58 protein-coding genes and 1 tRNA gene are annotated in these 54,401 nt (G+C 69.0%); 18 read left to right on the plus strand and 41 right to left on the minus strand.

What is annotated here, in order from left to right; all coding sequences use genetic code 11:
• Positions 1 to 58: 58 nt before the first annotated feature.
• Entirely contained in the window at positions 59 to 1,291 is a 1,233-nt protein-coding gene (locus CKO43_RS08210) for a YihY family inner membrane protein (protein ID WP_200378371.1), read from the minus strand.
• A gap of 18 nt (positions 1,292 to 1,309) precedes the next feature.
• Between CKO43_RS08210 and CKO43_RS08215 the strand changes: the two genes are divergently transcribed.
• Together CKO43_RS08215 and CKO43_RS08220 are read left to right on the plus strand one after the other, a co-directional pair.
• Complete coding sequence (locus tag CKO43_RS08215; RefSeq protein ID WP_200229102.1) at positions 1,310 to 1,687, plus strand: DUF2069 domain-containing protein; 378 nt, start codon at positions 1,310 to 1,312, stop codon at positions 1,685 to 1,687.
• A complete protein-coding gene (locus tag CKO43_RS08220) occupies positions 1,684 to 3,087 on the plus strand; it encodes an FAD-binding oxidoreductase (protein WP_200378372.1) in 1,404 nt (467 codons plus the stop codon). Before CKO43_RS08215 ends, CKO43_RS08220 begins: the two co-directional genes overlap by 4 nt.
• Before the next feature lie 34 nt (positions 3,088 to 3,121).
• On the opposite strand, the gene CKO43_RS08225 is transcribed toward CKO43_RS08220, so the two are convergent.
• The 34 genes from CKO43_RS08225 to CKO43_RS08390 all read right to left on the minus strand — a co-directional run bounded on the left by CKO43_RS08225 (position 3,122) and on the right by CKO43_RS08390 (position 34,542).
• The gene (locus CKO43_RS08225; RefSeq protein ID WP_200229098.1) at positions 3,122 to 3,562 is read right to left on the minus strand and encodes a DUF1178 family protein; all 441 of its coding nucleotides are present in this window, start codon (positions 3,560 to 3,562) and stop codon (positions 3,122 to 3,124) included.
• A gap of 5 nt (positions 3,563 to 3,567) precedes the next feature.
• Positions 3,568 to 4,173: an NUDIX domain-containing protein gene (locus tag CKO43_RS08230; RefSeq protein ID WP_200229095.1), complete on the minus strand. Its 606-nt coding sequence runs from the start codon at positions 4,171 to 4,173 to the stop codon at positions 3,568 to 3,570.
• A 139-nt stretch (positions 4,174 to 4,312) separates the two neighbouring features.
• A complete protein-coding gene (gene nuoN / locus CKO43_RS08235; protein ID WP_242481098.1) occupies positions 4,313 to 5,797 on the minus strand; it encodes an NADH-quinone oxidoreductase subunit NuoN in 1,485 nt (494 codons plus the stop codon).
• Positions 5,798 to 5,819: 22 nt separating this feature from the next.
• The gene (locus CKO43_RS08240; RefSeq protein WP_200378374.1) at positions 5,820 to 7,295 is read right to left on the minus strand and encodes an NADH-quinone oxidoreductase subunit M; all 1,476 of its coding nucleotides are present in this window, start codon (positions 7,293 to 7,295) and stop codon (positions 5,820 to 5,822) included.
• 31 nt (positions 7,296 to 7,326) lie between these two features.
• Positions 7,327 to 9,354, minus strand: a complete 2,028-nt coding sequence (gene nuoL / locus CKO43_RS08245) for an NADH-quinone oxidoreductase subunit L (protein WP_200378375.1) — start codon at positions 9,352 to 9,354, stop codon at positions 7,327 to 7,329.
• A 124-nt stretch (positions 9,355 to 9,478) separates the two neighbouring features.
• Entirely contained in the window at positions 9,479 to 9,796 is a 318-nt protein-coding gene (gene nuoK, locus CKO43_RS08250; protein ID WP_200229089.1) for an NADH-quinone oxidoreductase subunit NuoK, read from the minus strand.
• A complete protein-coding gene (locus CKO43_RS08255) occupies positions 9,793 to 10,425 on the minus strand; it encodes an NADH-quinone oxidoreductase subunit J (protein WP_200229088.1) in 633 nt (210 codons plus the stop codon). The genes nuoK and CKO43_RS08255 overlap by 4 nt, the downstream gene beginning before the upstream one ends.
• A gap of 4 nt (positions 10,426 to 10,429) precedes the next feature.
• Complete coding sequence (nuoI, locus tag CKO43_RS08260) at positions 10,430 to 10,927, minus strand: NADH-quinone oxidoreductase subunit NuoI (RefSeq protein ID WP_430699146.1); 498 nt, start codon at positions 10,925 to 10,927, stop codon at positions 10,430 to 10,432.
• Positions 10,928 to 10,935: 8 nt separating this feature from the next.
• Complete coding sequence (gene nuoH, locus CKO43_RS08265) at positions 10,936 to 11,997, minus strand: NADH-quinone oxidoreductase subunit NuoH (protein WP_200229087.1); 1,062 nt, start codon at positions 11,995 to 11,997, stop codon at positions 10,936 to 10,938.
• A 2-nt stretch (positions 11,998 to 11,999) separates the two neighbouring features.
• The gene (nuoG, locus tag CKO43_RS08270) at positions 12,000 to 14,324 is read right to left on the minus strand and encodes an NADH-quinone oxidoreductase subunit NuoG (protein ID WP_200378376.1); all 2,325 of its coding nucleotides are present in this window, start codon (positions 14,322 to 14,324) and stop codon (positions 12,000 to 12,002) included.
• Positions 14,325 to 14,331: 7 nt separating this feature from the next.
• Positions 14,332 to 15,678 (minus strand): NADH-quinone oxidoreductase subunit NuoF, encoded by a 1,347-nt coding sequence (gene nuoF, locus CKO43_RS08275; protein ID WP_200229085.1) that lies wholly within the window; start codon positions 15,676 to 15,678, stop codon positions 14,332 to 14,334.
• Positions 15,675 to 16,160: an NADH-quinone oxidoreductase subunit NuoE gene (gene nuoE / locus CKO43_RS08280; RefSeq protein ID WP_200229084.1), complete on the minus strand. Its 486-nt coding sequence runs from the start codon at positions 16,158 to 16,160 to the stop codon at positions 15,675 to 15,677. Before nuoE ends, nuoF begins: the two co-directional genes overlap by 4 nt.
• A complete protein-coding gene (locus CKO43_RS08285) occupies positions 16,157 to 17,410 on the minus strand; it encodes an NADH-quinone oxidoreductase subunit D (protein ID WP_200229083.1) in 1,254 nt (417 codons plus the stop codon). Before CKO43_RS08285 ends, nuoE begins: the two co-directional genes overlap by 4 nt.
• On the minus strand, positions 17,410 to 18,009 hold the full coding sequence (locus CKO43_RS08290) for an NADH-quinone oxidoreductase subunit C (protein WP_200229082.1): 600 nt from the start codon (positions 18,007 to 18,009) through the stop codon (positions 17,410 to 17,412). Before CKO43_RS08290 ends, CKO43_RS08285 begins: the two co-directional genes overlap by 1 nt.
• 16 nt (positions 18,010 to 18,025) lie before the next feature.
• Positions 18,026 to 18,502, minus strand: coding sequence for a NuoB/complex I 20 kDa subunit family protein (locus CKO43_RS08295; protein ID WP_014427767.1), 477 nt, complete (start codon positions 18,500 to 18,502; stop codon positions 18,026 to 18,028).
• A gap of 24 nt (positions 18,503 to 18,526) precedes the next feature.
• Positions 18,527 to 18,886, minus strand: a complete 360-nt coding sequence (locus CKO43_RS08300; protein ID WP_200229080.1) for an NADH-quinone oxidoreductase subunit A — start codon at positions 18,884 to 18,886, stop codon at positions 18,527 to 18,529.
• Positions 18,887 to 19,062: 176 nt separating this feature from the next.
• Positions 19,063 to 19,147: transfer RNA gene (locus tag CKO43_RS08305), tRNA-Leu, on the minus strand.
• 125 nt (positions 19,148 to 19,272) lie between these two features.
• Positions 19,273 to 19,659, minus strand: a complete 387-nt coding sequence (gene secG / locus CKO43_RS08310) for a preprotein translocase subunit SecG (protein ID WP_200229078.1) — start codon at positions 19,657 to 19,659, stop codon at positions 19,273 to 19,275.
• A gap of 20 nt (positions 19,660 to 19,679) precedes the next feature.
• Positions 19,680 to 20,420 carry a triose-phosphate isomerase gene (gene tpiA / locus CKO43_RS08315; protein WP_200229076.1) on the minus strand — a complete coding sequence of 247 codons (741 nt, stop codon included), beginning with the start codon at positions 20,418 to 20,420 and terminating at the stop codon, positions 19,680 to 19,682.
• Between the two features lie 23 nt (positions 20,421 to 20,443).
• Positions 20,444 to 21,433 (minus strand): NAD(P)H-quinone oxidoreductase, encoded by a 990-nt coding sequence (locus CKO43_RS08320; RefSeq protein ID WP_200229075.1) that lies wholly within the window; start codon positions 21,431 to 21,433, stop codon positions 20,444 to 20,446.
• Positions 21,434 to 21,444: 11 nt separating this feature from the next.
• Positions 21,445 to 23,754: a polyribonucleotide nucleotidyltransferase gene (gene pnp, locus CKO43_RS08325; protein WP_200229074.1), complete on the minus strand. Its 2,310-nt coding sequence runs from the start codon at positions 23,752 to 23,754 to the stop codon at positions 21,445 to 21,447.
• A gap of 151 nt (positions 23,755 to 23,905) precedes the next feature.
• Positions 23,906 to 24,175: a 30S ribosomal protein S15 gene (gene rpsO / locus CKO43_RS08330; RefSeq protein ID WP_200229073.1), complete on the minus strand. Its 270-nt coding sequence runs from the start codon at positions 24,173 to 24,175 to the stop codon at positions 23,906 to 23,908.
• 145 nt (positions 24,176 to 24,320) lie between these two features.
• Positions 24,321 to 25,472 carry a pyridoxal phosphate-dependent aminotransferase gene (locus CKO43_RS08335; protein WP_200229072.1) on the minus strand — a complete coding sequence of 384 codons (1,152 nt, stop codon included), beginning with the start codon at positions 25,470 to 25,472 and terminating at the stop codon, positions 24,321 to 24,323.
• Positions 25,473 to 25,485: 13 nt separating this feature from the next.
• The gene (locus CKO43_RS08340) at positions 25,486 to 26,781 is read right to left on the minus strand and encodes a branched-chain amino acid ABC transporter substrate-binding protein (protein WP_200229071.1); all 1,296 of its coding nucleotides are present in this window, start codon (positions 26,779 to 26,781) and stop codon (positions 25,486 to 25,488) included.
• 81 nt (positions 26,782 to 26,862) lie between these two features.
• On the minus strand, positions 26,863 to 27,909 hold the full coding sequence (gene tsaD, locus CKO43_RS08345; protein ID WP_200229070.1) for a tRNA (adenosine(37)-N6)-threonylcarbamoyltransferase complex transferase subunit TsaD: 1,047 nt from the start codon (positions 27,907 to 27,909) through the stop codon (positions 26,863 to 26,865).
• A 229-nt stretch (positions 27,910 to 28,138) separates the two neighbouring features.
• Entirely contained in the window at positions 28,139 to 28,477 is a 339-nt protein-coding gene (fdx, locus tag CKO43_RS08350; RefSeq protein ID WP_200229069.1) for an ISC system 2Fe-2S type ferredoxin, read from the minus strand.
• Between the two features lie 8 nt (positions 28,478 to 28,485).
• Positions 28,486 to 30,345 carry a Fe-S protein assembly chaperone HscA gene (gene hscA / locus CKO43_RS08355; RefSeq protein ID WP_200229068.1) on the minus strand — a complete coding sequence of 620 codons (1,860 nt, stop codon included), beginning with the start codon at positions 30,343 to 30,345 and terminating at the stop codon, positions 28,486 to 28,488.
• Positions 30,346 to 30,352: 7 nt separating this feature from the next.
• A complete protein-coding gene (hscB, locus tag CKO43_RS08360) occupies positions 30,353 to 30,877 on the minus strand; it encodes a Fe-S protein assembly co-chaperone HscB (RefSeq protein WP_200229066.1) in 525 nt (174 codons plus the stop codon).
• A complete protein-coding gene (locus CKO43_RS08365; RefSeq protein WP_200229065.1) occupies positions 30,874 to 31,347 on the minus strand; it encodes a GNAT family N-acetyltransferase in 474 nt (157 codons plus the stop codon). Before CKO43_RS08365 ends, hscB begins: the two co-directional genes overlap by 4 nt.
• A gap of 64 nt (positions 31,348 to 31,411) precedes the next feature.
• Positions 31,412 to 31,735, minus strand: coding sequence for an iron-sulfur cluster assembly protein IscA (gene iscA / locus CKO43_RS08370; protein ID WP_200229064.1), 324 nt, complete (start codon positions 31,733 to 31,735; stop codon positions 31,412 to 31,414).
• 7 nt (positions 31,736 to 31,742) lie between these two features.
• Entirely contained in the window at positions 31,743 to 32,144 is a 402-nt protein-coding gene (iscU, locus tag CKO43_RS08375) for a Fe-S cluster assembly scaffold IscU (protein WP_200229063.1), read from the minus strand.
• Between the two features lie 18 nt (positions 32,145 to 32,162).
• The gene (locus CKO43_RS08380) at positions 32,163 to 33,377 is read right to left on the minus strand and encodes an IscS subfamily cysteine desulfurase (RefSeq protein ID WP_200229062.1); all 1,215 of its coding nucleotides are present in this window, start codon (positions 33,375 to 33,377) and stop codon (positions 32,163 to 32,165) included.
• Positions 33,378 to 33,393: 16 nt separating this feature from the next.
• Positions 33,394 to 33,927 (minus strand): Fe-S cluster assembly transcriptional regulator IscR, encoded by a 534-nt coding sequence (iscR, locus tag CKO43_RS08385; protein ID WP_200229061.1) that lies wholly within the window; start codon positions 33,925 to 33,927, stop codon positions 33,394 to 33,396.
• A 117-nt stretch (positions 33,928 to 34,044) separates the two neighbouring features.
• Positions 34,045 to 34,542 carry a low molecular weight protein-tyrosine-phosphatase gene (locus tag CKO43_RS08390; RefSeq protein ID WP_346728229.1) on the minus strand — a complete coding sequence of 166 codons (498 nt, stop codon included), beginning with the start codon at positions 34,540 to 34,542 and terminating at the stop codon, positions 34,045 to 34,047.
• Positions 34,543 to 34,885: 343 nt separating this feature from the next.
• Here CKO43_RS08390 and CKO43_RS08395 point away from each other — a divergent pair, with 343 nt between their 5' ends.
• A complete protein-coding gene (locus CKO43_RS08395; protein WP_200378377.1) occupies positions 34,886 to 35,752 on the plus strand; it encodes a class I SAM-dependent methyltransferase in 867 nt (288 codons plus the stop codon).
• On the opposite strand, the gene CKO43_RS08400 is transcribed toward CKO43_RS08395, so the two are convergent.
• The 3 genes from CKO43_RS08400 to uvrB all read right to left on the minus strand — a co-directional run bounded on the left by CKO43_RS08400 (position 35,749) and on the right by uvrB (position 38,931).
• Positions 35,749 to 35,934: a hypothetical protein gene (locus CKO43_RS08400; protein WP_200378378.1), complete on the minus strand. Its 186-nt coding sequence runs from the start codon at positions 35,932 to 35,934 to the stop codon at positions 35,749 to 35,751. The two genes, CKO43_RS08395 and CKO43_RS08400, sit on opposite strands and share 4 nt — an antisense overlap.
• A gap of 170 nt (positions 35,935 to 36,104) precedes the next feature.
• Positions 36,105 to 36,305 carry a hypothetical protein gene (locus tag CKO43_RS08405; protein WP_200378379.1) on the minus strand — a complete coding sequence of 67 codons (201 nt, stop codon included), beginning with the start codon at positions 36,303 to 36,305 and terminating at the stop codon, positions 36,105 to 36,107.
• A gap of 514 nt (positions 36,306 to 36,819) precedes the next feature.
• Entirely contained in the window at positions 36,820 to 38,931 is a 2,112-nt protein-coding gene (gene uvrB, locus CKO43_RS08410) for an excinuclease ABC subunit UvrB (protein ID WP_200229060.1), read from the minus strand.
• Between the two features lie 111 nt (positions 38,932 to 39,042).
• Between uvrB and CKO43_RS08415 the strand changes: the two genes are divergently transcribed.
• From CKO43_RS08415 to CKO43_RS08450, 8 genes are all read left to right on the plus strand, one after another.
• The gene (locus CKO43_RS08415; protein WP_200229059.1) at positions 39,043 to 40,245 is read left to right on the plus strand and encodes an amino acid aminotransferase; all 1,203 of its coding nucleotides are present in this window, start codon (positions 39,043 to 39,045) and stop codon (positions 40,243 to 40,245) included.
• A 168-nt stretch (positions 40,246 to 40,413) separates the two neighbouring features.
• Positions 40,414 to 41,679, plus strand: a complete 1,266-nt coding sequence (locus CKO43_RS08420) for a polyhydroxyalkanoate depolymerase (protein WP_200229058.1) — start codon at positions 40,414 to 40,416, stop codon at positions 41,677 to 41,679.
• A gap of 7 nt (positions 41,680 to 41,686) precedes the next feature.
• Complete coding sequence (gene rsxB / locus CKO43_RS08425; protein WP_200378380.1) at positions 41,687 to 42,343, plus strand: electron transport complex subunit RsxB; 657 nt, start codon at positions 41,687 to 41,689, stop codon at positions 42,341 to 42,343.
• Entirely contained in the window at positions 42,343 to 42,987 is a 645-nt protein-coding gene (gene nth / locus CKO43_RS08430; protein WP_200378381.1) for an endonuclease III, read from the plus strand. The genes rsxB and nth overlap by 1 nt, the downstream gene beginning before the upstream one ends.
• An 8-nt stretch (positions 42,988 to 42,995) precedes the next feature.
• Positions 42,996 to 43,229, plus strand: coding sequence for a DUF904 domain-containing protein (locus CKO43_RS08435; protein WP_200229106.1), 234 nt, complete (start codon positions 42,996 to 42,998; stop codon positions 43,227 to 43,229).
• Positions 43,226 to 43,573 (plus strand): cell division protein ZapA, encoded by a 348-nt coding sequence (locus CKO43_RS08440; protein ID WP_200378382.1) that lies wholly within the window; start codon positions 43,226 to 43,228, stop codon positions 43,571 to 43,573. The genes CKO43_RS08435 and CKO43_RS08440 overlap by 4 nt, the downstream gene beginning before the upstream one ends.
• A 245-nt stretch (positions 43,574 to 43,818) precedes the next feature.
• Positions 43,819 to 44,283 (plus strand): EVE domain-containing protein, encoded by a 465-nt coding sequence (locus CKO43_RS08445; RefSeq protein ID WP_200229052.1) that lies wholly within the window; start codon positions 43,819 to 43,821, stop codon positions 44,281 to 44,283.
• A 7-nt stretch (positions 44,284 to 44,290) separates the two neighbouring features.
• Complete coding sequence (locus tag CKO43_RS08450) at positions 44,291 to 45,100, plus strand: TSUP family transporter (RefSeq protein ID WP_200378383.1); 810 nt, start codon at positions 44,291 to 44,293, stop codon at positions 45,098 to 45,100.
• A gap of 6 nt (positions 45,101 to 45,106) precedes the next feature.
• Here CKO43_RS08450 and CKO43_RS08455 read toward each other — a convergent pair whose 3' ends face one another.
• The gene (locus CKO43_RS08455; protein WP_200229050.1) at positions 45,107 to 46,105 is read right to left on the minus strand and encodes a GGDEF domain-containing protein; all 999 of its coding nucleotides are present in this window, start codon (positions 46,103 to 46,105) and stop codon (positions 45,107 to 45,109) included.
• Between the two features lie 317 nt (positions 46,106 to 46,422).
• Between CKO43_RS08455 and ybiB the strand changes: the two genes are divergently transcribed.
• The 6 genes from ybiB (at position 46,423) to CKO43_RS08485 (ending at position 51,052) form a co-directional block, all read left to right on the plus strand.
• The gene (ybiB, locus tag CKO43_RS08460) at positions 46,423 to 47,388 is read left to right on the plus strand and encodes a DNA-binding protein YbiB (protein WP_200229049.1); all 966 of its coding nucleotides are present in this window, start codon (positions 46,423 to 46,425) and stop codon (positions 47,386 to 47,388) included.
• A 162-nt stretch (positions 47,389 to 47,550) separates the two neighbouring features.
• The gene (gene rpsU, locus CKO43_RS08465) at positions 47,551 to 47,763 is read left to right on the plus strand and encodes a 30S ribosomal protein S21 (protein WP_009857718.1); all 213 of its coding nucleotides are present in this window, start codon (positions 47,551 to 47,553) and stop codon (positions 47,761 to 47,763) included.
• A gap of 84 nt (positions 47,764 to 47,847) precedes the next feature.
• Positions 47,848 to 48,294, plus strand: a complete 447-nt coding sequence (locus CKO43_RS08470; RefSeq protein ID WP_200229048.1) for a GatB/YqeY domain-containing protein — start codon at positions 47,848 to 47,850, stop codon at positions 48,292 to 48,294.
• Positions 48,295 to 48,299: 5 nt separating this feature from the next.
• Entirely contained in the window at positions 48,300 to 48,644 is a 345-nt protein-coding gene (locus CKO43_RS08475; RefSeq protein ID WP_200229047.1) for a TIGR01244 family sulfur transferase, read from the plus strand.
• A 129-nt stretch (positions 48,645 to 48,773) separates the two neighbouring features.
• Positions 48,774 to 49,367 (plus strand): TRAP transporter small permease subunit, encoded by a 594-nt coding sequence (locus tag CKO43_RS08480; RefSeq protein WP_200378384.1) that lies wholly within the window; start codon positions 48,774 to 48,776, stop codon positions 49,365 to 49,367.
• Positions 49,367 to 51,052 (plus strand): TRAP transporter large permease, encoded by a 1,686-nt coding sequence (locus tag CKO43_RS08485; protein WP_346014440.1) that lies wholly within the window; start codon positions 49,367 to 49,369, stop codon positions 51,050 to 51,052. Before CKO43_RS08480 ends, CKO43_RS08485 begins: the two co-directional genes overlap by 1 nt.
• Before the next feature lie 63 nt (positions 51,053 to 51,115).
• Here CKO43_RS08485 and CKO43_RS08490 read toward each other — a convergent pair whose 3' ends face one another.
• Complete coding sequence (locus tag CKO43_RS08490; RefSeq protein ID WP_200229042.1) at positions 51,116 to 52,198, minus strand: TRAP transporter substrate-binding protein; 1,083 nt, start codon at positions 52,196 to 52,198, stop codon at positions 51,116 to 51,118.
• A gap of 126 nt (positions 52,199 to 52,324) precedes the next feature.
• Positions 52,325 to 53,707 carry a metalloprotease PmbA gene (pmbA, locus tag CKO43_RS08495; protein ID WP_200229040.1) on the minus strand — a complete coding sequence of 461 codons (1,383 nt, stop codon included), beginning with the start codon at positions 53,705 to 53,707 and terminating at the stop codon, positions 52,325 to 52,327.
• Between the two features lie 99 nt (positions 53,708 to 53,806).
• Here pmbA and yjgA point away from each other — a divergent pair, with 99 nt between their 5' ends.
• On the plus strand, positions 53,807 to 54,361 hold the full coding sequence (gene yjgA / locus CKO43_RS08500) for a ribosome biogenesis factor YjgA (RefSeq protein ID WP_200229039.1): 555 nt from the start codon (positions 53,807 to 53,809) through the stop codon (positions 54,359 to 54,361).
• Positions 54,362 to 54,401: the final 40 nt, after the last annotated feature.

The raw sequence follows: 54,401 nt of genomic DNA on the forward strand, positions 1-54,401 counted from the left end.
GCCCCAGCCCCCTCGACCGGGCGGTGCGCCCCGGCCCGAAGGCTCGGCGCGAGCGCTTTCAGCGCAGCAGTTCGGCCAGCGTCATCTCGCCCAGGCGCGCACGCTCGCGGAAGGCCTGCGACGCGGCACCGGGCGCGAGCAGCAGCGCGTCGATCAGCGGCAGCGCGCTGGTGGCATCGGCGTCGCACAGCAGCACGTGGCGCGGCGTGCCGCCTTCGTCCAGGCGCGCGACCCAGTCGAAGCCGGTCAGCAGTTCCAGCACCGGCTCGAGTTCGAGCGGGTCGGCCCGCAGGCTTTCGGCCAGCGTCGGCAGCGACAGGCCATGGCCGCCGCCGTGGCGCGCGGTGGCCAGTTCCTTCAGCACGATCAGCGCCAGCTCGAAGCGGTGGCCGGCGGTCGGCAGCCGGCGCACGACGCGCATCTGCAGGCTGGGCGCATAGGCCGCGATCACCGCGCCCAGCAGCACGATGACCCAGCTGAGGTAGATCCACAGCAGCAGGATGGGCAGCGCCGCGAAGGCGCCGTAGACCGAGGAGTAGGTCGGCACCTTCTCGACGTACCAGGCCAGGCCCTCCTTCGCGAACTCGAAGGCGATGGCGACGAAGAGCGCGCCGGCCCAGGCGTGGCGCCAGCGCACCGTGGTGTTCGGCACGTAGTGGAACAGGCCCGCCAGCGCCGCCGCCAGCAGCGCGAACTCGGCCGCGCTCAGTGCCGCGCTGATGCCGCCGGGCAGCACGCCGACCAGCCCGCGCGAAGCCGACAGCGCGTAGGACGTCAGCGACAGGCTGACACCGACGACCAGCGGCCCCAGCGTCAGCGCCGCCCAGTAGACCAGCAGCCGCTGCGCGATCGGCCGCGGCTGGCGCACGCGCCAGATCGCGTTCAGCGTGCGGTCTATCGTCAGCATCAGCGCCAGCGCGGTGGCGCCCAGCACCAGCAGGCCGACCGAGCCGGCGCGGTTGGCCTGGGACGCGAACTGCGTCAGCGCACGCATCACCGGCCGCGCGATCGAGTCGGGCACCAGCGCCTGCAGGAAGTACTTCTCCAGCGCGATCTGGAACTTGGAGAAGATCGGGAACGCGGTGAAGACGGCCAGCATCACCGTGACCAGCGGCACCAGCGCGATCAGCGTCGTGAAGGTCAGACTGCCGGCGGTGAGGCCGAGGCGGTCTTCGCGGAAGCGCTGGCGCAGCGTGCGCAGCGTGTCGAGCCAGGGCCAGCGGCGAAGGGCGGCGAGCGAGTCCTGCCACAACACGCGCAGGCGGGCCGCCAGGGCCGGAGACGATGTCATGCTGGATATGATGCCAGCATGGTTTCCCCCGCCGTCCCCGATGCCGTCGTCCGGCAGACCCGCGCGCTGGCCCTGGCCGCGCTGATCGCCCTCATCGTGCAAGGCGTCGCCTGGGAGCTGTGGATCGCGCCGACCGGCAGCGGCACGCTGGCGCTGAAGGTGCTGCCGCTGGTCGCCGCCGTGCCCGGCATGCTGCGCCACCGGCTCTACACCTTCCGCTGGCTGAGCATGGTGCTGTGGCTCTACGTCACCGAGGCGCTGGTGCGCTCGACCAGCGAGCACGGTGCCGGCCAGGCGATGGCCGTCGTCGAGCTGGTGCTGTGCATCCTGCTCTTCACCTTCTGCTCGCTCTACGTGCGCCGGCGCCTGCGCGGCGTGAAGAAGGCGGCGGCATGAACGGGTTGCTGGACACGCTGCGCGCCGCGGTCGGCGCGGCTCAGTTGCTGACCGAAGGCGACCTGACGGCCTACGAGCTCGACTGGCGCCGCCGCTGGCGCGGCCGGGCGCTGGCGGTCGTGCGCCCGGGCAGCACGGCCGAAGTCGCCGCCGTGGTGCGCGCCTGCGCCGCGGCCGGCGTCGCCATCGTGCCGCAGGGCGGCAACACCGGCCTGGTCGGCGGCGGCGTGCCCGACGCCAGCGGCAGCCAGGTGCTGCTGAGCCTGCAGCGCCTGAACCGCATCCGCACGATAGACGCCGCCAACCTGACGCTGAGCTGCGAAGCCGGCTGCGTGCTGCAGGCAGTGCAGCAGGCGGCGGCCGAACAGGGCCTGCTGTTCCCGCTCAGCCTGGCGGCCGAAGGCAGTTGCACGATCGGCGGCAACCTAGCGGCCAACGCCGGCGGCACCCAGGTGCTGCGCTTCGGCAACGCGCGCGAACTCTGCCTGGGGCTCGAGGTCGTGACCGCGTCCGGCGAGGTCTGGGACGGGCTGTCGGGCCTGCGCAAGGACAACACCGGCTACGACCTGCGCGACCTCTTCGTCGGCAGCGAAGGCACGCTGGGCATCATCACCGCGGCGACGCTGAAGCTCTTCCCGCAGCCGGCAGCGGTGACGACGGCGCTGGCCGCCTGCTCCTCGCTGGACGACTGCGTCGCGCTGCTGAACCTGGCACGCACGCGCCTGGGCGCCGGGCTCACCGGTTTCGAGGTCATGGGCCGATTCGCGCTCGATCTGGTCGCGCGACACTTCCCGGCGCTGCCGCAGCCGCTGCCGGGCGCGCCTTGGACGGTGCTGCTGGAGCAGAGCGACACCGACGGCGAGGCTGCAGCGCAGGAGCGCTTCGAAGCCGTGCTCGGCGCGGCGCTGGAGGCCGGCTGCGTCGCCGACGCCGCGATCGCGTCCAGCCTGGCGCAGTCGCAGACGATGTGGCAGCTGCGCGAGTCGATCCCGCTGGCCCAGGCCGAGGAAGGCCTGAACATCAAACACGACATCGCGCTGCCGGTGTCGGCAATTCCCGGCTTCGTCGCCGCCACCGACGCGGCGCTGGCGGCGGCGATTCCCGGCGTGCGCCTGGTGTGTTTCGGCCACCTCGGCGACGGCAACCTGCACTACAACGTGCAGGCGCCGGCAGGCGAGGATGCGAAGCGCTTCCTGGCCAAGCAGGAGCCCGGCGTCAACCGCATCGTCTACGACGCGGTCGTCGCCTGCGGCGGCTCGATCTCGGCCGAACACGGCATCGGGCAGTTGAAGCGCGAGGAACTGGCCGAACGAAAGTCGCCGGTGGCGCTGGCGATGATGCGGGCGATCAAGGCCGCGCTCGACCCGCAGAACCTGCTGAACCCCGGGCGCGTGATCTAGCCCGAACGGCATCGCCCGCCAGCCCGGAGGGCCGCTACTGCAGCGGCCCCTTCAGCGCCCCGGGCAGCGGCACCGTCAGCACCTCGATGCCCTCGTCGCTGAGCGCCTGCCGCTCCTCGGGCGAGGTCTGGCCGCGGATGCCGCGGTTCTCGGCCTCGCCGTAGTGGATGCGGCGCGCTTCCTCGGCAAAACGTTCGCCGACGTCCTCGGTCTTGGCGAGCAGCTCCCGCACCGCACCCAGCCACATCGCCTGCAGGTCGGCCTCGGCCGGCGGCGCTTTCGGTGCTTCGGGCGCCGGTTCCTTGGCACCCGACAGGTTCAGGCGCGGCGCGCTCGGCAGCCGCGTGACGACGTGGTCGCCGCAGATCGGGCATTCGACCAGGCCGCGCCCGTTTTGGTCCATGAACTCGTCTTCCGACGCGAACCAGCCCTCGAAACGGTGGCCGTTCGTGCAGCGCAGGTCCAGCACCTTCATGCGGCTCAGGCGGCGGCGCCGTGCTCCGGGTCGGGGGTCCACGCGAGCGGCCAGGCACCGGCACGCCAGCGCTGCAGCCACTGCAGGCCGACGAGCGTCTTCACGTCGGGCAGGCCGTCGCTGGCCGCGAGCGCGTCGAGTTCGGCTTCGCTGAAACGCATCACCTCGACGAACTCGCCGTCGTCGAGCTTCTGTTCGCCGGCGATCAGGCCGCGGGCGAAATAGATCCAGATGCTCTCGGTCGAATAGGCGGCGGCGTTGTGGATCTCGCAGGCGAAGGCCCACTCGCGGGCGCGGAAACCCGTCTCCTCGTGCAGCTCGCGGCGCGCGCATTCGAGCGTGCTCTCGCCCGCGTCGCGTTTGCCGGCCGGGAACTCGACGATCGTGCGGCCGATCGGGTAGCGGTATTGGCGCACCAGCACGACGCGGCCGTCGTCGAGCAGCGGCACGACGGCCACCGCGCCGGGGTGGCGGATGTACTCGCGTGTCGCCGCGCTGCCGTCGGGCAGCACGACGTCGTCGCGGTGGACTTCGAGGAAACCGCCTTCGAGCAGCGTGCGTCCGCCGGTGCGGCGTTCGCGCAGGTGGCCGTCGTCGCCCGAGGCACTCATCCCTGAAACCCGGTCGAGCGCCGCGCCAGACCCTCGCCCCGCGGCGGTACGTCCAAGCTGCCGCCGTGGCCCGGCTCTGCCGGGCCACTGGCGGCGCCCCCTCGGGGGGGAGCGCCGAAGGCGCTACGGGGGGGGGCCATCAACTCGTCAGCGCTTTGACGATGGCGTCGCGGCACATCGCCATCAGGCCACCGGGCAGCAGGCCGAAGACCAGCACCGCCAGGCCATTGACCGCCAGCAGCGCGTTGACGCCGGTGCTCTGGCCGACGGGCGCGGTGAGCTTGGGCTCGTCGAAGTACATGAGCTTGACGATGCGCAGGTAGTAGAACGCGCCGATCAGCGACATCATCACCGCGAACACCGCCAGCCAGACGTAGCTCTCGACATTGGTCGAGACCAGCGCCTGCAGCACCGCGAGCTTGGCGTAGAAGCCGACCATCGGCGGCAGGCCGGCGAGCGAGAACATGAAGATGCTCATCACGCCGGCGATCCACGGGCTGCGGCGGCCGAGGCCGGCGAGGTCCTCGATCTGCTCGCTCTCGAAACCCTGGCGCGACAGCACCATGATCAGACCGAAGGTGCCCAGCGTCGTCAGCACGTAGGCGACGACGTAGAACATCGCCGAGCTGTAGGCGTTGCCGGCCGACAGCGTGTTGCCGCTGACGACGCCGGCCGACAGGCCCAGCAGGATGAAGCCCATCTGCGCGATCGTCGAGTACGCCAGCATGCGCTTCAGGTTGCTCTGCGCGATGGCGACGACGTTGCCGAGCAGCAGCGAGGCCACCGCCAGCACGATGAACATCTGCTGCCAGTCGACCGCCAGGCCCAGCATGCCTTCGACCAGCAGCCGGATCGTGATCGCGAAGGCGGCGAACTTGGGCGCGCCGCCGATCAGCAGCGTCACCGAGGTCGGCGCGCCCTGGTAGACGTCGGGTACCCACATGTGGAAGGGCGCGGCACCGAGCTTGAAGGCGACGCCGGCGACGACGAAGACGACGCCGAAGGTCAGCACCTCGCGGTTGATGTTCGGGTTGCTGGCGATCTGCTCGAAGACCTTGGGGATCTCGAGCGAACCGGTGGCGCCGTACATCATCGACAGGCCGTAGAGCAGGAAGCCGCTGGCGAGCGCGCCGAGCACGAAGTACTTCATCGCCGCCTCGGTGGCGACGGCGTGGTCGCGGCGCAGCGCGGCCAGCGCGTACAGCGACAGGCTCATCAGCTCCAGGCCGAGGTAGACGACGAGGAAGCTGTTGGCCGAGGTCATCACCGAGATGCCCAGCAGCACCATCAGCGCGAGCACGTAGAACTCGCCCTTCTGCATGTCGCGCGAGGCGAGCGTCGGCCGCGCGTAGGCGATGGTGGCGAGCACCGAGACGCCGGCGAAGAAGGCCAGCAGGTGGCCCATCGGGTCGGTCACCACCTGGCCGCCCATGCCGTAGGCGGTGTCGCCGATGTTGAACGAGCGCAGGTGCATGCCCGAGAACACCAGCACGCTGAGTTGCGTCAGCCAGAAGGTCGGCCGGCGCTCGGGGTCGGTAACGAAGAGATCGAGGATCGCGATCACGCAGATCGCGGCCAGCAGCCAGATCTCGGGCTGGAGGATGAGCCAGTTCATCGTGTTCATGTTCTGCATCACGCGGCTCGGGTCATTGCAGCTTCGAGGCGGCGACGTGCTTGAGCAGCTCGCCCACCGACACTTCCATCACGCTGGTGATGGGCTTGGGATACAGGCCCATCCACAGCACCGCAGCGGCCAGCAGTGCCAGCATCAGGAACTCGCGGGAACCGATGTCCTGCAACGCCTTCACGTGCTCGTTGGCGACCGGGCCGAAGTAGACCCGCTTGACCATCCACAGCGTGTAGCCGGCACCGAAGATCAGCGTTGTTGCGGCCAGGCCGGCAACCCAGAAGTCGTACTTCACCGCGCCCAGGATGACCATCCACTCGCCGACGAAGCCGGCGGTGCCCGGCAGACCGCAGTTGGCCATCGCGAACAGCACCGCGAAGGCGGCGAACTTCGGCATGGTGTTGGCGACGCCGCCGTAGGCCGAGATCTCGCGGCTGTGCACGCGGTCGTAGAGCACGCCGATGCACAGGAACATCGCGCCCGAGACGAAGCCGTGCGAGATCATCTGCACGATCGCGCCGGTGACGCCGAGTTCGTTGAAGATGAAGAAGCCCAGCGTGACGAAGCCCATGTGCGCGATCGACGAATACGCGACCAGCTTCTTCATGTCGCGCTGCACCAGCGCCACGAGGCCGATGTAGACCACCGCGATCAGCGACAGCGTGATGATCACCCAGGCGTATTCACGCGCGGCGTCGGGCGCGATCGGCAGCGAGAAGCGCAGGAAGCCGTAGGCGCCGAGCTTCAGCATGATCGCCGCCAGCACCACCGAGCCGCCGGTCGGCGCCTCGACGTGGGCGTCGGGCAGCCAGGTGTGCACCGGCCACATCGGCACCTTCACCGAGAACGCGGCGAAGAAGGCGACGAACAGCAGCGTCTGCACCGTCAGCGGCAGCGGCAGCTTGTGCCAGTCCTGGATCTCGAAGCTGCCGCCCGACTGGTAGTACAGGTACACCACCGCGACCAGCATCAGCAGCGAGCCCAGCAGCGTGTAGAGGAAGAACTTGAAGGCCGCGTAGACGCGCCGCTGCCCGCCCCAGACGCCGATGATGATGTACATCGGGATCAGGGTCGCTTCGAAGAAGACGTAGAACAGCAGGCCGTCGGCAGCCGAGAACACGCCGACCATCAGGCCGGAGAGGATCAGGAAAGCGCCGAGGTACAGGCCGACGCGGTCGGTGATGACCTGCCAGCCGGCGATGACGACGATGACGGTGATGAAGGCCGTCAGTGGCACGAACCACAGCGACAGGCCGTCGACGCCCAGGTGGTAGTGAACGTTGAAGCGCTCGATCCAGGAAACGTTCTCCTGGTACTGCAGCGCCGCCGTGCCGGCGTCGAAGCCGGTGACCAGCGGGACCGTCACCAGCAGGCTGACGACCGCGCCGACGAGAGCGATCCAGCGCGCGGCGTTGGGATGGCTGTCGCGCCCGATGGCCAGCAGCACGATCCCGAAGGCGATCGGCATCCAGATCGCAAGACTCAGAAGACCCATTCTTTGCTCTCTTGTTGTCCGGTCGCGCGCGTCAGCCCGCCAGGCCGCCGAAGAACGGCCACAGGCGCCAGGTCATGAAGCCGAAGATGCCCAGCAGCATGACCAGCGCGTACCAGTACAGGTGACCGGTCTGCACCCGGCGCAGCACGCCGGAGAACAGGCCGACCGCCTTGGCCGAGCCGTTGACGATCGCGCCGTCGATCAGGCCGACGTCGCCACCCTTCCACAGCCCGGTGCCCACGAGGCGCGCGCCGGCGGCGAGCACGTGTTCGTTGAACCAGTCCATGTAGTACTTGTTCTCGAGGACGGTGCGCAGCGGCCCCAGCGTTCGGTCCAGCGCCGCCGGGATCTGCGGCGCCTTCAGGTAGAACACCCAGGCGGTGACGACACCGGCCAGCGCGAGCCAGAACGGCGCCGTCGTGAACGCGTGCATCGCCATCGCCGCGGCACCGTGGAAACCTTCGGCCAGTTCGGCCATCGCCGGGTGCTTGGCGGCGTCGACGACGATCGCGCCGGCGAAGAAGTCGCCGTAGAGCATCGGGCCGATCGTCATGAAGCCGATCACGACCGAGGGCAGGGCCAGCAGCAGCAGCGGCGCGGTCACGACCCAGGGCGACTCGTGCGGGGTGGCGTCGTGGCCGTGGCCATGATCGTCGTGGGCGTGGTCGTCTTCCGGCGGGAAAGGCTTGTGGCGGAAACGCTCCTCGCCGTGGAAGACGAGGAAGTACATCCGGAACGAATAGAAGGCGGTGACGAAGACACCGGCAGTGACGGCGAACAGCGCGAAGCCGGCACCCGGCAGCTGGCTGGCGTGCACCGCCTCGATGATGCTGTCCTTGGAATAGAAGCCGGCGAACAGCGGCGTGCCGATCAGCGCCAGCGACCCGAGCAGCGCGGTGATCCAGGTGATCGGCATGTACTTGCGCAGGCCACCCATGTTGCGGATGTCCTGATCGTGGTGCATGCCGATGATCACCGAGCCCGCGGCCAGGAACAGCAGCGCCTTGAAGAACGCATGCGTCATCAGGTGGAACACCGCCACCGAGTAGGCCGACACACCCAGCGCCACCGTCATGTAGCCCAGCTGCGACAGCGTCGAGTAGGCGACGACACGCTTGATGTCGTTCTGGATGATGCCCAGGAAGCCCATGAAGAGCGCGGTGATCGAACCGATCACGAGCACGAAGTTCAGCGCCGTGTCGGACAGCTCGAACAGCGGCGACATGCGCGCCACCATGAAGATGCCGGCCGTGACCATGGTCGCGGCGTGGATCAGGGCCGAGATCGGGGTCGGGCCTTCCATCGAGTCGGGCAGCCAGACGTGCAGCGGGAACTGCGCGCTCTTGCCCATCGCGCCGATGAACAGGCAGATGCAGATCACCGTGATCAGCATCCAGTCCTGGCCCGGGAAGCCCATCGCCGCCAGCTGCGGCGCCTGGGCGAAGGCTTCTGCGTAGTCGAGCGTGCCGGCGTAGGCGACGATCAGGCCGATGCCCAGGATGAAGCCGAAGTCGCCGACCCGGTTCACCAGGAAGGCCTTCATGTTGGCGAAGGTCGCGCTCGGCTTCTTGAACCAGAAGCCGATCAGCAGGTAGCTCACCAGGCCCACCGCTTCCCAGCCGAAGAACAGCTGCAGGAAGTTGTTGCTCATCACGAGCATCAACATCGAGAAGGTGAAGAGCGAGATGTACGAGAAGAAGCGCTGGTAGCCCGGATCCTCTTCCATGTAGCCGATGGTGTAGATGTGCACCATCAGCGAGACGAAGGTGACGACGCACATCATCATCGCCGTCAGGCCGTCGACGAGGAAACCGACCTCCATCTTCAGGCCGCCGACGACGGCCCATTCGTAGATCGAGCCGGCGAAGCGCGCGCCGTCCATCGCCACGGCCTTGAGCACGATGGCCGAGCAGATGAACGAGATCAGCACGCCGAGGATGGTCACCGTGTGCGCGCCGCGGCGGCCGACGGCCTTGCCGGCCAGGCCCGCGACGAGCGCGCCCACCAGCGGCGCCAGCGGGACGGCGAGCAGAAGGTTTTGCGAAAGAGTTGCTGCCATGTCTCAGTCGTTCTGTTTGGCCGGGCTGTCCCAAGCGGACGCCGCGGAACCGGCTTGGCCGGGCCGCAGGCGTCGCCCCCCTGGGGGGCAGGCGCCGAAGGCGCTTCGGGGGGGGGTCATCTCATCAGCCCTTCAGTTCGTCGAGTTCCTCGACGTTGATCGACGCGCGGTTGCGGAACAGCACGACGAGGATCGCCAGCCCGATCGCCGACTCGGCGGCGGCGACGGTCAGGATGAAGAACACGAAGACCTGGCCCGCCATGTCGCCCAGGTAGTGCGAGAAGGCGACGAAGTTCAGGTTGACGGCCAAGAGCATCAGCTCGATGGCCATCAGCAGCACGATCAGGTTGCGCCGGTTCATGAAGATGCCGACGACCGACAGCGCGAACAGGATGCCGCCCAGCGACAGGTAGTGGCCTAGCGTGATCGGTCCGAGGCTCATGCTTGGCCTTCCTTGTTGTCGTTCGGCTCGGCGACACGCGCCGTGCTCACCTTCACCAGGCGCACGCGGTCGGCGCGCTTGACACGCACCGCGATCGCCGGGTCGAGGCGGCGGCTGTCCTTGCGATGGCGCAGCGTCAGCGCGATCGCGGCGACGATGGCCACCAGCAGCAGCACCGCCGCCAGTTGCAGCGGGTACAGGTAGTGGGTGTAGAGCTCGATGCCCAGCAGCCGGGTGTTGCCCATCTCCAGCGCCTGCGCCGACAGCTCGGGCGCGTGCGCCGGCTGGAAGCCACGCAGCAGCACCAGCGACATCTCGAGCGCGATCAGCGCGCCGACCATGCCCGCCAGCGGGAAGTGCTTCCAGAATCCGGCACGCACCGATTCGCTGTTGATGTCCAGCATCATGACGACGAACAGGAACAGCACCATCACCGCGCCGACGTAGACCAGCACCAGCACGATGGCCAGGAACTCGGCCTGCAGCAGCATCCAGATGCAGGCGGCGTTGAAGAACGCGAGCACGAGGTAGAGCACGCCGTGCACCGTGCTGCGGGCGGTGATCACGCGGAAGGCCGCGAACAGCATCACCGCCGCGAAGATGTAGAAAAGCGCCGTGGTCGTGTTCATGTTCTCAGCGGTAGGGAGCGTCCGCTTCGCGTTTCGCGGCGATCTCTTTTTCGTAGCGGTCGCCGACGGCCAGCAGCATGTCCTTGGTGAAGTACAGGTCGCCGCGCTTTTCGCCGTGGTACTCGAGGATGTCGGTCTCGACGATCGAGTCGACCGGGCAGCTCTCCTCGCAGAAGCCGCAGAAGATGCACTTGGTCAGGTCGATGTCGTAACGCGTCGTGCGGCGCGTGCCGTCGGCGCGCACGTCGCTCTCGATCGTGATCGCCATCGCCGGGCAGACGGCTTCGCAGAGCTTGCAGGCGATGCAGCGTTCCTCGCCGTTCTCGTAGCGGCGCAGCGCGTGCAGGCCACGGAAACGCGGGCTGAGCGGCGTCTTCTCCTCGGGATACTCGATCGTGATCGCCTTGGACAGGAAGTGCCTGCCGGTCAGCGCCATGCCCTTGAAGATCTCCGTGAGCATGAAGCTCGAGAACAGGTCCTTGATGGCGGAGGCGGTGGACATGCTGGCCCTCACTTCCAGATGTTGAACGGCGACTGGATCACCAGGCCGACGACGACCAGCCAGACCAGCGTCACCGGGATGAAGATCTTCCAGCCCAGACGCATGATCTGGTCGTAGCGGAAACGCGGCAGCGTCGCGCGCACCCACAGGAACAGCGTCACGACGACGAAGACCTTGGCGGCGAACCAGATCCAGCCGGGGATGAAGTCGAGGAAACCGAACGGGGGCAGCCAGCCGCCGAGGAACAGCAGCACGGTGAGCGTGCTCACCAGGATCATGTTGGCGTATTCGGCGAGGAAGAACATCGCGAACGCCATGCCCGAGTACTCGATCATGTGGCCGGCGACGATCTCCGACTCGCCTTCGACGACGTCGAAGGGCGAGCGGTTGGTCTCGGCCAGCCCCGAGATGAAGTAGACGAAGAAGATCGGCAGCAGCGGCAGCCAGTTCCAGGACAGGAAGCCGGCACCGAAGTCGGCGCCGATGCCGCGGCCCTGGGCCGCGACGATGCCGCCGAGGTTCAGCGTGCCCGAGACCATCAGCACGACGACGAGCGCGAAGCCCATCGCGATCTCGTAGCTGACCATCTGCGCCGAGGCGCGCAGCGCGCCGAGGAAGGCGTACTTCGAGTTCGAGGCCCAGCCGGCGATGATGACGCCGTAGACCTCGAGCGAGGTCACCGCCATCAGGAACAGCAGGCCGGCGTTGACGTCGGCGAGCACGACGTCGGGGCCGAACGGGATCACCGCCCAGGCGACCAGCGCCGGCGTGATCGTCATCACCGGGCCGACGAAGAACAGGCTCTTGCTGGCCGCGGTCGGGCGGATGATCTCCTTGAAGATCAGCTTGACCGCATCGGCGATCGGCTGCAGCAGGCCCCAGGGGCCGACTCGGTTGGGGCCGAGGCGGATCTGCGTGAAGCCGATGCCCTTGCGCTCCCACAGCGTGAGGTAGGCGACGCAGCCCATCAGCGGCAGCACGACGACGATGATCTTGATCAGCGTCCACGCCACCAGCCAGCCGTTGGCGCCGAGCGCGGCGCTGCCGTATTGGTTCAGGGTGTCGAGCATGCTCAGGCCTTCTCCACCGTGATCGGCCCGAACAGCGGCCCCAGCGCCACCGTGTCGGGATGGCCGGCGGCGACGCGAACGGCGCCGTCCGCGAGCCACGGTTCTTCACGCGCCGGCAGCACGACGGCGCCCTGCCCTTGCGCGACCAGCACCTTGTCGCCCGGGGCCAGACCGAGCTGGCGCCACAGCGACGACGGCAGGCCGATGCGCGGCACACGCGCGTCCGCGGTGCGCTGCAGCGGCGCCGAACGGCGCACCAGCAGGTCGGTGGCGTAGATCGGCACGTCGGCGATGCGTTCGAGGCCGGTCTCGGTCGCGGCCGAAGAGGCGGCAGCCGGCAGCGGCGAGTTGTCCAGCCGCGCGGCGATCGTCGCCGGGTCGCCCAGCGCTTCGGCACGCACCGCTTCGGCGCTGTCGTGTTCGAAGCCCGGCAGGCCCAGCAGGTTGCCGAGCACACGCAGCACCTTCCAGCCCGGACGCGTCTGGCCCAGCGGGCGCACGACGCCCTGGAAGCTCTGCAGCCGGCCTTCGGCGTTGACGAAGCTGCCGGCGGTTTCGGTGAACGGCGCGATCGGCAGCATCACGTCGGCGTGTTCGGCCATCGCGTCCTGGAACGGCGACAGCGCGACCACCAGCCCCGAGCCGCCGAGCGCAGCGCGCGCGGCAGCGGCGTCGGCCGCGTCGAGCACGGGCTCGAGGTTGAGTGCGATCAGCGCCTTCATCGGCTGCGTCAGCATCTGGCCGGCGTTCAGGCCGCCTTCGCCCGGCAGCGCGCCGACGAGCTGCGCGCCGACGCTGTTGGCCGCTTCACCCAGATAACCGACGCTGGCGCCAGTGTGTTCGGCGATCCACTGCGCCAGCGCCAGCAGTGCCGAAGCCTGCGGATGCTGGGCGGCGGCGTTGCCGAGCAGCACAGCCTTGCGTTCACCGGCCAGCAGCGCGTCGGCCGCGGCCTGGGCGGCCGCGCCCGGCTGGGCGGCCACCGGTGCGGCCACGCCCTTGGCGGCCGCCACCGCGGCGGCGATCTCGGCGAGCGCGCCGTGCCAGGCCGAGGGCCGCGCGGCGACGTGGCCGGCCAGCGCCAGCGCCCAGTCCTCGCGCGACGCGGACAGCGAATGGATGCGCGCGCCGTGGCGCGCCGCCTGACGCAGGCGCTGCGCGAACAGCGGCTGATCCTTGCGCAGGAAGGAGCCAACGACCAGCGCGGCGTCCAGCGTTGACAGCGCGGCGATCGGCAGCCCCAGCCAGCGCGCGCGGCCGGCGGGTGCGACGTTGGCGAAGTCGGCGTGGCGGGTGCGGAAGTCGACGCTCTGGCTGCCCAGGCCGCGCACCAGCCTGGCCAGCAGGTGCAGTTCCTCGACCGTCGAATGGGCGCTGCCGAGCGCGCCGATGGACTCGGCGCCGAACTCGGCCTTGACGCGTTTCAGGCCGTCGGCGACGTAGCCCAGCGCGGTGTTCCAGTCCACCGCCTGCCACTGGCCGCCCTGCTTGATCATCGGTTCGGTCAGGCGCGACGGGCTGTTCAGCGCGTCGTAGCTGAAGCGGTCGCGGTCGGCGATCCAGCACTCGTTGACGTCCTCGTTCTCGAACGGGACGACACGCATGACCTTGTTGCCCTTGACCTGGACGATCAGGTTGGCGCCGGTGGCGTCATGCGGGCTGACGCTGCGGCGGCGCGACAGCTCCCAGGTGCGGGCGCTGTAGCGGAAGGGCTTGCTCGTGATCGCGCCGACCGGGCACAGGTCGATCATGTTGCCGGAGATCTCGCTGTCGACGGTGTTGCCCAGCATCGTCGTGATCTCGCTGTGCTCGCCGCGGTTGACCATGCCGAGCTCCATGACCCCGCCGATCTCCTGGCCGAAGCGCACGCAGCGCGTGCAATGGATGCAGCGCGTCATCTCCTCCATGGCCAGCAGCGGCCCGACGTCCTTGTGGAAGACGACGCGCTTTTCCTCGCTGTAGCGCGAGGCGCTGCCGCCGTAGCCGATCGCCAGGTCCTGCAGCTGGCACTCGCCGCCCTGGTCGCAGATGGGGCAGTCCAGCGGATGGTTGATCAGCAGGAACTCCATCACGCCCCTCTGGGCGCGCTGGGCCTTCTCGCTGTTGGTGCGCACCACCATGCCCTGCGTGACCGGGGTCGCGCAGGCCGGCATCGGCTTCGGGGCCTTCTCGATCTCGACCAGGCACATGCGGCAGTTGGCCGCGATCGAGAGCTTCTTGTGGTAGCAGAAGTGGGGGACGTAGGTGCCGGCCGCGTCGGCGGCATGCATCACCATGCTGCCTTCGGCGACCTGGACCTTTTTGCCGTCGAGTTCGATTTCGATCATGGGTGCCCTAGACCGGCTGGGAGACCATGCAGGTCCTGTGTTCGACGTGGTAGGCGAATTCGTCGCGGAAGTGCTTGAGCATGCCCTGCACCGGCATCGCCGCCGCATCGCCCAGCGCGCAGATCGTGCGCCCCTTGATGCCGTCGGCCACCGAGTCGAGCAGCGCAAGGTCCTCGGCGCGGCCCTTGCCGGTCTCGATGCGATCGACCAGGCGCCAGAGCCAGCCGGTGCCTTCGCGGCAGGGCGTGCACTGGCCGCAGCTCTCGTGCTGGTAGAAGTAGGACAGGCGCAGCAGGCTCCTGACCATGCAGCGCGTGTCGTTCATCACGATCACAGCGCCCGAACCCAGCATCGAGCCCGCCTTGGCGATGGCGTCGTAGTCCATCGTCAGGTCCATCATCACCTTGGCCGGCAGCACCGGAGCCGACGAGCCGCCCGGGATCACCGCCTTCAGCTTGCCGCCCTTCACGCCGCCGGCGAGTTCGAGCAGGGTCGCGAACGGCGTGCCCATCGGCACCTCGAAGTTGCCCGGGCGTTCGACGTCGCCGACGACCGAGTAGATCTTGGTGCCGCCGTTGTTCGGCTTGCCGACCTCCAGGTAGGCCTGGCCGCCGTGGTTGATGATCCACGGCACCGCGGCGAAGGTCTCGGTGTTGTTGATCGTCGTCGGCTTGCCGTACAGGCCGAAGCTGGCCGGGAACGGCGGCTTGAAACGCGGCTGGCCCTTCTTGCCCTCGAGCGACTCGAGCAGCGCGGTCTCTTCGCCGCAGATGTAGGCGCCGAAGCCGTGGAAGGCGTGCAGCTGGAAGCCGTGCTGCGAGCCGAGGATGTTGTCGCCGAGGAAGCCGGCGGCACGCGCCTCGTCCAGCGCCTCCTCGAAGCGCTGGTAGACCTCGAAGATCTCGCCGTGGATGTAGTTGTAGCCGGTGCGGATGCCCATCGCGTAGGCCGCGATGCACATGCCCTCGATCACCACGTGCGGGTTGTACGAGAGGATGTCGCGGTCCTTGCAGGTGCCAGGTTCGCCCTCGTCGGAGTTGCAGACCAGGTACTTCGGGCCCGGGTACTGGCGCGGCATGAAGCTCCACTTCAGCCCGGTCGGGAAACCCGCGCCGCCGCGGCCGCGCAGGGCCGAGAGCTTGATCTCGGCGATGACCTGGTCCGGCGTCAAACCCGGGCCGCCGTCAGCGCCCAGGATCTTCTTCAGCGCCGAGTAGCCGCCGCGTGCGACGTAGTCGGCCAGGCGCCAGTTGCGGCCGTCGAGGCCGGCGTAGATCTGCGGCTGGATGTGGCGGCCGTGGAAGCAGGTCTCGACACCGCGCGTCTGGAACTTCGACAGGTCGAGCATGCTCATCCTTCCTTGCGCAGCGTCTCGATCAGCTCGTCGAGCCGGCCGTCACTCATGAAGCTGAGCATCTGGCGGTCGTTGACCAGCATCACCGGGGCGTCGGCGCAGGCCCCCAGGCACTCGCTGGGCTGGACCGTGAACAGCCCGTCCTCGGTGGTGCCGTAGGGCTTGACGCCGAGCTTCTTGCAGACGTGGTCGAGCGCGTGCTCGCCGTCGCGCAGCTGGCAAGGCAGGTTGGTGCAGACGTTGAGCTTGTACTTGCCCACCGGCTGCTGGTTGTACATGTTGTAGAAGGTCGTGACCTCGTGCACCGCGATCGCGGGCATGCCCAGGTAGGCGGCGATCGCCTCCTCGGACTCCGGGGTCACGAGGCCCTGCTCGTGCTGGACGATCGCCAGGCAGGCCATGACGGCCGACTGTTTCTGGTCGGCGGGGAACTTGGCCACTTCACGCGCGAAGCGCGCCAGGGTGGCGTCGGAAAAACTCATCGATCGACCTCGCCGAACACGATGTCCATGGTGCCGATGATCGCGACCGCGTCGGCGAGCATGTGGCCGCGCGAGAGCTCGTCGAGCGCGGCCAGATGCACGAAACCGGGCGGTCGGATCTTCATCCGGTAGGGCTTGTTGGCCCCGTCGCTGATCAGGTAGATGCCGAACTCGCCTTTCGGGTGTTCGACGGTCGCGTAGGCCTCGCCCTCGGGGACGTGCATGCCTTCGCTGAAGAGCTTGAAGTGGTGGATCAGCTCTTCCATGTTGGACTTCATGTCCACGCGTGCCGGCGGCGCCACCTTGTGGTTGTCGGTGATCACGGGCCCCGGGTTCGCGCGCAGCCAGTCGACGCACTGCTGGATGATGCGGTTGGACTGGCGCATCTCTTCCATGCGCACCAGGTAGCGGTCGTAGGTGTCGCCGGTGACGCCCACCGGGATGTCGAAGTCCACCAGCTCGTAGGCGTCGTAGGGCTGCTGCTTGCGCAGGTCCCAGGCGACGCCGGAGCCGCGCAGCATCGGGCCGGTGAAGCCCAGGTTCAGCGCGCGTTCGGCGGTGACGACACCGATGCCGACGGTGCGCTGCTTCCAGATGCGGTTGTCGGTGAGCAGCGTCTCGTAGTCGTCGACGCGGCTGGGGAAACGCTTGACGAAGTCCTCGATGAAGTCGAGCAGCGAACCCTGGCGGTTCGTATTCAGCTCCTTCATCGCACGCTCGTTGCGGATCTTGCTGAAGGTGTACTGCGGCATCGTGTCCGGCAGATCGCGGTAGACGCCGCCCGGACGGAAATAGGCCGCGTGCATGCGCGCGCCCGACACGGCCTCGTACATGTCGAGGATGTCCTCGCGCTCGCGGAACGCGTACAGGAACACGTTCATCGCGCCGCAGTCCAGCGAGTGCGTGCCCAGCCACAGCAGGTGGTTCAGCAGCCGCGTCAGCTCGGCGAACATCGTTCGGATGTACTTCGCGCGCAGCGGCACATCGACACCCAGCAGCTTCTCGACCGCCAGGCAGTAGGCCTGCTCGTTGACCATCATCGACACGTAGTCGAGACGGTCCATGTAGGGCAGCGTCTGCAGGAAGGTCTTGGTCTCGGCCAGCTTCTCGGTCGCGCGGTGCAGCAGGCCGATGTGCGGGTCGGCGCGCTGGATGACCTCGCCGTCGAGTTCGAGCACCAGGCGCAGCACGCCGTGAGCGGCCGGGTGCTGCGGCCCGAAGTTGAGCGTGTAGTTCTTGATTTCGGCCATCAGTGCAGCCCGCCGTAGTTGTCCTCGCGCACGACGCGCGGAACGATCTCGCGCGGCTCTATCGTCACCGGCTGGTAGATCACGCGCTTCTTCTCCGGGTCGTAGCGCATCTCGACGTGGCCCGAGACCGGGAAGTCCTTGCGCATCGGGTGGCCGATGAAGCCGTAGTCGGTGAGGATGCGGCGCAGGTCGACGTGGCCTTCGAAGACGATTCCGAAGAGGTCGAAGGCCTCGCGCTCGAACCAGTTGGCCGAGGCCCAGACCTCGTGCACCGAGGCCACCGCGGGCAGGTCGTCGTCGGGACAGAAGACCTTGAGCCGCAGGCGCCAGTTGTGCGTCACCGACAGCAGGTGCGAGACGACGCAATAGCGCGGGCCGTCCCAGGGCTGGTTGCGGTACTCGGAGTAGTCGACCCCGCACAGGTCGACGAGCTGCTCGAAGCGCAGCCCCGGGTCTTCGTGCAGGATGCGCGCAACCTGCAGGTAGTCGGCTGCGCCGACGGTGATCGTGATCTCGTCGAGGGCACGCACGGTCGTGCGGACCTTGCCGGCGAGAGCGCCCTCGAGTGTCTTCTGCAGGGTGTCGAGTCGGGTGCTCATCGTGCTGATCGCGCCTTCAGCGCGCGATGGTGTTTTCGCGGCGGATCTTGCTCTGCAGCTGCAGGATCCCGTAGAGCAGCGCCTCGGCCGTCGGTGGGCAGCCGGGCACGTAGACGTCCACCGGCACGATGCGGTCGCAGCCGCGCACGACGGAGTAGCTGTAGTGGTAGTAGCCGCCGCCGTTGGCGCAGGAGCCCATGCTCAGCACCCAGCGCGGTTCGGCCATCTGGTCGTAGACCTTGCGCAGCGCCGGCGCCATCTTGTTGCACAGCGTGCCGGCGACGATCATCAGGTCGCTCTGCCGCGGGCTGGGGCGGAACAGCATGCCGAAGCGGTCGATGTCGTAACGCGCGGCGCCGGCGTGCATCATCTCGATGGCACAGCAGGCCAGACCGAAGGTCATCGGCCACAGCGACCCGGTCTTGGACCAGTTGATCAGCTTGTCCACCGAGGTGGTGACGAAGCCTTCCTTGATGACGCCTTCGATTCCCATACGTGTCTCCTGGCGGGCTTGGGATCAGTCCCAGTCCAGCGCACCCTTCTTCCACTCGTAGACGAAGCCGACGACGAGGATGCCGAGGAACAGCATCATCGCCCAGAACCCCGTCGCGCCGATGTCGCGCAGGGCCACGGCCCAGGGGAAGAGGAAGGCGATCTCGAGATCGAAGAGGATGAACAGGATGGCAACGAGGTAGTAGCGCACATCGAACTTCATGCGCGCGTCCTCGAAGGCCTCGAAGCCGCATTCGTAGGGGCTGTTCTTCTCGGTGTCCGGCCGGTTGGGGCCGAAGATGAAGCCGAGAACCTGGGGTGCGACCCCGATGGCCAGCCCGACGAATATGAACAGGATGACGGGGAGGTAGCCTTGGATGTCCATCTTGTCTTTGATCCTTGTCAGAGTCCCGTCAGGTTCTGTCAGGTCGAAAAAAAACGCGCCTCGGAACAGTCTACGACTGCCCGGGGGGCGCGCTTTGCCATCCCTTGCGGATTGCTCCTCGGAACGGCGTCGCCGGAGGCTTGGACCACCTCCGGACAACACGTCACTCGGTCTTTTGGTGCCGACGGCGAGACTCGAACTCGCACAGCTTTCGCCACTACCCCCTCAAGATAGCGTGTCTACCAATTTCACCACGTCGGCAAGACGTCAAACTTTCTTGGCGCTTCCTGTCCGGTTGGCATGAGGGTCGCTCTCCGGACAAAGAAGCATTCTATATTGCTTTGTGCTTTCTTTCTTGGAAAGCCTTACAGACGATTCAGTCAGGCTCAATTGCCACCGGCGGCGCCGGAGGCCGGCGTCGCCGGCACCAGCGGCTGCGTGCCGGGGATGACACCTGCAGCCGGCGCGCTGGCTGCTGCCGGAGCCGGGGCGGCGCGATCGAGCACGCTCGACGCCTCTTGCGCCGGGCCGCGCACGCTGTTGGACATGAAGGCCAGCGTCAGCGTGCAAATGAAGAACAGCGTCGCGCAGGCCGCGGTGGAACGCGACAGGAAGTTGGCGCTGCCGGTGGCACCGAACAGGCTGCCCGACGAGCCGCCGCCGAAAGACGCGCCCATGTCGGCGCCCTTGCCGTGCTGGATCAGCACGAGGCCGATCATGGCCAGCGCCGACAGGATCTGCAGGACGAGGATGAGGTTCATCCAGATGTGCATGGGAAAACTCCGGGGAAATCTCAGGCCGCGGCGCGGCAGATCGCGATGAAGTCGGCGGCTTTCAGCGACGCACCGCCGATCAGCCCGCCGTCGATGTCGGGTTGTGCGAACAGGATCTTGGCGTTGTCCGCCTTGACGCTGCCGCCGTAGAGGATGCGCATGCCGTCGCCGCGGCCAGTGGCCGCGTGCAGCTGCGCGCGCAGCACCGCATGCACCGCCTGCGCCTGTTCGGGCGTCGCGGTGCGGCCGGTGCCGATGGCCCAGACGGGCTCGTAGGCGACGACGATTTCGCTGGCGCAATGCGTCAGCTGGTGGATCACCGCCGACAGCTGGCGCTTGACGACGGCCTCGGTCTCGCCGGCGTCGCGCTGTTCCAGCGTCTCGCCGACGCAGACGACGGGCGTCACGCCGCGCGCCAGCGCCGCCTGCGCCTTGCGTGCGACGACCTGGTCGCCTTCGGCGTGGTAGGCGCGGCGTTCGGAGTGGCCGACGATGGCGTAGCGGCAGCCGCATTCGGCCAGCATCGCCGCCGAGACTTCGCCGGTGTAGGCGCCCTGCTCGTGCTCGGAGACGTCCTGCGCACCCCAGCGCAGATCGCTGCCGGCGAGCGTGGCCGCGGTTTCGGAGAGGAAGACGAAGGGCACGCAGACGGCTACGTCGGCGGCATAGGGACGGCCACCGATCAATGCCGCCAGCAGCTCGGCGTTCGCCGGGCGGCTGCCATGCATCTTCCAGTTGCCCACCACGAGCTTGCGTCGCATCTTGTGAGTCCTTGAAGTTCGGTTTACCAGGCCAGCACGATCTTGCCGACGTGCGAGCCCGATTCCATCAGCGTGTGCGCCGCGGCCGCCTCAGCGGCCGGGAACACCTGGTGGACGACGGGCCGCACGCTGCCGGCCTCGATCAGTGGCCAGACGTTTTCGCGCAGCGAACGCGCGAGAGCAGCCTTGTAGGCCACGCTGCGCGGGCGCAGCGTCGAGCCCGTGATCGTGATGCGCTTGCGCAGCACGAGGCCGGCGTCGAAGCCGCTGGCCGTGCCGCCCTGCACCGCGATGATCGCGAGCCGGCCGTCCTCGGCCAGGCACTCGACCTCGCGCGCCACATAGTCGCCGGCGACCATGTCGAGCACGACGTCGACGCCGCGGCCGCCGCCGCTCAGGCGCTTCGCCTCGGCAACGAAGTCCTGCGTGCGGTAGTTGATCGCATGGTCGGCACCGACGGCCAGCGCGGCGGCGCACTTCTCGTCGCTGCCGGCGGTGACGAACACCGTCGCACCGAAGGCCTTGGCGAGCTGGATCGCGGTGACGCCGATGCCGCTCGTGCCACCCTGCACCAGCAGCGTCTCGCCGCGCGCCAGGCGCGCGATCTGGAAGACGTTCTGCCAGACGGTGAAGAAGGTCTCGGGCAGGCTCGCGGCCTCGATCGCCGACAGGCCCTTGGGCAGCGGCAGGCACTGCACCGCCGGGGCGGCGCAGAACTCGGCGTAACCGCCACCGGTCACCAGCGCGCAGACCGCGTCGCCGAGCGCCAGCCCCGCCGCGGCGAGGTCGGCTGCCGAGCCGCCGGCCACCGTGCCGGCGACCTCCAGACCCGGAAGGTCGGAGGCGCCCGGCGGCGGCGGGTAGTGCCCCTTGCGCTGCAGCACGTCCGGGCGGTTGACGCCCGAAGCCTGCACCGCGATCAGCAACTCGCCGGCCGCCGGCACCGGCACCGGGCGCTGCACCAACTGCAGCACCTCGGGCCGGCCGAAACGGCTGATCTCGACCGCGCGCATCGTGTGCCCGTTTACTCCTGGCCCGGGGCGCGTTCGGCGCCGACGGCCGGAGCCTCGTTCACGGCCGGCACGTCGGCAGCCGGCGCCTCGGTCGGCGCGGCGGCTTCGGCACGCGGCTCGCGCGGTTCACGCGGCTCGCGTTCGCGGCGCGGGCGGTCGCCGCGGTCGCTGCGTTCACCACGGTCGCTGCGCTCGCGGCGCGGACGCTCTTCCTCGACAAAGCCTTCCGGCCGGTCGAGCAGCGCCTTCATGCTGAGCTTGATGCGGCCCTTCTCGTCGGTCTCGAGCACCTTGACCTTGATGACCTGGCCTTCTTCGAGGAAGTCGGTGACCTTCTCGACGCGCTGGTGCGCGATCTGGCTGATGTGCAGCAGGCCGTCCTTGCCGGGCAGGATGTTGACCAGGGCGCCGAAGTCCAGGATCTTGGTGACCGGGCCTTCGTAGATCTTGCCGATCTCGGCTTCGGCCGTGATCTCCTCGATGCGCTTTTGCGCATGCGCGGCCTTGTCGGCGTCGGTGCTGGCGATCGTGATCGTGCCGTCTTCGCCGATGTCGATCGTGCAGCCGGTCTCTTCGGTCAGCGCGCGGATCGTCGCGCCGCCCTTGCCGATGACGTCACGGATCTTCTCCGGGTTGATCTTCATCGTGTACAGACGCGGGGCGAACTGGCTCACCTCGGTCTTGGCGCCGCCGACGGCCTCGACCATCTTGCCCAGGATGTGCAGGCGCGCTTCCTTGGCCTGCGCCAGCGCGACCTGCATGATTTCCTTCGTGATCCCCTGGATCTTGATGTCCATCTGCAGCGCGGTGATGCCGGTGCCGGTGCCTGCGACCTTGAAGTCCATGTCGCCGAGGTGATCCTCGTCACCGAGGATGTCGGTCAGCACGGCGAAGCGGTTGCCTTCCTTGATCAGGCCCATCGCGATGCCGGCGACGTGCGCCTTCAGCGGCACGCCGGCGTCCAGCAGCGACAGGCAGCCGCCGCAGACCGAGGCCATGGACGACGAGCCGTTGGACTCGGTGATCTCCGAGACCACGCGCATCGTGTACGGGAACTCGTCCTTCTTCGGCAGCACCGCGACCAGCGCGCGCTTGGCCAGACGGCCGTGGCCGATCTCGCGGCGCTTGGGGCTGCCCACGCGGCCCGTCTCGCCGGTGGCGAACGGGGGCATGTTGTAGTGCAGCATGAAGCGGTCTTCGAACTCGCCGGCGAGCGCGTCGATGCGCTGCGCGTCGCGTTCGGTGCCCAGCGTCGCGGCCACCAGCGCCTGCGTCTCGCCGCGCGTGAACAGCGCCGAGCCGTGGGTGCGCGGCAGCACGCCCGAGCGGATCTCGATCGGACGCACGGTGCGCGTGTCGCGACCGTCGATGCGCGCCTCGCCGGCCAGGATCTGGCCGCGCACGATGCGCGCTTCGATCTCGAACAGGAGGCCTTCGACGGCGACCGCATCGAAGGCGACGCCTTCTTCCTTCAGCGCGGCGAAGACGCTGGCGGTGACGGCGCGGGTGGCCTGGGTGCGGGCCTGCTTGCTGCGGATCTGGTAGGCGGCGCGCAGCGGCTCTTCGGCCAGCGCGGTGACCTTGGCGATGAAGGGCTCGTCCTTGGCCGGCGGCTGCCAGGTCCATTCCGGCTTGCCGGCTTCGCGCACCAGTTCGTTGATGGCGGCGATCGCCACCTTGCCCTGGTCATGGCCGAAGACGACGGCGCCCAGCATCACTTCCTCGGACAGCTGCTGCGCTTCGGACTCGACCATCAGCACGGCGGCTTCGGTGCCGGCGACGACCAGTTCCATCTGGCTGTCGGCCAGCTGCGCGGCACTCGGGTTGAGCACGTATTCGCCGTTGACGTAGCCGACGCGCGCGGCGCCGATCGGGCCGTTGAACGGGATGCCGCTGATCGACAGCGCGGCGCTGGTCGCGATCATAGCCGGGATGTCGGCCTGGACCTCGGGGTTCAGGCTCAGCACGTGGATGACGACCTGGACTTCGTTGAAGAAGCCTTCGGGGAACAGCGGGCGGATCGGGCGGTCGATCAGGCGCGAGGTCAGCGTCTCGAGTTCGCTCGGGCGGCCTTCACGCTTGAAGAAGCTGCCCGGGATCTTGCCGGCGGCGTAGGTCTTCTCGATGTAGTCGACGGTCAGCGGGAAGAAGTCCTGGCCGGCCTTGGCGTCGGTCTTGGCGACCACGGTGGCGAGCACCACGGTGTCATCGACGCTGACGACGACGGCGCCGCTGGACTGGCGCGCGATCTCGCCGGTCTCCATCGTGACCTGATGCGAGCCCCATTGGAAGCTCTTCGTGATCTTGTTGAACATGCTCATGGGCATTGCCTTTCGGTTGGGGGCCGGCGCGATGCCATTCCAGTGAAACCCTGTGTCAGGCGTCGTTGGAATGACACGGCTGCGTCCGTGCCCGTTGATGAAAAAAAGAACGGAAAGGGGTCGTCGCGAAGCGGCGACCCCGCCCTCGTATTTACTTGCGAAGACCCAGCTTGGCGATCAGCGCGGTGTAGCGCTCGGGCGCGCGGTCCTTCAGGTAGGACAGCAGGCGCTTGCGCTGGTTGACCATCTTCAGCAGACCGCGGCGGCCGTGGTGGTCCTTCAGGTGCTGCTTGAAGTGGGGCGTCAGCTCGTTGATGCGAGCGGTCAGCAGCGCGACCTGGACTTCCGGGGACCCGGTGTCGTTGGCGCCACGGGCGTTGGAGGCCACGATTTCGGCCTTCTTCGCGATATCGAGAGACATGCGGTTTTCCTCTTGACGAGTGGAAACCGCCCTGGACGCCGTGCGCCGGTTGCGGTTTCCGTGTTGCGGACTTGCGGAACACCAGTGAAACCGACCGGTGCCGTGCTGTTCTCCCGTGCCCAGTAGGACATAGGCGAACACGTGATTATAGACGGATCGCGGCCGCCAGCCTTTGCAGCCCGGCGTCCAGCCGCGCGGGGTCGCGCGAAGCGAAGCACCAGCGCAGCCAGCCCTCGCCTTCGCTGCCGAAGGCCGCCCCGGGCGCCAGCCCCAGGCCGTGCTCGCGCACCAGTTCCTTGGCGAAGGCGAGCGAGTCGTCGCGGCCTTCGACGCGGAAGAAGGCGTACATGCCGCCGGGCGGTGTCGCCACCGTCACGCCGGGCAGCGCCTGCAGCCCCGTGACGAGGCGGTCGCGGCAGGCGCCCAGCCGCGCCACCAGGCCGGGCACGAAGTCGTCGGCGATGGCCAGTGCAGCCAGCCCGCCGCGCTGCACGAAGACCGGCGCGCAGGAGCTGTTGAACTCGAGCAGCTTGCCGATACCGTCGTGGTGGCCGGCCGGCAGCACCAGCCAGCCCAGGCGCCAGCCGGTCATCAGAAAACTCTTGCTGAAGCTGTGCACGACCACCAGCCGGTCGTCCGGGCCGGCGATGTCGAGAAAACTCGGCGCCGCCTTCGCGTCGCCTTCGAAGTACAGGCGCTCGTAGACCTCGTCGGCGACGATCCAGGTGCCGGTCTTGCGGCAGTGCGCCAGGATGGCCTGCTGCTCGGCGCGTGTCAGCGTCCAGCCGGTCGGGTTGTTCGGCGCGTTGACCAGCAGCACGCGGCTACGCTCGGTGACACGCGAGAGCAGCTCGTCCAGGTCCAGCGCCCAGCGCCCGCCCTGCGGCCGCAGCGGCACGCGCGTGACGGTCGCGCCCAGGATCGCCGGCTGCGCCGTCAGGTTGGGCCAGACCGGCACGACGGCGACGACTTCGTCGCCGGCGCCGACGAGCAACTGCATCGCCAGCATCAACGCGTTCACGCCCGAGGACGTGACGGCGATGCGGCCGGCGTCGACCGGGCCGTGCAGCGCGCTGGCGTAGGCCGCGATCGCCGCGCGCAGCTCGGGCAGGCCGAGGTTGTGCGAATAAAAGGTCTCGCCGGCTTCGAGCGAACGCGCCGCGGCCAGCCGCACCGGCTCGGGCGTGACCTCGTCGCTCTCGCCGAACCAGAACGCGAGCACGTCGTCGCGGCCCAGGCCGGCGTTGGCGACTTCGCGGATCTTGGAGGCAGGCAGGGTCTGGATGGCGTCGCGCATCGGGTTCTCGGGCTCAGTTGGGGCGGTTCATGCGGCAGGTGGTCGGCTGTGCGACGGCAGCGGCGTCCAGGCGCCGCAGCGTCTTGAAGCCGTAGCCCGAGCCTTCGACGTCGTGCGGCACGGCCTTGCCGCCGGCACGCTCCATCACGCTGACGACCAGCGGCTGCTGCAGTTGGTGGTCTTCGGCGCGCATCGTCGCGCGGTGCAGGCCGCCGAGCGTCGCGCCATCGTAGGCAAGGCCCTCGAAGGCGCGCGCGACCGCGGCGGCTTCGGTGCTGCGCGCGCGTTCGATCGCCGCCGCCAGCATCTCGACCATCACCTGCATGCGCGCGTGCACGTAGTCTTCGCGCGGGTCGGGGAAACGTTTGCGGAAGGCGGCGTAGAAGGCCTCGGCCGGCGCGCCGCCGACGTTCGGGTGCCATTCGGCCACCGCCAGCACCGAGCCGATGCCGGCGTCGCCCACCGCCGCCGGCACGCCCAGCGCGTTGCCGTAGAAGGTGTAGAGCCTGGCGTCACTGCCGACCTCGCGCAGCGCGCGCACGAGCAGCGTCAGGTCATTGCCCCAGTTGCCGGTCAGCACCGCCTGCGCGCCGCTGGCCTTGATCTTCGCGGCGTAGGGAATGAAGTCCTTCACCCGGCCCATCGGATGCAACTCGTCACCGACGATCTGGATGTCGGGGCGCTTGGCAGCGATCATCTCGCGCGCCTTGCGGTTGACGTGCTGGCCGAAGCTGTAGTCCTGGCCGATGAGGTAGACCTTCTTCACCGAGCGGTCGCCCTGCAGCACGTCGGTCAGCGCCGCCAGCCGCATGTCGGCGTGGGCGTCGAAGCGGAAGTGCCAGAAGCTGCAGCGTTCGTTGGTCAGCGCCGGGTCGACCGCCGAGTAGTTCAGAAAGATCGCGCGCCGCTCGGGCTCGCGGGCGTTGTGTTTGTCCAGCGCGTCGACCAGCGCCGCCGCGGTGGCCGAGCTGTTGCCCTGCAGCACGAAGGCGATGCGCTGGTCCAGCGCCGAGCGCAGCAGCGACAGCGCCTCTTCGGTCGAGCCCTTGCTGTCCAGGCGCACCAGCTCCAGCGGCCGCGCACCGCCGGGCAGACGCACGCCGCCACGGCTGTTGACCCGCTCGACCGCCCACTGGATGTTGCGCGCGACGGCGTCGCCGGCGTTGGCGAAGGCGCCCGACAGGCCTTCGATCAGCGCCAGCTTGATCGGCTCGCGCGCCACGGCGCCGGGCTGGGCGTGCAGCGGAGCGGCCAGGCCGGCGGCGGCCAGCGCCAGCCAGGCGCGGCGCGTCAGGGAGGAGGGTTTCATCGCGGGGAATCCGGGTGCGGATGCGGCGACGGCGCCGCCATCGAGGAGCCGGCCCTGGCCGGGCCGGCAGGAGCGGCGATTCTAGGAGGCTGCCGCCGAGAGCTCGTCCAGCGGCCAGCGCGGCCGCACGTCGAAGGCGCCGTCGGTGCTGCCGGCGGCCAGGCCGCGCTCCAGCCGCATCGCCGCGGCCATCGCGATCATGGCGCCGTTGTCGGTACACAGCGCCAGCGGCGGGTAGTGGACCTGGGCCCCGAGCTGCTTCGCCCCGGCGTCCAGCGTCTGGCGCAGCCGCTGGTTGGCGCCGACACCGCCGGCGACGACAAGCCGCTTCGTGCCGCTGGCCTTCAGTGCGCGCAGCGCCTTGGCCGCGAGCACGTCGACGATCGCCGCCTGGGTCGAGGCCGCCAGATCGGCAAGCGCCTGCTCGCAGACATTGGTGCCCAGCTTGCGATGCTGGGTCATCACGGCGGTCTTCAGGCCGGCGAAGGAGAAGTCCAGGTCGCCGCTGTGCAGCAGCGGCCGCGGCAGCGCGTAGGCCTTCGGGTCGCCGAACTCGGCCAGCCGCGCCAGCGCCGGACCGCCCGGGTAACCGAGGCCCAGCAGCTTGGCGCTCTTGTCGAAGGCTTCGCCGGCGGCGTCGTCTATGGTCTCGCCCAGCAGTTCGTAGCAACCGACGGCGTCGACCCGCATCAGCTGCGTGTGGCCGCCGGAGACCAGCAGCGCGACGAACGGGAACTGGGGTGCCGGATCGGCCAGGAAGGGCGACAGCAGATGGCCTTCGAGGTGGTGCACGCCGAAGGTCGGGCGCCCGAGCGCGGCCCCGAGTGCGACCGCGACGCCGGCGCCGACCAGCAGCGCGCCGGCCAGGCCGGGCCCGCGGGTGTAGGCGACGAGGTCGACTTCGGCCAGCGTGCGGCCGGACTGGGCCAGCACCTGGCGCGCCAGCGGCAGCACACGCCGGATGTGGTCGCGCGAGGCCAGTTCGGGCACGACGCCGCCGTACTCGGCGTGCATCTCGGCCTGGCTGTGCAGCGCTTCGCCGAGCAGGCGGGGGGCGGCGCCAGCGCCGGTCTCGACCAGCGCGACGCCGGTCTCGTCGCAGGACGACTCGAATCCGAGAACGATCATGGCGGGCAGTTTAGAGGGCTGGCGGACCGGGGCCGCAGCGCGCCGGATGATCTGGGTCATGCCTGGCACAGCGCTTGCAAGAAGAAAAGCGACACCTCCGTCGGGTGTCTGTCTATCTCCTCAGCAGGGCAACAGGCCCTTTATACCCACCTCTCCGGTTCGCGCCGGGGAGGTTTTTTTTCGCCTGCCGGCAAGACCCTGGCACCGACGCGGGGCGCCGTGCTCGGCTTCAGTGCTTCTCGCGCGCGTGGTTGATCGAGTAGCGCGGGATCTCGATCGTCACGTCCTGCTTGGCCAGGATGGCCTGGCAGCTCAGGCGCGAGGTCGGCTGCAGCCCCCAGGCGCGGTCGAGCAGATCTTCTTCGGCCTCGTCGGGTTCACCCAGCGACGCCATACCCTCCTTCACGACGACGTGGCAGGTGGTGCAGGCGCAGCTCATTTCGCAGGCGTGTTCGATCTCGATGCCGTTGTCCAGCAGCGCCTCGCACAGCGAGGTGCCCGACGGCGCCTCGATCGTGCGGCCCTCGGGGCAGTAGTCAGGATGGGGGAGGATGCGGATCACGGGCATGGTGGCCTCTAGACGTCTTCGACACGGCGGCCGGACAGCGCCTGCCGGATACCCTGGTTCATGCGCGCGGCGGCGAAGGCTTCGGTGCCGTCGGCCAGCGCCTTGACGGCGGCTTCGATCGCGGCGGCGTCGCCGCCGGCAGCGATCGCCAGCGTTTCGGCGATCAAGGCTTCGATCGCCTGGCGCTCCTCGGCCGCCAGCAGCTGGCCGTCGGCCTGCAGCGCGGCACGTGTGGCCAGCACCATGCGTTCGGCATCGACCTGCGCCTCGCGCAGCGAACGCGCCGCCATGTCGTCGGCGGCGTGGGTGAAACCGTCCTGCAGCATGCGCGCGATCTGGCCGTCGTCCAGGCCGTAGCTGGGTTTGACGACGACGCTGGCCTCGACACCCGAGCCCTGCTCGCGCGCCGAGACGCTGAGCAGGCCGTCGGCGTCGACCTGGAAGGTGACGCGGATGCGCGCCGCACCGGCGGCCATAGGCGGGATGCCGCGCAGCTCGAAACGCGCCAGCGAGCGGCACTCGGAGACGAGGTCGCGTTCGCCCTGGACGACGTGGATCGCCATCGCCGTCTGGCCGTCCTTGAAGGTCGTGAACTCCTGCGCCTTGGCCACCGGGATCGTCGTGTTGCGTTCGATCACACGTTCGACCAGGCCGCCCATGGTCTCCAGCCCCAGCGACAGCGCGATCACGTCCAGCAGCAGCAGTTCGCCGTCGCCGGCGTTGCCGGCGAGCGCGTTCGCCTGGACCGCAGCGCCGAGCGCGACGACCTCGTCCGGGTTCAGGTTGGTCAGCACCTCGCGGCCGAAGAGTTCGCCGACCGCCGTGCGCACCAGCGGCATGCGCGTCGCGCCGCCGACCATCACCACGCCCTGCACCTCGTCGCGCGCGACACGGGCGTCGCGCAGCACCTTGCGCACCGCGGCCAGCGTGCGTTCGACCAGTGGCCGCGCCAGCGTCTCCAGCTGGGCGCGCGTCAGCTCGACCGTGTAGTCCTGGCCGCCGATGCCGGCGCGCCAGGTCGTGGCCTCGGCGCTGCTCAGCGCTTCCTTGGCGGCACGCGCGGCGACCAGCGCGACACGTTTGTCCTGCGCCGAGACCGCCGTGACGCCGGCCTGCGCCAGCGCCCAGTCGGCGAGCGCGTGGTCGACGTCGTCGCCGCCAAGCGCCGCATCGCCACCGGTGGCGACGACCTCGAAGACGCCGCGGTTCAGGCGCAGCAGCGAGATGTCGAAGGTGCCACCACCCAGGTCGTACACGGCATAGAGGCCTTCGCTGCCGTTGTCCAGGCCGTAGGCGACGGCGGCGGCGGTGGGCTCGCTGATCAGACGCAGCACGTTCAGCCCGGCGAGCTGGGCCGCGGCCTTGGTCGCCTGGCGCTGGGCGTCGTCGAAGTACGCCGGCACGGTGATGACGGCGCCGTAAACATCGTCGTCGAACGAGTCTTCGGCGCGCTGGCGCAGCGCCGCCAGGATCTCGGCCGAGACCTCGACCGGGGTCTTGTCGCCGTCGCGCGTGGTGATCGACACCATGCCCGGCGTGTCGACGAAGCGGTAAGGCAGCTTGTGCGCCGTGCCCTGCAGGTCGGCCAGGCGCCGGCCCATCAGGCGCTTGACCGAGACCAGCGTGTTCTCGGGGTCCTCGGCCGCGGCGGCGAGCGCGTCGTGGCCGATGCGGCGGCCGCCGCCGTCAAGGTAACGCACCGCCGAGGGCAGCAGCACGCGGCCCTGGGCGTCGGGCAGGCACTCGGCGACGCCGTGGCGCAGCGAGGCGACGAGCGAATGCGTCGTGCCCAGGTCGATGCCGACGGCGATGCGCCGCTGGTGGGGGTCGGGCGCGGCGCCCGGTTCGGAAATCTGCAGCAGCGCCATCGGCTCTTCAGCGGGTCGGGTCCAGGGTGTCGAGGCGGCGCTCGATGTCCTGGCGGAAACGGTTCACGAACATCAGCGCGCGCACGTCGGCGGCAGCCGCGGCGGCGTCGTTCTCCTCGTCGAGACGGCGCGCGACGTCGGCCAGCAGCTTGCATTCGGCGGCGGCGACCTCGGCGTCCAGCGCCTCGACGGCGGCCAGGTCGGCGGCGTCTTCCAGCGCTTCGCGCCACTCCATCTGCTGCATCAGGAAGGCTGTGGGCATCGCCGTGTTGCGCTCGGCGTCGACGGCCGCACCGCGCAGCTCGCACAGGTAGGCGGCACGCGCGAGCGGCTCCTTCAGGCGCTGGTAGGCCTCGTTGACACGCACCGCCCACTGCATCGCCAGGCGCTGCGCGGCAGCGCCCTGGGCGGCGAAACGGTCGGGGTGCACCTCGCCCTGCAGCCGGCGCCAGGCCGAGTCGAGCGCGGCGCGGTCGATGGCATGGCGCTGCGGCAGGCCCAGCAGCGTGAAGTCGTCGTCGTCGAGCTTCATAGCGCCTTGGCGTAGAAGGCCGAGAGGCCGTTGTCGGGGTAGCCGGCGAAGGCGGCGCGGCGCGTGTAGCCGCAGCGTTCGTACAGGCGGATGGCCTCGTGCTGGTCGACGCCGGTCTCCAGCAGCGCCCAGCGGTAGCTCTCGATCAGCAGCCGGTCTTCGAGCGCATGCAGCAGCTTCTCGGCGATGCGCTGGCCACGTTCGGCCGGCGGCACGTACATGCGCTTGATCTCGCCGTAGGGCTCGCCGCCGGTGGCGGTCTCTCCCGGCATGCGGCGGAAGGCGGCTATGCCGACCAGCCGCCCGGCGCGGCGCGCGACCTGGAAGTACACGTCGGGCGCGAGCAGCGCCTTGACGTCGAGGATGTGGTTGGCCTCGGGCGGATACAGCGCCGCCAGATAGGCGTCGAGCTGGGCGAGCAGTTCGACGACCTCGGGCTGGTCGGGGCTTTCGGGGCGGATGGTCAGCATCGCGTGGAAGGCAAAGCGCGGCCTCCGGGGCCGCGCCTGTTGCAGGGCAACCGGAGATTTTCGTTCAGACGCGGAAGGACTCGCCGCAGCCGCAACGGTCGCGTTCGCGCGGGTTGTGGAACTTGAAGCCTTCGTTCAGCCCTTCGCGCACGAAGTCGAGCTGGGTGCCGTCGATATAGGGCAGGCTCTTCGGGTCGACCAGCACCTTGACGCCGTGGTCCTCGAAGATCAGGTCTTCGGGGCCGACCTCGTCGGCGTACTCCAGCTTGTAGGCCAGGCCCGAACAGCCGGTGGTCTTGACGCCCAGGCGCACGCCGACGCCCTTGCCGCGGCGGCCCAAGTAACGCGTGACGTGCCGGGCTGCTGCTTCCGTGAGAGTGACGGACATGACTCGTTCAGTGGGTTTGCGCCGTCTCGATGTGCTTGGCTTTGTAGTCCTGCACGGCGGCCTTGATCGCGTCCTCGGCGAGGATGGAGCAGTGGATCTTCACCGGCGGCAGCGCCAGTTCCTCGGCGATGTCGGTGTTCTTGATCGTCAGCGCCTGGTCCAGCGTCTTGCCCTTGACCCACTCGGTGACGAGCGAACTCGACGCGATCGCCGAGCCGCAGCCGTAGGTCTTGAAGCGTGCGTCCTCGATCAGGCCCGTCGCCGGGTCGACCTTGATCTGCAGCTTCATCACGTCGCCGCAGGCCGGCGCGCCGACCATGCCGGTGCCCACCGTCTCGTCACCCTTTTCGAAGCCGCCGACGTTGCGCGGGTTCTCGTAGTGATCCACGACCTTGTCGCTGTAAGCCATCTCGGTACTCCTTCGAAATCAATGCGCGGACCACTGGATCGACGCCAGGTCGACGCCGTCCTTGTACATGTCCCACAGCGGCGACAGCTCGCGCAGCTTGGCGACGCGGTCCTTCAGCGTCGCAACCGCGTAGTCGATCTCCTCGGCCGTCGTGAAGCGGCCGATCGTCATGCGCAGGCTGGAGTGCGCCAGTTCGTCGCTGCGGCCGAGCGCCCGCAGCACGTAGCTGGGCTCCAGGCTGGCCGAGGTGCAGGCCGAACCGGAGGACACGGCGATGCCCTTGACGCCCATGATCAGCGACTCGCCCTCGACGAAATTGAAGCTGGCGTTGACGTTGTGCGGCACGCGCCGGGTCAGGTCGCCGTTGATGAAGACCTGCTCGATGTCGGAGATGCCGTCGAGCAGGCGCTTCTGCAGCATGCGGATGCGCTCGCTCTCGGTGCCCATCTCGGCTTCGGCGAGCGCGAAGGCCTCGCCCATGCCGACGATCTGGTGCGTCGGCAGCGTGCCCGAGCGCATGCCGCGCTCGTGGCCGCCGCCGTGCATCTGCGCCTCCAGCCGCACACGCGGCTTGCGCCGCACGTAGAGCGCGCCGATGCCCTTGGGGCCGTAGCTCTTGTGCGAGGCCAGGCTCAGCAGGTCGACCGGCAGCGTGCCCATGTCGATCGCGACCTTGCCGGTGGCCTGCGCGGCGTCGACGTGGAAGACGATGCCGCGCTCGCGGCAGATGCGGCCGATCTCGGGGATGTCCTGGATCACGCCGATCTCGTTGTTCACGAACATCACCGAGACCAGGATCGTGTCCGGGCGCAGCGCGGCCTTGAAACGTTCCAGGTCGAGCAGGCCGTCTTCCTGGACGTCGAGGTAGGTGACCTCGAAACCCTGGCGCTCCAGCTCACGCATCGTGTCGAGCACCGCCTTGTGCTCGGTCTTCACCGTGATCAGGTGCTTGCCGCGCGAGGCGTAGAAATGCGCCGCGCCCTTGAGCGCGAGGTTGTTGCTCTCGGTCGCGCCCGAGGTCCAGACGATCTCGCGCGGGTCGGCCTTGATCAGCGACGCGACCTGGGCCCGCGCCTTCTCCACCGCTTCCTCCGCCTCCCAGCCCCAGGCGTGGCTGCGCGACGCCGGGTTGCCGAAGTGCTCGCGCAGCCAGGGAATCATCTTGTCGACGACACGCGGGTCCACCGGCGTCGTCGCGCCGTAATCCATGTAGATCGGGAAGTGCGGAGTCATGGGAGGAAAGCGGGAATTACTTGGTGAACGAGCTGCCGAACGCGAACACCGAGTTCGGCGCGGTGACCTTGATCGGCTTGACGACCGGCTGCGACGAGATCGCGCGCTTGACCGGCGTCTCCTCGACCGACACGCCCTTGGCGATCTGCTCGTCGACCAGCTTCTTCAGCGAGATCGAGTCGAGGTACTCGATCATCTTGTTGTTCAGGCTCGCCCAGAGGTCGTGCGTCATGCAGCGGCCGCCGTCGTCGCCGAGGCAGTTTTCCTTGCCGCCGCAGCCGGTGGCGTCGATCGGCTCGTCGACCGCGACGATGATGTCGGCGACCGTGATCTCGTCGGCCGCGCGGCCGAGCGAATAACCGCCGCCCGGGCCGCGGGTGCTTTCGACCAGTTCGTGGCGGCGCAGCTTGCCGAACAGCTGTTCGAGGTAGGACAGCGAAATCTGCTGCCGCTGGCTGATGGCGGCCAGCGCCACCGGGCCGCTGTGCGAGCGCAGCGCCAGGTCGATCATCGCGGTGACGGCGAAGCGGCCTTTGGTGGTCAGTCTCATGGGTGTCTCCTTCCGGAAAGCGTCGGCGATCCGCGGGTTTCCCCTGACGATGATCCCGACTAGATTGCTCAAGTATGCCCGAAACCAACCGTTTTGGTCAAGCTTGGGGGGCCGCCGTTACGACGAGCGTGCCCGCAGCAGCCGGGCGACGATCCCCTCGCAGGCGTCCTCGACGAGGTCGAGAACCCGCTCGAAACCCGCTGCCGCCCCGTAGTACGGGTCCGGCACCTCGCGCACACCGGAGTGTCGCAGTGCGTGGTCCATCAGCAACCCGAGGTCGGCGCCGGCGTCGTCGGGTGCGATCTGCCGCAGCCGGGTCAGGTTGTCCTCGTCCATCGCGAGGATCCAGTCGTAGCGCGAGAAATCCTCGCGGGCGACTCTCCGGGCCCGGAGCCGGGCGAGATCGTAACCCCGCGCGGCCGCGAAACGAACCGCGCGTGGATCGGGCGCTTCGCCGACATGGTAGCCGTGGGTGCCGGCGGAGTCGACGCGCACTTCGCGCGCCAGGCCCGCGGCCTCGAGCTTGGCGCGCAGCACGCCCTCGGCGGTCGGCGAGCGGCAGATGTTGCCCATGCAGACAAAGAGTATCGAGGATTCTTTTTTGGTGGCGGGCACTTAGGCTTGATTCCTGGCGCTCAAGCGGCCCCGCGAAAGACGGGTCTCGCGCAAGCAGAATCAACAGCTTACGCGAGGCAAGTGAACGCCGCGCAGGATGTTCACGCGCGGCGCAGAGCAGTTGCTTAGAAGACAGCACTGAAGTCGTTCAGCGGCGAGCACTTGCGACCGAACTGTCTGCGCCAATGCGCGCTCGATCCGCTCCGATCTGCCTCCGCCGGCAGAAGATCGGTAGACCGCTGCGCGGCGAGGCGAGCGCTCGCCTCGGCCCCCTTCATTGACGACGTGTGACGCCCGCATGGCGGCTACGATGCTGCTCGTTACACCCCACAGAGGCGCGGACATGATCAGGGATGAACTCGCGACCAGGATGCTGCCAGGGCGCGATCGTGCTCTTTTAACCTCGGCAAAACGAGATCTGCTCCCGCCCGGCGGCCTTTCAGACAGCTACTACCCACGCGAGAAGAGCGGCGACGCCGGTATTGACCTGGCTGTCGACCGGCAGCTTCAGCTGCTGGAGGGCTTCAGGTCGTACGGCGACCTGTACGCCAAGCTGCGCGCCGACCGCGAGATCAACCCCGGCTTCCGAGGCGTGGACTACGCTGCACAGGGCTTGATCCACAACGCCTACTACCCCACGCCCGATGCCGAGGTCTACGCCGCGATGATCGTGGCGCGGCGTCCCGAGCGGATCATTGAGGTCGGATCGGGCTACAGCACACTGGTCGCCAAGGCCGCGATCCAGCACGCCGGCCTAGCGACGCCGGTGCACGTCATCGATCCGCAGCCGCGGCGTTCGGTCGCCGACTTCGCAGATCGCGTCGAGTACACGCGCGTCGAAGAAAGCTCCCTGGCGACTGAAGGCGTGAAGCCCGGAACGCTGCTGTTCATCGACTCCAGCCACATCTGTCGGCGCGGGGGCGACCTGCCGCACCTGTTCTGCAAGGTGCTGCCGTCGCTGCCTTCTGGGGTTCTGGTGCACGTCCATGACGTGTTCCTGCCATACGACTACCCCGACGCCTACGTCGAGCGGTTCTACACCGAGCAGTATCTGCTGCACTGCTTGCTGGCGTGCTCGCCGCGGTACCGCGTGGTGTTCGCGACGCACATGATGAGCCGCGATCAGCCGGACGCGATGCGCGCGACGTTCGGGCCTGGGGTCGGATCCGAACTGTTCACCGGCGCGTCGTTCTGGTTCGAGACGGTCTAGCCGAAGGCGGTGCCGCCCATGGCGCAGAGAGCGCCGCCGAGGATCTCGGGCTGCGGCAGCAGCTGCGCCCCTAGCCCGGTCTCGCGCAGCAGCGCGTCGATCCGGCGCATCTGCCGGCAGACGTCACGGCGCAGGTGCTGGATGTCCAGGGGCGGGCCTGGCTGCCAGTCTCGGCCGCGCATGGAGACGATGGGACGGCGTCGAAGGCAACGATTTCGGTCATCGTGCGGCTCCCTACGCGGCAGCCACCGCGGCGCGCGCGTCGGTCCACTTGCCGACGGCGCAGGCTGGCGTAGACGCACGGCAGCGTCAGCAACAGGATCTCGACGCTTGGCGCCTTGCACACGAACACCTAGGCGCTGGCCGCGGCCTGCGAGAGCCACGCCTGCGCGGGACGCGTGCGGCGCACGAAGACGTCTTCGGCGGCGTCTCCAGCCATGTCAGTCGTCTGCGTCTGCTCGTGGTCGGCCTGGGCATATTTCGCCTTGATCTCAGCCCTTGCGCGGATGTGCTCGCGGATGATGGCTGCGTCGGCGTTCGCCAGCTCGCCCAAGCGCAGTACTGTCGCCGAGCCAACGCGCCGGGCCGAAGTGCTGCTGAAGCGCGGCCGGCTCAGGCTGGAGACGTACCGGCGCATTGAGGCCGGCCGACCTGGTGAAGCACCGCACGTCGGTCGTCAGCCGATACATGGTGCAACACGTCAACCGGTGGCAACGCTCCGGCCGGGTAGCCTGTTCACCCGGACCGCATCTCGCACGCGTTCACCGAGGCCCGGAGCCTGGCCGGCATCCAGGACACGCTGCCAGACGGCAAGGGCACCCCGACTTTCCACGAAGTCCGCAGCCTGTCGAAGCGGCTTTACAAGGCGCAGGGTGACGTCGACACCGAGACTCTACTGGGACACGCCACGGAACGCATGTCGAACCTCTACGACGATCCGCGCGGGGCGGAGGCGATCAACGTACGGGTCGGCGCGCATGTGCAAACGAAGTGAATAGGCAGTGAACGCTCATAGGGGCGCGGTCCATTGCCCATGCACACCATCAGCACGCTGGACGGCGGCGCGCTCACCGTCGTCCTCCGCGCACCGCGTCCAGCGGCACGACATTGGTGTCGTGGCCGTCGGCGCCGAAAGCCTGCTCGCGCAGCAGCGCGAGCTGGTCGCGCACCCGCGCCGCCTTCTCGAACTCGAGGTTGCGCGCGTGTTCGAGCATCTGCTTTTCCAGCGCCTTGATGCGTTTGCCCAGGTCCTTCTCGGACATCGCCTCGAACTCGGCGGCGGCGTGCGCGGCCTGGACTTCGTCGCGTGCGGTCTTGTCGCTGACGACGCCATCGATCATGTCGCGGATGCGCTTGGCCACCGTGCGCGGCACGATGCCCATCTTCTCGTTGTGCGCGATCTGCTTGGCGCGGCGGCGCTCGGTCTCGCCGATCGCGCGCCGCATCGAATCGGTGACGCGGTCGGCGTAGAGGATGGCCTTGCCGCGGGAATTGCGCGCCGCGCGGCCAATGGTCTGGATCAGGCTGCGCTCGGCACGCAGGAAGCCTTCCTTGTCAGCGTCGAGGATCGCCACCAGGCTCACCTCGGGCAGGTCCAGGCCCTCGCGCAGCAGGTTGATGCCCACGAGCACGTCGAAAGTGCCCAGGCGCAGGTCGCGCAGGATCTCGACGCGTTCGACGGTGTCGATGTCGCTGTGCAGGTAGCGCACCTTGACGCCGTTGTCCGAGAGATAGTCGGTGAGCTGCTCCGACATGCGCTTGGTCAGCGTCGTGATCAGCACGCGCTCGTTGACGAGCACGCGCTCGCGGATCTCCTGCAGCACGTCGTCGACCTGGGTCGTCGCCGGCCGCACCTCGACCTCGGGGTCGACGAGGCCGGTGGGGCGCACGACCTGCTCGACCACCTGGCCGGCGTGCGTCTTCTCGTAGTCGGCCGGCGTCGCGGTGACGAACACCGTCTGGCGCATGCGGCGCTCGAACTCCTCGAAACGCAGCGGCCGGTTGTCGAGCGCGCTCGGCAGCCGGAAACCGTACTCGACCAGCGTCGTCTTGCGCGCGCGGTCGCCGTTGTACATGCCGCCGAACTGGCCGATCAGCACGTGGCTCTCGTCCAGGAACATCAGCGCGTCGCGCGGCAGGTAGTCGACGAGCGTGGACGGCGGCTCGCCCGGCGCCGCGCCCGACAGGTGGCGGGTGTAGTTCTCGATGCCCTTGCAGTGGCCCACCTCCTGCAGCATCTCGACGTCGAAACGCGTGCGCTGCTCGACCCGCTGAGCCTCGACCAGCTTGCCGTTCTTGACGAAGAAGTCGACGCGCTCGCGCAGCTCCTGCTTGATGCCCTCGACCGCGCCCAGCACCTGCTCGCGCGGCGTCACGTAGTGGCTGGAGGGATAGACGACGAAACGCGGCACCTTCTGGCGCACACGCCCGGTCAGCGGGTCGAGCAGCGCCAGCGACTCGATCTCGTCGTCGAAGAGTTCGATGCGCAGCGCCAGCTCGCTGTGTTCGGCCGGGAAGACGTCGATCGTGTCGCCGCGCACGCGGAAGCTGCCGCGCCCGAAATCGACGTCGTTGCGCGTGTACTGCATCGTCACCAGCCGTGCGATGACGTCGCGCTGGCCGAGCTTGTCGCCGACGCGCACGATCAGCCGCATCTGCGTGTAGGCCTCGGGCTTGCCGATGCCGTAGATCGCGCTGACGCTGGCGACGATGATGACGTCGCGGCGCTCGAGGATGCTCTTGGTGGCCGACAGCCGCATCTGCTCGATGTGCTCGTTGATCGCGCTGTCCTTCTCGATGAACAGGTCGCGCTGCGGCACGTAGGCCTCGGGCTGGTAGTAGTCGTAGTAGCTGACGAAGTACTCGACGGCGTTCTTGGGGAAGAAGTCGCGGAACTCGCTGTAGAGCTGTGCCGCCAGCGTCTTGTTCGGCGCGAAAACGATCGCCGGGCGCCCCATGCGGGCGATCACGTTGGCCATCGTGAAGGTCTTGCCAGAGCCGGTCACGCCCAGCAGCGTCTGGTAGCTCAGGCCGTCCTGTATGCCTTCGACGAGCTGCTCGATCGCGTTCGGCTGGTCACCGGCCGGCGGGAACGGCTGGAAGAGTTCGAACGGGGAATCGGGAAACGTGACGAACTCGCCCTGGGCGGGCTCGGTGCTGAGGTCGGTCGTTTCGCTCATCGTGGGAACCTGGTGGCGGACATCTAGAATTCGAGGGCAACCGCAGAGGGTAACGCAGCCGCGCTTGCCCTGCGCGGACGCCTTTGGCCCGCCACTCGTCAGGAAATCACCATGTCCGCATCCGTGTTCGCAGCCGTCCAGATGGCTCCGCGCGACCCGATCCTCGGTCTCAACGAACAGTTCAACGCCGACCCGAACCCGGCCAAGGTGAACCTGGGTGTGGGCGTGTACTTCGACGACAACGGCAAGCTGCCGGTGCTGGCCTGCGTCGCCGCGGCCGAGAAGCAGCTGCTGGAAGCGAGCAAGCCCAAGGGCTACCTGCCGATCGACGGCATCGCCGCCTACGACAAGGCGGTGCAGGGCCTGGTGTTCGGCGCCGGCAGCGAGGTGCTGCAGGCCGGCCGCGTCGCCACCGTGCAGGCGCTGGGCGGCACCGGCGGCCTGAAGGTCGGCGCCGACCTGCTGAAGAAGCTGAACCCGGCCGCGCGCGTGCTGATCAGCGACCCGAGCTGGGAAAACCACCGCGCGCTGTTCACCAACGCCGGCTTCGAGGTCTCGACCTACCCGTACTACGACGCCGCGACGCGCGGCATCCGCTTCGACGCCATGCTCGCCGCGCTGAAGGCCGCGCCGGCCGGCACCATCGTCGTGCTGCACGCCTGCTGCCACAACCCGACCGGCTGCGACCTGACCCCGGCGCAGTGGACCGAAGTCGTCGCCGCCTGCCAGGCCGCCGGCCTCGTGCCCTTCCTCGACATGGCCTACCAGGGTTTCGGCGAAGGCATCGCCGAGGACGGCGCGGTCATCGGCCAGTTCGTCGCCAGCGGCCTGCAGTTCCTGGTGTCGACCTCGTTCTCCAAGAGCTTCTCGCTCTACGGCGAACGGGTGGGCGCGCTCAGCGTCGTCTGCGCCGACCGCGACGAGACCACGCGCGTGCTGTCGCAGCTGAAGATCGTCATCCGCACCAACTACTCCAACCCGCCGACCTTCGGTGCCCAGCTCGTGGCCACCGTGCTGACGACGCCGGCGCTGCGCGCGCAGTGGGAAGAAGAACTGGCCGGCATGCGGCTGCGCATCCGCGCGATGCGCGCCGCGCTGGTCGAGAAGCTGGCCGCTGCCGGCGTGCCGGGCGACCTGTCCTACATCACGCGCCAGAAGGGCATGTTCAGCTACTCGGGCCTGTCGGCCGAGCAGATGCAGCGCCTGCGCAGCGAGTTCGGCGTCTACGGCGTCGATTCGGGCCGCATCTGCGTGGCGGCGCTGAACAGCAAGAACATCGACGCCGTCGCCAAGGCGATCGCCCAGGTCTCCTGAGACGGCGCGGCGGCACCACCCGGTGCCGCTGCAGCGCTTTCGGGCCTAATGCGGCCGCAATATTCGCGTTTTCCGCGTTTCCTCGGGGGTGCAGAAGCGGCACGATGCTCCTCTGAAGCCTAATATTGCTGCACCGCAACATGCGGCAGCCGACCGGGGGAGACGACGATGCTGTACCACCTGTACGAGACTCAGCGGGCGCTGACGGCGCCTTTTGCGGAGTTCGCGGCCGCCGCCGGCAAGCTCTACGAGCACCCGTTGTCGCCGTTCGCGCACTCGCCGCTGTCGCAGCGCATCTCGGCCGGTTTCGACCTGATGCACCGGCTGGCCAAGGAATACGAGAAACCCGAGTTCGGCATCACCTCGGCCACGGTCGACGGTGTCGTCATCGCGGTGCAGGAGCAGGTCGCCGTCACCAAGCCCTTCTGCCGGCTGCTGCGTTTCAAGCGCTTCACCGACGAGCCGCGAGCGCTGACGAAGATGAAGACGCAGCCGACCGTGCTCGTCGTCGCGCCGCTGTCGGGCCACCACTCGACGCTGCTGCGCGACACCGTCACCAGCCTGCTGCACGACCACAAGGTCTTCATCACCGACTGGACCGACGCGCGCATGGTGCCGGTCGAGGAAGGCCCGTTCCACCTCGCCGACTACGTCGAGTACGTGCAGGACTTCATCCGCCACATCGGCCCGAACGTGCACGTGATCTCGGTGTGCCAGCCGACGGTGCCGGTGCTGGGCGCGGTGTCGCTGCTGGCCAGCGGCGGCGAGGCCACGCCGCGCACGATGACGATGATGGGCGGGCCGATCGACGCGCGCCGCAGCCCGACCTCGGTGAACGACCTGGCGGTGAACAAGAGCCACGCCTGGTTCGAGGCCAACGTCATCTACCGCGTGCCGACCAACTACCCCGGTGCCGGCCGCGCCGTCTACCCCGGCTTCCTGCAGCACACCGGCTTCGTGGCGATGAACCCGGACCGCCACGTCAGCAGCCACTACGACTACTTCCTCGACCTGATCCGCGGCGACGAGGACAGCGCCGAGGCACACCGCAAGTTCTACGACGAATACAACGCGGTGCTGGACATGCCGGCCGAGTACTACCTGGACACGATCAAGACCGTGTTCCAGGACTTCGCGCTCGTCAACGGCACCTGGAAGGTGAACGGCCATCTCGTGCGCCCGCAGGACATCACGACGACGGCACTGCTGACCGTCGAAGGCCAGCTCGACGACATCTCGGGCGCCGGCCAGACCCGGGCCGCGCACGAGCTGTGTTCGGGCATCCCGCGCTCGCGCCAGTTCCACTACGACGTCGTCGGCGCGGGCCACTACGGCATCTTCTCGGGCCGGCGCTGGCGCGAGAAGGTCTACCCCGAGCTGCGTTCGTTCATCTCCCGCCACGACCGGGTGGCCCTGCGCAAGGCCGCCGGATAATCCGGCGGTGACCGCTGCCCGCCCCGATACGCTCGCTGCCCGCATCGACGCCGCCCTGCCGCAGACGCAGTGCCGGCGTTGCGGCTACCCCGACTGCCAGGCCTACGCCGACGCCATCGCCGGCGGCGCGGCCGACATCGACCGCTGCCCTCCCGGCGGCGCCGAGGGGGTGGCGCGGCTGGCAGCGCTGCTGGGCGTCGCCAGCCGGCCTTTGGACACGAGTTGCGGCGCCGAGGGCCCGCGCCGCCTGGCGCTGATCGACGAGGCCTGGTGCATAGGCTGCACGCTGTGCATCGAAGCCTGCCCGGTCGACTGCATCGTCGGCGCGCCCAAACACATGCACACCGTCGTCGATGCCTTGTGCACCGGCTGCGAACTCTGCATTCCAGCCTGCCCGGTGGACTGCATCGTGCTCGAGGAGGCGACACCCGGCGCCAGCGGCTGGGCGGCGTGGAGCCCGGCGCTGGCCGACGAGGCGCGCACACGCTACGCCCGCCACCGCCTGCGGCTCGAACGCGAGCGCCGCGAACGCGACGACCGGCTGGCCGCCCGGGCCGCAGCGCCGCAGCCCGCCCTGCCCGCCGCCACGGCCGCCGACGAGCGCAAACGCGCCGTGATCGGCGCCGCACTGGCGCGCGCACGCGCCCGCCGCCAGGCCGCCTGATGGACGACGCCGCCGTCGAACCCTTCTTCGCCGCGCTGGCGGCGGCGAACCCGTCGCCGCAGACCGAACTCGAGTTCACCAGCGTCTTCGAACTGCTGTGCGCGGTGCTGCTGTCGGCGCAGGCGACCGACGCCGGCGTCAACAAGGCGACGAAGCAGCTCTTTGCGCTGGCGCCGACGCCGCAGCGGATGCTGGGCCTCGGGCTGGAGCGCGTCACCGAACTGATCCGCACGATCGGGCTGTTCCGCACCAAGGCGAAGAACCTGGTGCAGACCTGCCGCATCCTGGTCGAGCAGCACGGCGGCCAGGTGCCGCGCACGCGCGAGGCGCTGGAGGCCCTGCCCGGCGTCGGCCGCAAGACCGCCAACGTCGTGCTCAATGTCGCCTTCGGCGAGCCGACGATGGCGGTCGACACCCACATCTTCCGCGTCGCCAACCGCACCGGGCTGGCGCGCGGCAAGACACCGCTGGCGGTGGAGCTCCAGCTGCTGGAGCGTGTGCCGCCCCGGTACGCCGTCGACGCCCACCACTGGCTGATCCTGCACGGCCGCTACGTCTGCCAGGCCCGGCGCCCGCAGTGCGAGCGCTGCGGGGTGCGCCGCTGGTGCGACAGCGCTGCTTCTACAATGCCGGGGGAGGAATGAGCGTCGAGATGGGCAACTTGCAGGATCTGACCGAGCGCGTAGACCGCCTCGTGCTGCGGCACGAGGAACTCAAGCGCTCGAACGCGCTGCTCGAGGCCCGGCTCTCCGCCGTGACGGCCGAACGGGACAGCCTCGTGTCGCGCCTGGCCGCCGCACGCGCGCGCATCGACGCGCTGATCGAGCGCCTGCCGGCCTCGCCACCGCCGGCCCCGGCCGCGCCCGAGCCCGGAGATCACCCGTGAAGCAGGTCGAAGTCACCATCCTCGGCCAGGGCTACATCCTCGGCTGTCCCGACGGCGGCGAAGCGCTGCTGTCCACCGCCGTGGCCGCCGTCGACAGGGAAATGAGCGCGATCCGCGACGCCGGCAAGGTCAAGGCGCGCGAGCGCATCGCCGTGCTCGCGGCGCTGAACCTCGCCTACCAGCTCGCCGAACGCGGCGTCGCGCCGCCTCCTGCTCCCGCACCCGCACCCGCACCCGCCCCCGCAAACACGGCGGACGGCAGCACGCCGGCCGACTCCCAGGCCATCGCCGCGCTGGTGCGGCGCCTGGATGCGGCGCTCGGCGAAGACGGCCACCTTCTGTAGCCCTATTCGGCTCGCGGCCGGGTTGCGGCCGACTAGAATGGATTCGTCCGTCGCTCGTTTGCGGGTCTAGATTTCCTCGATCCGATGGTCTTTGACCATGGGCTTGGAACATCGCCTCGCTGGTGTGAACGTCTCGCGTCAGATGAGCCCGAAGCTTGGCTGACCTCGCCCACCTGAACGTTCCCCATGGGTTCTTCAGGAATGCGACCCGCGGCGAGCGGCGGACACCCTCCCCCCACCGCCGCATGACGCGTCACTGGCTGATGAAGAGCGAGCCCGACGAGGTGTCGATCGACGACCTCGCCGCCGCTCCCGAGCGCCGCCTGCCCTGGACCGGGGTGCGCAACTACCAGGCGCGCAACTTCATGCGCGACACGATGCGCCCGGGCGACGACGTGCTCTTCTACCACTCGTCCTGCGCCGAGCCCGGCATCGCCGGCCTGGCCCGCATCGCCGGCCCGGCGCAGCCCGACGAAACCCAGTTCGACCCCGCCAGCCCCTACCACGACCCGAAGTCCACGCGCACCCAGCCGCGCTGGCTGCAGGTCGAGGTCGAACTCGTGCGCAAGACGCGGCTGCTGCCGCTGCGCGAGATGCGCCAGGCGGCCGAACTCGCGACGATGCGCGTGCTGCAGCCGGGCAACCGGCTGTCGATCACCGAGGTCGACGACCGGGAATGGGCCGCGGTGCTGGCCCGGCTGCAAGGCTGACGCCGGCGTGGAGTTCGGCGTCCTGCTCGTGGCCGAGCTGCTTGCGCTCGGCGTCGCCACCGGCTTCGTCGCCGGGCTGCTGGGCGTGGGCGGCGGCATGACGATGGTGCCCTTCCTGACCGCCATCCTGTCGCATCGCGGCGTCGAAGGCGGGCTGGCGGTGAAGATGGCGATCGCCACCTCGATGGCGACCATCGTCTTCACCTCGCTGTCCAGCGTGCGCGCGCACCACCGCCACGGCGCCGTGCGCTGGGACTACGTCCGCGGCATCGCGCCGGGCATCGTGCTCGGCGGCCTGGCCTCGGGCGCCGGCATCTTCGCGCTCGCCAAAGGGCGCGGGCTGGCGATGTTTTTCGCCGTCTTCATCGGCTTTTCCGCGCTGCAGATGCTGCGCGGCCGCCAGCCGCGCGCCTCGCGCGTGATGCCCGGCGCCGCCGGCCAGGCCGGTGTCGGCTCCGTGATCGGGCTGGTGTCGGGGCTGCTCGGTGCCGGCGGCGGCTTCCTGTCGGTGCCGTTCATGAGCTGGTGCAACGTGCCGCTGCGCCAGGCGATCGCGACCAGCGCCGCGCTCGGTTTCCCGATCGCCGTGGCCAACGTCGCCGGCTACCTGATCGCCGGGCGCTCGCTGCCGCCGGCGCTGCCGGGCGCCTTCGGCTACCTCTACCTGCCGGCGCTGGTGATCGTGGCCCTGGCCAGCGTCACGCTGGCGCCGCTGGGCGCACGCTGCGCGCAGCGCATGGACCTGGGCCGGCTGCGGCGGATTTTCGCGCTGCTGCTGTTCGCGCTCGCCGCCTACATGGCCACGCGCGCCTTCTGAGGCGCTTCAGCGCGGCTCGAACGGGATCGCCGCGAGCGTGACGTGGTTGCCGCCGCGGCGGCGGGCCTCGATCAGCGCGGTCTCGCAGGCCGTCAGCAGTTCGTCGCGCGTGTGCGCGGTGTGCGGGAAGCTGGCGATGCCCATCGCGACGGTGAAAGACATCTCCTGGCCGTCGAGCACGACGACCTGGGCCGCACACTGGCGGCGGATGCTCTCGATGCGCGAATGCGCGGTCGCCAGGCCGACGCCGGACAGCAGCACCGCGAAACGCCGGTCGTCGAGCCGGCACGAGGCGTCCATCGCGCGCGTGCCGCTGCGCAGCAGCCGCCCGAGCGCTTCGAGGATGCGTTTGCGCGCGTCTTCGCCCAGCGCCCGCACCTGTTCGGACAGCGGGTCGAGCTCGATGAAGACGATCGAGAACTCGCGGTGCTCGCGCGTCGACAGGTCGACCTCGCGCCGCAACTGGTCCTCGAAATGGGCGCGCGTGTACAGGCCCGAGGCCGGATCGCGCAGCGCCTGGTCGGCGAGCTCGCGGCGCAGCGACTCGGCGGCCTTCTGCAGCTGTTCGATCTGCGCCAGCGCCGTCGCCAGCTGCGCCTGCTGGTGGCGCTCAGGCGCGAGGTCGATCCACAGGCTGGCGATCAGGCGCCGGCCGTCCTGTTCGTCGACGACACGCAGCACCGAAAAGTCGTGGCGCTGGCCGCCGCGCTCGATGCGGTGTTCGCTACTGAACGGCGCGCCGTGCAGCAGCGCCGACTGGTCGGCCGCCCGCAACGCGCCCACGATCGGTGCATCGAAGAGCTCGGCATCGGTGTGGCCGATGACGGCGTCGGCTTCGCGACCGAGGAAACCGAGCAGCGCTGCATTGGCATATTCGTAACGTCCGCTCGCGGCATCCTTGATGCCGGCGAGTGCCCCGTCACGCTCCAGCCAGGCGCTCAGCAGCGAGGCCAGCGCAGCGGGCACGCGGGCCCCGGTCAGGCCGGCTTCGATCACATCGGTCATGGGCGGTCTTCGTTTCGCAGGAGCCGAACGTCGTGCACGCGGTGCACGACGCCAAGCAAAACACCAATTTTGACGCAAGCGCAGCCCTAGCTTGCGCCAGGCTCCCCCGGACAGGGCGGTTACGCACCAGCCGGCACGCTGCCGCACCAGCGACGTGAGGCGCCGCAGCGCGGTCTTGCATCGCCGCAGGCCCCGTGTCGGGCCCGATTGCAGGCCCGGCTTTGCGGGAACCCAATGCGGCCAGGCGGGTCTCCTGGCGCGGGCCACGTCGCGATCGGTCCGGAACTTGCGAAACCGAACTAGGGAGACGACACATCATGGCAATCGCTGGCTATATCAAGGAGATCGGACGCGGCGCCAACGGTGCCCGTGCGCTGTCGGCGGAAGCGGCGGAGACGCTGATGGCCGCCGTGCTCGACGGCGAGGTCTCGGACCTCGAGCTCGGTGCCTTCGTGCTGGCGATGCGGGTGAAGGGCGAGACGCTGGACGAGCTGATCGGCTTCCTGGCCGCGGCCGAATCGCGGCTGCAGCCCATCCACAGCGACCGGCCCGTGGTCGTGATCCCCACCTACAACGGTGCCCGGCGCCTGCCCAACCTGACCCCGCTGCTGGCGATGGCGCTGGCGCAGGAAGGTGCGAACGTGCTGGTGCACGGCCCGGGCAGCGACCCGACGCGGGTGACGACCGCGGCGATCTTCCGCGACCTGGGCATGCCGACGGCGCAGAACGAAGGCGACGTGCACGCCTTCTGGGCCCGGCACGAGCCGGCCTACGTGTCCACCGCCATGCTGAGCCCGGCGCTGCAGCGCCTGCTCGACGTGCGCTGGACGGTGGGCCTGCGCAACAGCGGCCACACGATCGCGAAGATGCTCAACCCCTGCACCGGTACGCGCGTGCTGCGGCTGGCGAGCTACACCCACCCGGAGTTCGGGGCGCTGATGGGGGCCTGGGCCCAGCGCCAGCGTGTCGACACGATGCTGCTGCGCGGCACCGAAGGCGAAGCCGTCGCCGACCCGCGGCGCCAGCCGCGCATGGAGACCTGGATCGCGGGCCAGCTGCGGACCGAGTGGTCGGTGCCGGCACACGAAGGCGTGGTCACCGAACTGCCGGTGCTGCCGCGCGAGATCGACCCGGCGACGACGGCGCTCTACATCCAGTCGGTGCTGAGCGGCGAGAAGCCGGCGCCGGCGCCACTGACGCGGCAGATGCAGTGCATACTCGGCGCGCTCGAAGAACTCGACAGCGCGCAGCACCCGCGCGAAGCCGCCGGTGCCGGAGCCTGAACGCCGGGCCCGAGCGAACCCCGGCTTGGCAACGCCGCCGGGAAGCAGATACAATCGCGCGCTTTGCTGGCAAACACCCGCGTGTCGATCTCGGGCCGCCTAGAATTTTCAGGACGAGCGCCGAGACACCGAGCGCATACATCTCACGGGATCCCTGCTTACATGACCACCATCCGCGTCAAAGAGAACGAGCCGTTCGACGTTGCCCTGCGCCGCTTCAAGCGCACCATCGAAAAGATCGGTCTGCTGACCGAACTGCGTGCGCGCGAGTTCTACGAGAAGCCCACGGCCGAGCGCAAGCGCAAGAAGGCTGCCGCGGTGAAGCGTCATTTCAAGCGCGTGCGCAGCATGCAGCTGCCGAAGAAGCTCTACTAAGAGCTTCGGCCGCGCGCCACACTGAACAGCCCGCGCGGGACGCCGCAGCGGGCTTTTCCTTTTTGTCCGACGAAAGACACGATGATGAGCCTGAAGGAACGGATCACAGAAGACATGAAGGCCGCGATGCGGGCCAAGGACAGCGAACGGCTGTCGACGATCCGCATGCTGCAGGCCGCGATCAAGCAGCGCGAGGTCGACGAACGGGTGGTGCTGGACGACGCCGCCATCGTCGCCATCGTCGACAAGCTGATCAAGCAGCGCAAGGACTCGGTCACCGCCTTCGAACAGGGCGGGCGCCCCGACCTCGTCGCCAAGGAGAGCGCCGAGATCCGCGTGCTCGAGGCCTACCTGCCGCAGCGCCTGTCGGCCGACGAGATCGGCGCGCAGGTGGCGGCGCTGGTGGCCGAACTGGGCGCCACCGGCCCCGGCGACATGGGCAAGGTGATGGCCGCCGCCAAGGCACGCCTGGCCGGGCAGGCGGAAATGGCACTGGTGTCCGCCGCGGTCAAGCAGGCTCTGGCAAAGTAAAGGGCATGAACGCCCCTGCCCTGCGCGCGATCGCGCCCGACGTCTTCGTGGCTCCACAACTGACCCCCGAGGCGATGGCCGAAGCGGCAAGCGCAGGGTTCAAGAGCGTCATCAACAACCGGCCCGACCACGAGCACGGGCCCGGCCAGCCGACCAGCGCCGAGATCGAGACCGCGGCGCGCGCCGCCGGCCTGCAGTACCGGCACCTGCCGGTCGACGGCGGCTGGCAGTCGCCCGAACAGGTGGCCGCCTGCGCCGCACTGCTGCAGGAGCTGCCGCGGCCGCTGCTGATGTTCTGCCGTTCGGGCTCGCGCTCGGCGCGGCTGTACCAGCAAGCCACCGGCAGCTGACCCCCAGGCACCGCCGAGCGGGCGGCGACCAGACGGGCGCGGCGACCGCCGCCCGACGCCCGATGAACGAGAAGAGCCCGGCACAGCCGGGCCGCAAGCCGGCGGACAGCACCGCCGACAGGAGACAACGTGTCCGCTCTGCTGCGCCTGTCCCGCTTCATCGATGCGCTCAACGAGCGCGTCGGCCACACCGTCGCCTGGCTGGTGCTGGTGATGGTGCTGATCAGCGCCTCCAACGCCATTGCGCGCAAGGCCTTCGCCGTCAGCTCGAACGCCTTCCTCGAGATCCAGTGGTACCTGTTCGCTGCCGTCTTCCTGCTGGCGGCGGGCTACACCATGCTGCGCCAGGAGCATGTGCGCATCGACGTCGTGCTCGGGCGCTTCAGCCGCCGCACCCAGGTCATCGTCGAAGCCGCCTGCATCGTCGTCTTCCTGTTCCCGTTCGGGCTGATCGTCATCGACCTGGTCTGGCCGCTGGTGGTCAAGGCCTACCTGATGGGCGAGATGTCCTCCAACTCCGGTGGACTGATCCGCTGGCCGGTGTTCGCGCTGGTGCCGGCCGGTTTCACGCTGCTGCTGCTGCAAGGGGCCTCGGAGTTCATCAAGCGCATCGCCTTCCTGCAGGGTCTGGTGGATGACCCGGGACGCAAGAACCAGGACAAGCGCGACGAGGCGGATCTCGCCGAGTTCCTGCGCCAGCAGGCGCAAGAGGCGAAGAAGTGATCGAGTTCATCTCCACCAACATGGCCCCGATCATGTTCGCGGGCCTGGTGCTCTTCCTGCTGGTGGGCTACTCGGTCGCGTTCTCGCTCGCCGCCTGCGGGCTGCTGTTCGGCTTCATCGGCATCGAGCTCGGCCTGCTACCGAGCTCGCTGATGCAGGCGCTGCCGCTGCGCATCTTCGGCATCCTGCAGAACGACACGCTGCTGGCGGTGCCCTTCTTCACCTTCATGGGCCTGATCCTCGAGCGCTCGGGCATGGCCGAGGACCTGCTCGACACCATCGGCCAGCTCTTCGGCCCGGTGCGCGGCGGCCTCGCGTTCGCGGTGATCTTCGTCGGTGCGATGCTGGCGGCGACCACTGGTGTCGTCGCCGCATCGGTGATCTCGATGGGGCTGATCTCGCTGCCCATCATGCTGCGCTACGGCTACGACCGGCGCGTGGCCAGCGGCGTCATCGCCGCCTCGGGCACGCTGGCGCAGATCATCCCGCCCTCGCTGGTGCTGATCATCATGGCCGACCAGCTCGGCCGCAGCGTCGGCGACCTGTACAAGGGCGCCTTCCTGCCCGGCTTCCTGCTCACCGGGCTGTACGTGCTCTACGTCGTCGGCGTCGCGCTGCTGCGTCCGGCCTGGGTGCCCGCGCTGCCGGCCGAGGCGCGCACGATCCGCGAGGCCGACGGCAGCTCGGGCCTGCGTTCGCTGGGCGTGCTGACGCTGGTTTCGCTGGCCGGCGCGATCGTCTTCGCGCGCACACGCCCGGACACGATGCCGACCGACGAGCTGATCGTGCTGTCGATGTCGGTCGGTGTCGGCATCGCCTTCGGGCTGGCGGTGATCAACCATGTCGCCCGCGCGAAGCTGCTGTCGCAGATGGCCGAACGCGTGACCTTCGTGCTGATCCCGCCGCTGGCGCTGATCTTCCTGGTGCTGGGCACGATCTTCCTGGGCATCGCGACACCGACCGAAGGCGGCGCGATGGGCGCCGTCGGCGCGCTGGCGATGGCCGTCGTGCGCCGGCGCCTGTCGCTGCCGCTGCTGCGCCAGGCGATGGACACGACGATGAAGCTGTCGTGCTTCGTGATGTTCATCCTGATCGGCTCGACCGTCTTCAGCCTGACCTTCCAGGGTGTCGAAGGGCCGAAGTGGGTCGAACACCTGCTCGGCGACCTGCCCGGCGGCCAGATCGGTTTCCTGATCGCGGTGAACGTGCTGATCTTCGTGCTCGCGTTCTTCCTCGACTACTTCGAGCTCGCCTTCATCGTCGTGCCGCTGCTGGCGCCGGTGGCCGACAAGCTGGGCATAGACCTGGTCTGGCTGGGCGTGCTGCTGGCGCTGAACATGCAGACTTCGTTCATGCACCCGCCGTTCGGTTTTGCGCTGTTCTACCTGCGCAGCGTCGCGCCGACCGAGGATTACCTCGACCGCCCCACAGGCCGCCGCATCGGCCGCGTGACGACGGGCCAGATCTACCGCGGCGCGATCCCGTTCGTGATCATCCAGATCGTGATGGTGGCGCTGGTGATCACGTTCCCCGGCCTGGTCTCGGGCGGGCTGGCGACGAAGAAGGCGCTGGACACCAGCGGCGTCGTCATCGAGGCCCAGCCGCCGGCCGAGAACCGCGACGACAGCACGCGAAACCTGGACGAGCTCTTCGGCACGCCGCCGGCGAGTGCGCCGGGACAGTAGACGACGCCGCAAACAAAAAGCCCCGCCGCGTCGCCACGGCGGGGCTTTTGTTCGTCTGCGGCCTCAGATCTTCTGCGACTGCATGTAGCTGTCGAAGCCGGCTTCGGCAAAGCGGTACCAGAGGTTCTGCTCGCTGCGGAACTTGGAGAAGTCGGTGTAGACCTTCTTCCACGCCGGGTTCTTGGCCGAGAGCTCGGCATAAAGCGCCATCGACTGCTTGAAGCCCTCGTCCATCGCGTCCTTGGGGAAGCGGAACAGCTTGGTGCCGCCGGCCACCAGCTGGCGCAGCGCGTTCGGGTTGCGCGCGTCGTACTTGGCCTGCATGTCGACGTGGGCCTCGGAGGCCGCCGCCTGCACCATCGCCTTGTACTCGGCCGACAGGCCGCCGAAGGCCTTGCTGTTGATGAAGAAGTCCAGCTGCGGCCCGCCTTCCCACCAGGCCGGGTAGGCGTAGTGCGGTGCGACCTTGTTGAAGCCGAGCTTCAGGTCGTCGTAGGGGCCGACCCACTCGGCAGCATCTATCGTGCCCTTCTCCAGCGCCTGGTAGATCTCGGCGCCCGGCAGCGCCTGCACGACCACGCCCAGGCGTTCCATCACCTGGCCGGTGACGCCGACGGTGCGGAAACGCAGCCCCTTCAGGTCGGCGAGCTTGCTGATCGGCTTGCGGAACCAGCCACCCATCTGCGCGCCGGTGTTGCCGCCGGGGAAGCTGACGATGTTGTAGTTGGCGTAGAACTCGCGCATCAGCGTCAGGCCGTTGCCCTCGTACATCCAGGCCGTCATCTGGCGCGAGTTCAGGCCGAACGGGATCGCGGTGCCGAGCGCGAAGGTGATGTCCTTGCCGACGAAGTAATACGGCGCCGTGTGCGCCATCTCGACGGTGCCGTTCTGCACGCCGTCGACGACGCCGAACGGCGGCATCAGTTCGCCGCCGGCATGCACCGAGATCTGGAACTTGCCGCCCGACATCTCGCCGATGCGCTTGGAGAACAGCTCGGCCGCGCCGAAGATGGTGTCGAGCGACTTCGGGAAGCTCGAGGCCAGGCGCCAGCGGATCGTGCTCTGCGCGTGGACGATGGCGGGCGCGCTGCCGGCGGCGAGCACGCCGGCGAGACCGGCGCCTCGAACGAAGGAACGACGTTCCATGAATGTGTCTCCTGATCCCGAGTGCGGTGCGGTGGTTCGGGTGCGGAGCATTCTAGGCAGCACCCCCTGCCGGCCCCGAGGGGTTTTCCCGTTCGGAGCGCCGCCGCGGGCGGCGCTGCAACAGGCTCAGGAGCCGGCGAGCTTCAACCGGTCCAGCAGCACCGAGCCGATCGCCTTGCTGCCCTGCACGTAGACGTCGGCGCCGATGGCGACGATGCCCTTGAGCATCTCGCGCAGGTTGCCGGCGATCGTGACCTCGTCCACCGGGAAGGCAATGCGCCCGTCCTCGACCCAGAAGCCGGCGGCACCGCGCGAGTAGTCGCCGGTGACGTAGTTGACGCCCTGGCCCATCAGCTCGGTGACGAAGAGGCCGCGGCCCAGGCGGCGCAGCATCGCGTCGAGGTCGTCGCCGGGGGCGGTGAGCCGGCTCGTCATCGCCAGGTTCTGCGAGCCGCCGGCGTTGCCGGTGGTGCGCAGGCCGAGCTTGCGCGCCGAGTAGCTCGACAGGAAGTAGCCCTGCACGACGCCGGCGTCGACGACGCGGCGCGCCGCGGTGCGCACGCCTTCGTCGTCGAAAGGCGCGCTGCCGCGGCCGCGCGGCAGGTGCGGGTCTTCGGCGATGTCGACGTGCGCCGGCAGCACCTGCTCGCCCAGACAGCCGTGCAGAAAGGTGGCCTTGCGGTAAAGCGCACCACCCGAGGTCGCCTGCACATAGGCGCCCAGCAGGCCGGCGGCGACGGTCGACTCGAACAGCACCGGCACCTCGGCTGTCGCGACGCGACGCGACTTCAGCCGCGACAGCGCGCGCTCGGCGGCGTAGCGGCCGACGGCTTCGGGCGAAGCCAGCTCGGAGGCGTCGCGCATCGAGCTGTACCAGGCGTCGCGCTGCATCTCGTGGCGACGCCCGGGCAGCGAGGCGATCGGCGCCACCGACAGGTAGTGGCGCGAGCTGGCGTAGCCGCCACGGAAACCGCGCGAGTTGCCGGCCCAGAAGTGCGACTGCTGCGCCGAGACGCCGGCGCCTTCGGAGTTGGTGATGCGGCGGTCGACGGCGAAGGCCGCGGCCTCGCAGCGGCGCGCCAGTTCGGCCGCCGCCTCGGCGTCGATCGCCCAGGGGTGGAACAGGTCCAGATCGCGTGCCGCCTCTTCGGCGCTGGCGAGGTCCTGCTCGTCGGGCAGGCCGGCGACCGGATCTTCGGCGGTGAAACGCGCGATGTCGTAGGCCGCCTGAACCGTGCGCTGCAGCGCCGCGGGCGAGAAGTCGGAGGTGCTGGCGTTGCCGCGGCGCTGGCCGAGGTAGACGCTGACGCCGAGGGACTTGTCCTGGTTGCGCTCGACGTTCTCGAGCTCGCCTTTGCGCACCGAGACCGACAGGCCGACGCCTTCGGAGACCTCGGCACCGGCGTCGCTGGCGCCGAGTTTCTTCGCCATACCGAGCACGTCCTCGACGATCTGCTGGAACTGTTCGCGGCGGTAGGCGAAACCGGGGGCGGCGCTGGAGGTCGTCATCGTGCTGTGGAGGTGCCGCGAACCGGCGGACGGACGGCGGGAGAAGCGGGAAAGGGGCTCGCGTCTATGATACCGGCCCACCTCCAAGACCCTGATCCGATGACCCGACGCGCCGGCCCGCACCGCGGCCTCGACCTCCATTACGGCGCCGACGACGACGCCGACGAGCGCCCGAGCAAGACCCAGCTGAAGCAGAAGTCGCACGACCTGCAGACGCTGGGCGAGCAGGTCGCGGCGCTGTCCGACGAGCGCCTGGCCGCCATCGAGATGCCCGAGGCGCTGCGCGACGCGATCGAGCAGTACCGGCGCACCCGTTCGCACGAAGGCCGGCGCCGCCAGATGCAGTACGTGGGCAAGCTGATGCGCGGCGCCGACGAGGAGGTGCTGCGCGAGGCGGTAGCAGCCGCTTCGCTGGGATCCGCACGCGAGACGCTGAAGCTGCACGAGGCCGAACGCTGGCGCGCCGAACTGATCGCCGACGATGCCGCGGTCGAGCGCTGGGTCCAGGCCCACCCCGACACCGACGTGCAGCGCCTGCGCAGCCTGGTGCGCGCCGCGCGCCGCGACGCCGCCGCCAGCGTCGAGCAGCGCCAGCCCAAGAACTTCCGCGAGCTGTTCCAGTTCATCAAACCCTTTGTCGAGGCCGACGCATGAGACCTCAGGACTTGTCCGGGGCTCATTCCCGCTTGGCGGG

This window comes from Rubrivivax gelatinosus (assembly GCF_016583785.1).
GTDB classification, from domain to species: domain Bacteria; phylum Pseudomonadota; class Gammaproteobacteria; order Burkholderiales; family Burkholderiaceae_C; genus Rubrivivax; species Rubrivivax gelatinosus_B.

Coding starts and splice junctions, on each gene's coding strand:
- CKO43_RS08210 (WP_200378371.1), bottom strand. CDS start 1,291: ATGACATCGTCTCCGGCCCTGGCGGCCCGCCTGCGCGTGTTGTGGCAG.
- CKO43_RS08215 (WP_200229102.1), top strand. CDS start 1,310: ATGGTTTCCCCCGCCGTCCCCGATGCCGTCGTCCGGCAGACCCGCGCG.
- CKO43_RS08220 (WP_200378372.1), top strand. CDS start 1,684: ATGAACGGGTTGCTGGACACGCTGCGCGCCGCGGTCGGCGCGGCTCAG.
- CKO43_RS08225 (WP_200229098.1), bottom strand. CDS start 3,562: ATGAAGGTGCTGGACCTGCGCTGCACGAACGGCCACCGTTTCGAGGGC.
- CKO43_RS08230 (WP_200229095.1), bottom strand. CDS start 4,173: ATGAGTGCCTCGGGCGACGACGGCCACCTGCGCGAACGCCGCACCGGC.
- nuoN (WP_242481098.1), bottom strand. CDS start 5,797: ATGAACACGATGAACTGGCTCATCCTCCAGCCCGAGATCTGGCTGCTG.
- CKO43_RS08240 (WP_200378374.1), bottom strand. CDS start 7,295: ATGGGTCTTCTGAGTCTTGCGATCTGGATGCCGATCGCCTTCGGGATC.
- nuoL (WP_200378375.1), bottom strand. CDS start 9,354: ATGGCAGCAACTCTTTCGCAAAACCTTCTGCTCGCCGTCCCGCTGGCG.
- nuoK (WP_200229089.1), bottom strand. CDS start 9,796: ATGAGCCTCGGACCGATCACGCTAGGCCACTACCTGTCGCTGGGCGGC.
- CKO43_RS08255 (WP_200229088.1), bottom strand. CDS start 10,425: ATGAACACGACCACGGCGCTTTTCTACATCTTCGCGGCGGTGATGCTG.
- nuoI (WP_430699146.1), bottom strand. CDS start 10,927: ATGTCCACCGCCTCCGCCATCAAGGACCTGTTCTCGAGCTTCATGCTC.
- nuoH (WP_200229087.1), bottom strand. CDS start 11,997: ATGCTCGACACCCTGAACCAATACGGCAGCGCCGCGCTCGGCGCCAAC.
- nuoG (WP_200378376.1), bottom strand. CDS start 14,324: ATGATCGAAATCGAACTCGACGGCAAAAAGGTCCAGGTCGCCGAAGGC.
- nuoF (WP_200229085.1), bottom strand. CDS start 15,678: ATGAGCATGCTCGACCTGTCGAAGTTCCAGACGCGCGGTGTCGAGACC.
- nuoE (WP_200229084.1), bottom strand. CDS start 16,160: ATGAGTTTTTCCGACGCCACCCTGGCGCGCTTCGCGCGTGAAGTGGCC.
- CKO43_RS08285 (WP_200229083.1), bottom strand. CDS start 17,410: ATGGCCGAAATCAAGAACTACACGCTCAACTTCGGGCCGCAGCACCCG.
- CKO43_RS08290 (WP_200229082.1), bottom strand. CDS start 18,009: ATGAGCACCCGACTCGACACCCTGCAGAAGACACTCGAGGGCGCTCTC.
- CKO43_RS08295 (WP_014427767.1), bottom strand. CDS start 18,502: ATGGGAATCGAAGGCGTCATCAAGGAAGGCTTCGTCACCACCTCGGTG.
- CKO43_RS08300 (WP_200229080.1), bottom strand. CDS start 18,886: ATGGACATCCAAGGCTACCTCCCCGTCATCCTGTTCATATTCGTCGGG.
- secG (WP_200229078.1), bottom strand. CDS start 19,659: ATGCACATCTGGATGAACCTCATCCTCGTCCTGCAGATCCTGTCGGCG.
- tpiA (WP_200229076.1), bottom strand. CDS start 20,420: ATGCGACGCAAGCTCGTGGTGGGCAACTGGAAGATGCATGGCAGCCGC.
- CKO43_RS08320 (WP_200229075.1), bottom strand. CDS start 21,433: ATGCGCGCGGTCGAGATCAGCCGTTTCGGCCGGCCCGAGGTGCTGCAG.
- pnp (WP_200229074.1), bottom strand. CDS start 23,754: ATGAGCATGTTCAACAAGATCACGAAGAGCTTCCAATGGGGCTCGCAT.
- rpsO (WP_200229073.1), bottom strand. CDS start 24,175: ATGTCTCTCGATATCGCGAAGAAGGCCGAAATCGTGGCCTCCAACGCC.
- CKO43_RS08335 (WP_200229072.1), bottom strand. CDS start 25,472: ATGCGCGACGCCATCCAGACCCTGCCTGCCTCCAAGATCCGCGAAGTC.
- CKO43_RS08340 (WP_200229071.1), bottom strand. CDS start 26,781: ATGAAACCCTCCTCCCTGACGCGCCGCGCCTGGCTGGCGCTGGCCGCC.
- tsaD (WP_200229070.1), bottom strand. CDS start 27,909: ATGATCGTTCTCGGATTCGAGTCGTCCTGCGACGAGACCGGCGTCGCG.
- fdx (WP_200229069.1), bottom strand. CDS start 28,477: ATGCCCGTGATCCGCATCCTCCCCCATCCTGACTACTGCCCCGAGGGC.
- hscA (WP_200229068.1), bottom strand. CDS start 30,345: ATGGCGCTGCTGCAGATTTCCGAACCGGGCGCCGCGCCCGACCCCCAC.
- hscB (WP_200229066.1), bottom strand. CDS start 30,877: ATGAAGCTCGACGACGACGACTTCACGCTGCTGGGCCTGCCGCAGCGC.
- CKO43_RS08365 (WP_200229065.1), bottom strand. CDS start 31,347: ATGCTGACCATCCGCCCCGAAAGCCCCGACCAGCCCGAGGTCGTCGAA.
- iscA (WP_200229064.1), bottom strand. CDS start 31,735: ATGTCCGTCACTCTCACGGAAGCAGCAGCCCGGCACGTCACGCGTTAC.
- iscU (WP_200229063.1), bottom strand. CDS start 32,144: ATGGCTTACAGCGACAAGGTCGTGGATCACTACGAGAACCCGCGCAAC.
- CKO43_RS08380 (WP_200229062.1), bottom strand. CDS start 33,377: ATGACTCCGCACTTCCCGATCTACATGGATTACGGCGCGACGACGCCG.
- iscR (WP_200229061.1), bottom strand. CDS start 33,927: ATGAGACTGACCACCAAAGGCCGCTTCGCCGTCACCGCGATGATCGAC.
- CKO43_RS08395 (WP_200378377.1), top strand. CDS start 34,886: ATGATCAGGGATGAACTCGCGACCAGGATGCTGCCAGGGCGCGATCGT.
- CKO43_RS08400 (WP_200378378.1), bottom strand. CDS start 35,934: ATGCGCGGCCGAGACTGGCAGCCAGGCCCGCCCCTGGACATCCAGCAC.
- uvrB (WP_200229060.1), bottom strand. CDS start 38,931: ATGAGCGAAACGACCGACCTCAGCACCGAGCCCGCCCAGGGCGAGTTC.
- CKO43_RS08415 (WP_200229059.1), top strand. CDS start 39,043: ATGTCCGCATCCGTGTTCGCAGCCGTCCAGATGGCTCCGCGCGACCCG.
- CKO43_RS08420 (WP_200229058.1), top strand. CDS start 40,414: ATGCTGTACCACCTGTACGAGACTCAGCGGGCGCTGACGGCGCCTTTT.
- nth (WP_200378381.1), top strand. CDS start 42,343: ATGGACGACGCCGCCGTCGAACCCTTCTTCGCCGCGCTGGCGGCGGCG.
- CKO43_RS08435 (WP_200229106.1), top strand. CDS start 42,996: ATGGGCAACTTGCAGGATCTGACCGAGCGCGTAGACCGCCTCGTGCTG.
- CKO43_RS08445 (WP_200229052.1), top strand. CDS start 43,819: ATGACGCGTCACTGGCTGATGAAGAGCGAGCCCGACGAGGTGTCGATC.
- CKO43_RS08455 (WP_200229050.1), bottom strand. CDS start 46,105: ATGACCGATGTGATCGAAGCCGGCCTGACCGGGGCCCGCGTGCCCGCT.
- ybiB (WP_200229049.1), top strand. CDS start 46,423: ATGGCAATCGCTGGCTATATCAAGGAGATCGGACGCGGCGCCAACGGT.
- rpsU (WP_009857718.1), top strand. CDS start 47,551: ATGACCACCATCCGCGTCAAAGAGAACGAGCCGTTCGACGTTGCCCTG.
- CKO43_RS08470 (WP_200229048.1), top strand. CDS start 47,848: ATGAGCCTGAAGGAACGGATCACAGAAGACATGAAGGCCGCGATGCGG.
- CKO43_RS08475 (WP_200229047.1), top strand. CDS start 48,300: ATGAACGCCCCTGCCCTGCGCGCGATCGCGCCCGACGTCTTCGTGGCT.
- CKO43_RS08490 (WP_200229042.1), bottom strand. CDS start 52,198: ATGGAACGTCGTTCCTTCGTTCGAGGCGCCGGTCTCGCCGGCGTGCTC.
- pmbA (WP_200229040.1), bottom strand. CDS start 53,707: ATGACGACCTCCAGCGCCGCCCCCGGTTTCGCCTACCGCCGCGAACAG.
- yjgA (WP_200229039.1), top strand. CDS start 53,807: ATGACCCGACGCGCCGGCCCGCACCGCGGCCTCGACCTCCATTACGGC.